At 55.5% G+C, this 56,150-nt stretch carries 56 protein-coding genes (1 of these 56 running past the window's edge); 21 read left to right on the plus strand and 35 right to left on the minus strand.

The window, feature by feature from the left end:
• Together RBR60_RS09205 and RBR60_RS09210 are read right to left on the minus strand one after the other, a co-directional pair.
• Positions 1–1,748 (minus strand): Mu transposase C-terminal domain-containing protein (locus tag RBR60_RS09205; protein ID WP_320355994.1); only part of this gene is annotated, 1,748 nt, incomplete at its 3' end.
• Positions 1,745–1,945: a DNA-binding protein gene (locus RBR60_RS09210; RefSeq protein WP_320355995.1), complete on the minus strand. Its 201-nt coding sequence runs from the start codon at positions 1,943–1,945 to the stop codon at positions 1,745–1,747. The genes RBR60_RS09210 and RBR60_RS09205, both read right to left, overlap by 4 nt.
• 225 nt (positions 1,946–2,170) lie before the next feature.
• Here RBR60_RS09210 and RBR60_RS09215 point away from each other — a divergent pair, with 225 nt between their 5' ends.
• Entirely contained in the window at positions 2,171–2,638 is a 468-nt protein-coding gene (locus tag RBR60_RS09215; RefSeq protein WP_320355997.1) for a helix-turn-helix domain-containing protein, read from the plus strand.
• Between the two features lie 162 nt (positions 2,639–2,800).
• Here RBR60_RS09215 and RBR60_RS09220 read toward each other — a convergent pair whose 3' ends face one another.
• From RBR60_RS09220 to RBR60_RS09245, 6 genes are all read right to left on the minus strand, one after another.
• Positions 2,801–3,403: a substrate-binding domain-containing protein gene (locus RBR60_RS09220; protein ID WP_320355999.1), complete on the minus strand. Its 603-nt coding sequence runs from the start codon at positions 3,401–3,403 to the stop codon at positions 2,801–2,803.
• Positions 3,385–4,248 (minus strand): radical SAM protein, encoded by an 864-nt coding sequence (locus RBR60_RS09225; RefSeq protein ID WP_320356001.1) that lies wholly within the window; start codon positions 4,246–4,248, stop codon positions 3,385–3,387. The genes RBR60_RS09220 and RBR60_RS09225 overlap by 19 nt, the downstream gene beginning before the upstream one ends.
• A gap of 83 nt (positions 4,249–4,331) precedes the next feature.
• A complete protein-coding gene (locus RBR60_RS09230; protein WP_320356003.1) occupies positions 4,332–4,550 on the minus strand; it encodes a sulfurtransferase TusA family protein in 219 nt (72 codons plus the stop codon).
• Between the two features lie 27 nt (positions 4,551–4,577).
• Positions 4,578–5,663: a YedE family putative selenium transporter gene (gene yedE / locus RBR60_RS09235; RefSeq protein WP_320356005.1), complete on the minus strand. Its 1,086-nt coding sequence runs from the start codon at positions 5,661–5,663 to the stop codon at positions 4,578–4,580.
• 71 nt (positions 5,664–5,734) lie between these two features.
• Positions 5,735–6,526, minus strand: coding sequence for an acyl-CoA dehydratase activase (locus tag RBR60_RS09240; protein ID WP_320356007.1), 792 nt, complete (start codon positions 6,524–6,526; stop codon positions 5,735–5,737).
• A 30-nt stretch (positions 6,527–6,556) separates the two neighbouring features.
• Positions 6,557–7,834 carry a double-cubane-cluster-containing anaerobic reductase gene (locus RBR60_RS09245; protein ID WP_320356008.1) on the minus strand — a complete coding sequence of 426 codons (1,278 nt, stop codon included), beginning with the start codon at positions 7,832–7,834 and terminating at the stop codon, positions 6,557–6,559.
• A gap of 558 nt (positions 7,835–8,392) precedes the next feature.
• On the opposite strand from RBR60_RS09245, the gene RBR60_RS09250 reads away from it, so the two are divergent.
• Positions 8,393–8,713: a hypothetical protein gene (locus RBR60_RS09250; protein ID WP_320356010.1), complete on the plus strand. Its 321-nt coding sequence runs from the start codon at positions 8,393–8,395 to the stop codon at positions 8,711–8,713.
• Positions 8,714–8,832: 119 nt separating this feature from the next.
• Here RBR60_RS09250 and RBR60_RS09255 read toward each other — a convergent pair whose 3' ends face one another.
• From RBR60_RS09255 to RBR60_RS09295, 10 genes are all read right to left on the minus strand, one after another.
• Positions 8,833–9,786: an AraC family transcriptional regulator gene (locus RBR60_RS09255; RefSeq protein ID WP_320356012.1), complete on the minus strand. Its 954-nt coding sequence runs from the start codon at positions 9,784–9,786 to the stop codon at positions 8,833–8,835.
• Positions 9,787–9,915: 129 nt separating this feature from the next.
• Positions 9,916–10,347, minus strand: a complete 432-nt coding sequence (locus RBR60_RS16810; protein WP_413815458.1) for a Type 1 glutamine amidotransferase-like domain-containing protein — start codon at positions 10,345–10,347, stop codon at positions 9,916–9,918.
• Complete coding sequence (gene mnmE / locus RBR60_RS09260) at positions 10,332–11,726, minus strand: tRNA uridine-5-carboxymethylaminomethyl(34) synthesis GTPase MnmE (protein ID WP_320356014.1); 1,395 nt, start codon at positions 11,724–11,726, stop codon at positions 10,332–10,334. The genes RBR60_RS16810 and mnmE overlap by 16 nt, the downstream gene beginning before the upstream one ends.
• A gap of 166 nt (positions 11,727–11,892) precedes the next feature.
• Entirely contained in the window at positions 11,893–13,209 is a 1,317-nt protein-coding gene (gene jag, locus RBR60_RS09265) for an RNA-binding cell elongation regulator Jag/EloR (protein ID WP_320356016.1), read from the minus strand.
• A gap of 12 nt (positions 13,210–13,221) precedes the next feature.
• The gene (yidC, locus tag RBR60_RS09270; RefSeq protein ID WP_320356018.1) at positions 13,222–14,862 is read right to left on the minus strand and encodes a membrane protein insertase YidC; all 1,641 of its coding nucleotides are present in this window, start codon (positions 14,860–14,862) and stop codon (positions 13,222–13,224) included.
• Positions 14,863–15,001: 139 nt separating this feature from the next.
• The gene (yidD, locus tag RBR60_RS09275) at positions 15,002–15,214 is read right to left on the minus strand and encodes a membrane protein insertion efficiency factor YidD (protein ID WP_320356020.1); all 213 of its coding nucleotides are present in this window, start codon (positions 15,212–15,214) and stop codon (positions 15,002–15,004) included.
• The gene (rnpA, locus tag RBR60_RS09280) at positions 15,215–15,658 is read right to left on the minus strand and encodes a ribonuclease P protein component (RefSeq protein ID WP_320356022.1); all 444 of its coding nucleotides are present in this window, start codon (positions 15,656–15,658) and stop codon (positions 15,215–15,217) included.
• A 201-nt stretch (positions 15,659–15,859) separates the two neighbouring features.
• Complete coding sequence (gene rpmH, locus RBR60_RS09285; protein WP_320356024.1) at positions 15,860–15,994, minus strand: 50S ribosomal protein L34; 135 nt, start codon at positions 15,992–15,994, stop codon at positions 15,860–15,862.
• 151 nt (positions 15,995–16,145) lie between these two features.
• Complete coding sequence (locus tag RBR60_RS09290) at positions 16,146–17,699, minus strand: Rne/Rng family ribonuclease (RefSeq protein WP_320356026.1); 1,554 nt, start codon at positions 17,697–17,699, stop codon at positions 16,146–16,148.
• Positions 17,684–20,209, minus strand: coding sequence for a TIGR03960 family B12-binding radical SAM protein (locus tag RBR60_RS09295; protein ID WP_320356028.1), 2,526 nt, complete (start codon positions 20,207–20,209; stop codon positions 17,684–17,686). The genes RBR60_RS09290 and RBR60_RS09295 overlap by 16 nt, the downstream gene beginning before the upstream one ends.
• Before the next feature lie 206 nt (positions 20,210–20,415).
• On the opposite strand from RBR60_RS09295, the gene RBR60_RS09300 reads away from it, so the two are divergent.
• Positions 20,416–21,726: a trypsin-like peptidase domain-containing protein gene (locus RBR60_RS09300; protein ID WP_320356030.1), complete on the plus strand. Its 1,311-nt coding sequence runs from the start codon at positions 20,416–20,418 to the stop codon at positions 21,724–21,726.
• A 55-nt stretch (positions 21,727–21,781) separates the two neighbouring features.
• Here the strand turns inward: RBR60_RS09300 and prmA are convergent, their stop codons facing one another.
• Positions 21,782–22,705 (minus strand): 50S ribosomal protein L11 methyltransferase, encoded by a 924-nt coding sequence (gene prmA / locus RBR60_RS09305; protein ID WP_320356031.1) that lies wholly within the window; start codon positions 22,703–22,705, stop codon positions 21,782–21,784.
• 278 nt (positions 22,706–22,983) lie between these two features.
• On the opposite strand from prmA, the gene RBR60_RS09310 reads away from it, so the two are divergent.
• Entirely contained in the window at positions 22,984–23,841 is an 858-nt protein-coding gene (locus RBR60_RS09310; RefSeq protein ID WP_320356033.1) for an ion transporter, read from the plus strand.
• Positions 23,842–23,951: 110 nt separating this feature from the next.
• Here RBR60_RS09310 and RBR60_RS09315 read toward each other — a convergent pair whose 3' ends face one another.
• Both RBR60_RS09315 and RBR60_RS09320 read right to left on the minus strand, forming a co-directional pair.
• Positions 23,952–24,296, minus strand: coding sequence for a hypothetical protein (locus RBR60_RS09315; RefSeq protein ID WP_320356035.1), 345 nt, complete (start codon positions 24,294–24,296; stop codon positions 23,952–23,954).
• Positions 24,297–24,542: 246 nt separating this feature from the next.
• Positions 24,543–25,886 carry a radical SAM protein gene (locus RBR60_RS09320; RefSeq protein ID WP_320356037.1) on the minus strand — a complete coding sequence of 448 codons (1,344 nt, stop codon included), beginning with the start codon at positions 25,884–25,886 and terminating at the stop codon, positions 24,543–24,545.
• A gap of 180 nt (positions 25,887–26,066) precedes the next feature.
• Between RBR60_RS09320 and RBR60_RS09325 the strand changes: the two genes are divergently transcribed.
• Both RBR60_RS09325 and pabB read left to right on the plus strand, forming a co-directional pair.
• Positions 26,067–26,636 carry an aminodeoxychorismate/anthranilate synthase component II gene (locus tag RBR60_RS09325; protein WP_320356039.1) on the plus strand — a complete coding sequence of 190 codons (570 nt, stop codon included), beginning with the start codon at positions 26,067–26,069 and terminating at the stop codon, positions 26,634–26,636.
• Positions 26,633–28,867: an aminodeoxychorismate synthase component I gene (gene pabB, locus RBR60_RS09330; RefSeq protein WP_320356041.1), complete on the plus strand. Its 2,235-nt coding sequence runs from the start codon at positions 26,633–26,635 to the stop codon at positions 28,865–28,867. Before RBR60_RS09325 ends, pabB begins: the two co-directional genes overlap by 4 nt.
• Positions 28,868–28,879: 12 nt before the next feature.
• Here the strand turns inward: pabB and RBR60_RS09335 are convergent, their stop codons facing one another.
• Entirely contained in the window at positions 28,880–29,854 is a 975-nt protein-coding gene (locus RBR60_RS09335; protein ID WP_320356043.1) for a pentapeptide repeat-containing protein, read from the minus strand.
• 358 nt (positions 29,855–30,212) lie between these two features.
• Here RBR60_RS09335 and yhbY point away from each other — a divergent pair, with 358 nt between their 5' ends.
• Together yhbY and RBR60_RS09345 are read left to right on the plus strand one after the other, a co-directional pair.
• Entirely contained in the window at positions 30,213–30,545 is a 333-nt protein-coding gene (gene yhbY / locus RBR60_RS09340) for a ribosome assembly RNA-binding protein YhbY (RefSeq protein WP_320356045.1), read from the plus strand.
• 421 nt (positions 30,546–30,966) lie between these two features.
• On the plus strand, positions 30,967–32,319 hold the full coding sequence (locus tag RBR60_RS09345) for an acetyl-CoA hydrolase/transferase family protein (protein ID WP_320356047.1): 1,353 nt from the start codon (positions 30,967–30,969) through the stop codon (positions 32,317–32,319).
• 94 nt (positions 32,320–32,413) lie between these two features.
• Here RBR60_RS09345 and RBR60_RS09350 read toward each other — a convergent pair whose 3' ends face one another.
• The 5 genes from RBR60_RS09350 to pyrR form a co-directional block, all read right to left on the minus strand.
• Positions 32,414–32,998, minus strand: a complete 585-nt coding sequence (locus RBR60_RS09350; protein ID WP_320356049.1) for an HPP family protein — start codon at positions 32,996–32,998, stop codon at positions 32,414–32,416.
• A 145-nt stretch (positions 32,999–33,143) separates the two neighbouring features.
• Positions 33,144–33,803 (minus strand): hypothetical protein, encoded by a 660-nt coding sequence (locus tag RBR60_RS09355; protein WP_320356050.1) that lies wholly within the window; start codon positions 33,801–33,803, stop codon positions 33,144–33,146.
• Between the two features lie 58 nt (positions 33,804–33,861).
• Entirely contained in the window at positions 33,862–34,278 is a 417-nt protein-coding gene (locus tag RBR60_RS09360) for a hypothetical protein (protein ID WP_320356051.1), read from the minus strand.
• A gap of 43 nt (positions 34,279–34,321) precedes the next feature.
• A complete protein-coding gene (locus RBR60_RS09365; RefSeq protein ID WP_320356052.1) occupies positions 34,322–34,828 on the minus strand; it encodes a MogA/MoaB family molybdenum cofactor biosynthesis protein in 507 nt (168 codons plus the stop codon).
• Positions 34,825–35,355 carry a bifunctional pyr operon transcriptional regulator/uracil phosphoribosyltransferase PyrR gene (pyrR, locus tag RBR60_RS09370; protein WP_320356053.1) on the minus strand — a complete coding sequence of 177 codons (531 nt, stop codon included), beginning with the start codon at positions 35,353–35,355 and terminating at the stop codon, positions 34,825–34,827. The genes RBR60_RS09365 and pyrR overlap by 4 nt, the downstream gene beginning before the upstream one ends.
• 377 nt (positions 35,356–35,732) lie before the next feature.
• Here pyrR and RBR60_RS09375 point away from each other — a divergent pair, with 377 nt between their 5' ends.
• The 4 genes from RBR60_RS09375 (at position 35,733) to RBR60_RS09390 (ending at position 40,302) form a co-directional block, all read left to right on the plus strand.
• Positions 35,733–36,737 (plus strand): HAMP domain-containing protein, encoded by a 1,005-nt coding sequence (locus RBR60_RS09375; RefSeq protein ID WP_320356054.1) that lies wholly within the window; start codon positions 35,733–35,735, stop codon positions 36,735–36,737.
• 22 nt (positions 36,738–36,759) lie between these two features.
• Positions 36,760–37,566, plus strand: coding sequence for a phosphate/phosphite/phosphonate ABC transporter substrate-binding protein (locus RBR60_RS09380; protein WP_320356055.1), 807 nt, complete (start codon positions 36,760–36,762; stop codon positions 37,564–37,566).
• Between the two features lie 160 nt (positions 37,567–37,726).
• Complete coding sequence (locus RBR60_RS09385) at positions 37,727–38,971, plus strand: DNA recombination protein RmuC (protein ID WP_320356057.1); 1,245 nt, start codon at positions 37,727–37,729, stop codon at positions 38,969–38,971.
• A 44-nt stretch (positions 38,972–39,015) separates the two neighbouring features.
• Entirely contained in the window at positions 39,016–40,302 is a 1,287-nt protein-coding gene (locus tag RBR60_RS09390; protein WP_320356059.1) for a murein transglycosylase A, read from the plus strand.
• A gap of 107 nt (positions 40,303–40,409) precedes the next feature.
• On the opposite strand, the gene RBR60_RS09395 is transcribed toward RBR60_RS09390, so the two are convergent.
• The 3 genes from RBR60_RS09395 to RBR60_RS09405 form a co-directional block, all read right to left on the minus strand.
• A complete protein-coding gene (locus RBR60_RS09395) occupies positions 40,410–41,438 on the minus strand; it encodes an electron transfer flavoprotein subunit alpha/FixB family protein (RefSeq protein ID WP_320356061.1) in 1,029 nt (342 codons plus the stop codon).
• 18 nt (positions 41,439–41,456) lie between these two features.
• Positions 41,457–42,239: an electron transfer flavoprotein subunit beta/FixA family protein gene (locus RBR60_RS09400; protein WP_320356063.1), complete on the minus strand. Its 783-nt coding sequence runs from the start codon at positions 42,237–42,239 to the stop codon at positions 41,457–41,459.
• A gap of 69 nt (positions 42,240–42,308) precedes the next feature.
• Positions 42,309–43,454: an acyl-CoA dehydrogenase family protein gene (locus RBR60_RS09405; RefSeq protein ID WP_320356064.1), complete on the minus strand. Its 1,146-nt coding sequence runs from the start codon at positions 43,452–43,454 to the stop codon at positions 42,309–42,311.
• 123 nt (positions 43,455–43,577) lie between these two features.
• On the opposite strand from RBR60_RS09405, the gene RBR60_RS09410 reads away from it, so the two are divergent.
• Both RBR60_RS09410 and RBR60_RS09415 read left to right on the plus strand, forming a co-directional pair.
• Positions 43,578–44,051: a hypothetical protein gene (locus RBR60_RS09410; protein WP_320356065.1), complete on the plus strand. Its 474-nt coding sequence runs from the start codon at positions 43,578–43,580 to the stop codon at positions 44,049–44,051.
• Complete coding sequence (locus RBR60_RS09415) at positions 44,048–46,069, plus strand: FAD-dependent oxidoreductase (RefSeq protein ID WP_320356066.1); 2,022 nt, start codon at positions 44,048–44,050, stop codon at positions 46,067–46,069. Before RBR60_RS09410 ends, RBR60_RS09415 begins: the two co-directional genes overlap by 4 nt.
• A 119-nt stretch (positions 46,070–46,188) precedes the next feature.
• Here the strand turns inward: RBR60_RS09415 and RBR60_RS09420 are convergent, their stop codons facing one another.
• The 3 genes from RBR60_RS09420 to RBR60_RS09430 all read right to left on the minus strand — a co-directional run bounded on the left by RBR60_RS09420 (position 46,189) and on the right by RBR60_RS09430 (position 47,731).
• Entirely contained in the window at positions 46,189–46,950 is a 762-nt protein-coding gene (locus RBR60_RS09420; RefSeq protein WP_320356067.1) for an acyl-[acyl-carrier-protein] thioesterase, read from the minus strand.
• 47 nt (positions 46,951–46,997) lie between these two features.
• On the minus strand, positions 46,998–47,177 hold the full coding sequence (locus RBR60_RS09425; RefSeq protein WP_320356069.1) for a tautomerase family protein: 180 nt from the start codon (positions 47,175–47,177) through the stop codon (positions 46,998–47,000).
• 140 nt (positions 47,178–47,317) lie between these two features.
• Positions 47,318–47,731, minus strand: coding sequence for a hypothetical protein (locus RBR60_RS09430; RefSeq protein ID WP_320356071.1), 414 nt, complete (start codon positions 47,729–47,731; stop codon positions 47,318–47,320).
• Positions 47,732–47,960: 229 nt separating this feature from the next.
• Here RBR60_RS09430 and RBR60_RS09435 point away from each other — a divergent pair, with 229 nt between their 5' ends.
• Entirely contained in the window at positions 47,961–48,560 is a 600-nt protein-coding gene (locus RBR60_RS09435; RefSeq protein WP_320356073.1) for an SET domain-containing protein, read from the plus strand.
• A 4-nt stretch (positions 48,561–48,564) separates the two neighbouring features.
• Complete coding sequence (locus RBR60_RS09440; protein WP_320356075.1) at positions 48,565–49,083, plus strand: GNAT family N-acetyltransferase; 519 nt, start codon at positions 48,565–48,567, stop codon at positions 49,081–49,083.
• A gap of 129 nt (positions 49,084–49,212) precedes the next feature.
• On the opposite strand, the gene RBR60_RS09445 is transcribed toward RBR60_RS09440, so the two are convergent.
• Positions 49,213–49,842: a lysophospholipid acyltransferase family protein gene (locus tag RBR60_RS09445; protein ID WP_320356077.1), complete on the minus strand. Its 630-nt coding sequence runs from the start codon at positions 49,840–49,842 to the stop codon at positions 49,213–49,215.
• A 272-nt stretch (positions 49,843–50,114) separates the two neighbouring features.
• Between RBR60_RS09445 and RBR60_RS09450 the strand changes: the two genes are divergently transcribed.
• On the plus strand, positions 50,115–51,749 hold the full coding sequence (locus tag RBR60_RS09450; RefSeq protein ID WP_320356078.1) for an ABC-F family ATP-binding cassette domain-containing protein: 1,635 nt from the start codon (positions 50,115–50,117) through the stop codon (positions 51,747–51,749).
• Positions 51,750–51,761: 12 nt separating this feature from the next.
• On the opposite strand, the gene RBR60_RS09455 is transcribed toward RBR60_RS09450, so the two are convergent.
• Entirely contained in the window at positions 51,762–52,361 is a 600-nt protein-coding gene (locus RBR60_RS09455) for a nucleoside deaminase (protein WP_320356080.1), read from the minus strand.
• 134 nt (positions 52,362–52,495) lie between these two features.
• Between RBR60_RS09455 and RBR60_RS09460 the strand changes: the two genes are divergently transcribed.
• From RBR60_RS09460 to feoB, 4 genes are all read left to right on the plus strand, one after another.
• Complete coding sequence (locus RBR60_RS09460; protein ID WP_320356082.1) at positions 52,496–53,017, plus strand: cyclic nucleotide-binding domain-containing protein; 522 nt, start codon at positions 52,496–52,498, stop codon at positions 53,015–53,017.
• Positions 53,014–54,009: a radical SAM protein gene (locus tag RBR60_RS09465; RefSeq protein ID WP_320356084.1), complete on the plus strand. Its 996-nt coding sequence runs from the start codon at positions 53,014–53,016 to the stop codon at positions 54,007–54,009. The genes RBR60_RS09460 and RBR60_RS09465 overlap by 4 nt, the downstream gene beginning before the upstream one ends.
• A gap of 335 nt (positions 54,010–54,344) precedes the next feature.
• Positions 54,345–54,650: a FeoA family protein gene (locus RBR60_RS09470; RefSeq protein WP_320356086.1), complete on the plus strand. Its 306-nt coding sequence runs from the start codon at positions 54,345–54,347 to the stop codon at positions 54,648–54,650.
• A 20-nt stretch (positions 54,651–54,670) separates the two neighbouring features.
• Positions 54,671–56,150, plus strand: partial view of a ferrous iron transport protein B gene (gene feoB, locus RBR60_RS09475; RefSeq protein ID WP_320356088.1) — the 5' portion only. 1,034 nt of this gene lie beyond the right edge of the window; only the first 1,480 of its 2,514 coding nucleotides appear in the window; its start codon is at positions 54,671–54,673; the stop codon falls past the right edge of the window.

Raw genomic sequence — 56,150 nt, forward strand, 5'->3', positions numbered from 1 at the left:
ATGGGACGGGCCACACAAAGGAATTTTGAATCCTTAAACACATAGCTGCACACGGGGTTGTGTCTGGGGTGCCGCACAAGGAGCTTCTCCCCGTCGTACTGGTGCAGGGCCTCGTGGTAGTAGCGCCAGCCCCCCGATGCCACCGTACCGGCTGTCACCACCCGCTCGCTGCGGTCGGCAAAGGCCAGCATCAGGGCCTCTTCATCCACCGTCAGCTTCCGCCACCCGCTCTCCGTCCATTCCGTAAGCACCTGCACCGGAGACCGGCCCTTCATGTGCTCCCCGCCCTGGGGTGTGGCGTGATAGTAGGGGATGGCATCGCTAAAAAAGCTTTTGAGATCCTCAAGGGATGTGGCCTCCGGAGCCTTGCCCAGCCGCCGGGTGCGTTTCACCATGCGGTCGCCGCCTGCGTACAGCGGATGCCAGCCCAGATACCAGGACAGGGCAGAGAAAATCCCTTCGAGGTTCTTGGCCCGTGGCTTGAACGGCTGGGTGCGGATGATGCGGCCTTCTTCCGTGTCCATCTGAACCCCGCCAAAGGCCCCGCCGGACAGGGTGGCCAGCTCGCTCCATGCGTCCAGCATCTCCGTCCAGGAGTATTCTGACCCGTTGTCCAGATAGAGACGTTTGGGCATCCCCCAGGGTGAATGGGCGCACATGGAGGCAAATGACAGCGCCACATGCTCCCGCCGCACACCCGTTCCCTTTTCCGGCAGATAGCCCGTCACATGGATCATGTTCGTGGCCGCATCCTGCCAGACGATCAGCCGCGCCCAGGCAAGCTTGCCATCGGCCCGCAGCACCGGGATGTCGCAGGGGGACACATCCCCGAACACAAGGTCTCCGGGGGCGTACTTTTCACGGGTTCGGTAGATGGGGGTCTGGTGTTTGTCGTAGAACTTCTTGGCATCCCTCTTGTGGGTGGCGATCCTGGCATACCGCCGTTCCGCCTCCACGAACTTCCGGGGCACCTTGCAGCAGCGCTTTGCCACCGCATCAGACATCCCCGCCGCCACCGAGAGCTTATAGAGCACAGGCCGTGCAAGGTTCTGCACCTGCCGGATGGATGTGTCCGCCTGCGCCCAGAGACCCCGCACGGAAAGAGTCATTTCATGAGCTATTTCCATGATCTTTTCTTTGCTTATTCCGGAGCCTGCCGCCATCTCCTCCCACCGCTGGGAGATCAGCGTCCGGGCCTGCCCCCGATCCGTGCGCACCTTATCCATAAGGGCCGTGATCCCGCCCTTGCGGTGCTTTTCTTCCCAACGGTACAGGGTAGGGACGGATACGCCATGGGCCTCGGCCAGCACTTCCGCCTTCTCCCGGCGACCTTTGGCCCGGAGCGGGAAGGAGAGAAGCGGCTCGATCATCCGATACCGCCGCATGGCCTCCTCACTGCGCCGCTTGGCACAGCCCTCGTCAAGGGTCATGAGCATACCCACATGCACGTTCGTGGCATCCTCCCGAACCGCCGCCACAAGGGCCTGCGCCTCGGTGGAAACCTGCACGGCGGGGAGATTGGAAGACGGGGCGGGAGGGGAAATGGTTTCAACGGACTGACGGACATCATGGATGGCAAGGGCGCGCTGCACCTCGGCCGGAAGCTGCATGGCGGAGAACAGACGCTTGCGTCCGCCCCGGCATGTGGCTTCGGTAAACGGCCAGGACTCGCGGAGGGCGCGTTTATCTATCGCACTCTTGCTCACCCCAAGGGCATCAGCTACCTTTCTTGCATCCAGATAGGTCATAGGATCACGCCGTCCTTGATGCCCAGAAGGACGCAGGCGCGGTGGGCATCACCCCGTACGCCTTTCTTTCTGCCTGCCAGAACTTCATATACGGTACGCTCTGGCAGACCGTGTTCCTTTGCCCATTCACGGATGGTGATCCCTTGTCGGGTAAATTCATCTCGTGCTTGCTCTCGTGTCATTAGTCTGGTACGCATATGGGGTTCCTTTGGTGTCATTTTGTGGAACATGGAGGCACTATAGTTCTCAAATGAGTACCATGTCAAGCCCAATCGAGTCCCTTTTTCTGTTCCGCACTTAGTTGTCGCTTTGAAAAATAGACTTTTTGGCAATATTGCATGTGATTTCGAGGTGTTTAAGCAAAGTGCGGAAGGTTCTCATTTCGGCACTTTTTGTTCCGCGCTTTCCGGAGGAAGTATGGAATGGATGTGAAAGACAGGATTCGTGAATGGCGGCAAGCACTAGGCCTCACACAGGCCGCTTTCAGCGAGCAAACCGGAGTCCCTCTCCGAACAATCAAGGGGTATGAATCTGGTGAAAGAAGCCCAGGGATGGAAGCCCTTGCGTCCATTGCAAAGACGGGGGTGAATCTGAATTGGCTGCTGACAGGTGAGGGCAATATGCGGAACAAAGAAGAGAAGGCCGCTACGCCGGAAGTAGCTGTAGCTACGCCGGATATAGCTGTAGCTACGCCGGATATACCTCCGGAACTGGAACCGTTCCGCAGACAGTTAGAGGCCATTGCAAAGCTGGTGACAGATATTCCGGACCCGGAAAAACGTGCGGCACTGATGGCAGAGTTTTCCACACGCGCTCAGGACGCGAAACAAATGGCCGAGCTGAAGCGCACGGTCGAGGACCTCCGCGCCGCCCAACAAAAAACGGGTTGACCCCGGCATAATTAACCGCCAGAATCACCCGTATCCGATCTCGGAAATCTCAAATAATCAGAGCAAACCCACACCCCCCGAAAAAGACCGCCCCCGTCCCCGCAAACCCGCGCCAGTCTTGCATATCCCGCAAAATCTCACATCATCCCACCAAATCCCGCATCATTTCCGTCTCACCAGTTCCGTCTCAAATAACTGGTGGGGCTGAACCGGGATCACGGTCTGCACGCAGTCTCCGAGAACGCTGGCCTGAGCCAGCGCCACCTCTTCCACCCCCGCTTTTTTCAGAATGACCAAAGCGGCCTGCCCACCGGGAGGAGAGGCTTCCGGTGCCAGCACCATGCGCACATCAGGCCTTTTCAGATCCTCCATGTCATAAACCCTTCCGGGATTGCCTTTGGGAACGGCCAGCACATACTCGGTGAAACAGAGGGGCCTGAAGGACAGCATCCGGCCTTCGGCTTTGAGTTTCCGGGCCAGATCCAGCACTCTCGGGGCAAAGACCTCGGTCTGCCCGTGGGCGAGGAGGGATTTTCCCAGGGCTGCGGCAAAGGCGCCGGTGTAGGCGATGTCGCAGCCCGTGGCCTTTTCGAATGCCGCATTGGCGGGCATCATGGCTTCGGCAAGCCCGCCGCAGGACCAGACCTCAAGGCTCTGGCCGGAAAAGGGGGCTGCACCTGCGCCTGTACTGGCGGCAAGAAGGCCGCCCAGGGCAAGGCCGCTCCCTTTAAGAAAATTGCGCCTTGTCAGGCCGTTTTCCGACATGAAATATTCTCCTTTCCAGGAATGCCCTCCGCATCCGCCCGGCACTGACGACAACGCCTGAAGGTTGGCAGCAGGGGAGCGCAGGTCTCGTGAAGGGCCGCCATCTTTTTTGCCGACGGTGGGGCCATATGGGCTGTCGCGCCATTGGGGATGAGGGGCATGGGGTTGAGGATCCCCGCGCCCAGGGCCGCTACCCTGGCCGCGATTTCCGGGATGTGTTCATCGTTGATGCCCGGCACCACCACGGTATTGATTTTGACGAACATTCCCGCATAAACCGCCTCTTTCAGGCCCCAAAGCTGGCGATCAAGCAGTATCCCGGCCCCTTCCTCCCCCCTGATTTTTTCTTTTCCGTCCAGAATCCAGGGCTGGATTTTTGCCGTGATCACAGGGTCCACCGCGTTGATGGTGATGCTGAGGTGCTCCAACCCAAGGCGGAGCAGGGTGTCAAGGTTTTCGGGAAGGGCAAGACCATTGGTGCAGAGACAGAGCCGTGCTTCGGGAAAACGCCTGCGGATGGCGGCAAGGGTGATGAAGGTTTCGGGGTTGGCCAGGGGATCACCGGGGCCAGCAATGCCGATCACAGACTCCCTGCCCCAGGTGGCGATGAAGTCTGCGGTTTTTTTCAGGGCGGCTTCCGGAGACAGCAGGCAGGAGGCCTTTCCCGGCCCCCCGGCCGCCATGGTTTCCGGATTTTCCGGGCCGATGCTGCGGGTGCAGTAGATGCAGTGCAGATTGCACGCCGGGGCCACGGGCAGATGCAACCGGGCGATTTTATGGTGCGCTCCTTCATGCACACAGGGATGAAAGGGCAGTTTCGGTCTTCTGAGCGGTGCAGAAAACATGGTCTGACTCCACAGGCTTTTAAAAAAGGAAGGCCCTGTTTTCGGAAAATCCTTACAAACAGGGCCTTTGAAGGGAAAGGGGATCAGCCCTTTACCAGATGCAGGGTGTAGTCCCCGTCCTTTTCATCCACGGAGGCAAGTTTCCAGCCCCTGGATTCCGCAGCGCGGGCCACGTTTTCACGGGCCGCCTCCGTATCCACCAACACGGAAAGTTTTCCTCCTTTGACGAGGGGAAGGGCCTTCAGGGTGTCCAGCACGGGCTGGGGACAGGAAAGCCCCCGCTCATCCAGTGTTTCTGTCATGGTTCTTCTCCTTTATCCTTGAAAGAATCAGGCTTTTTTCAGGGTTCCGAAAAATCCGATGGCAAGGCAGACCCCAAGGCCCACGCCAAGACCCAGAATACCGTTGGGCCCCACACCCGCAGGGGAGCTGGCCATGCCGAAGTTGTGGGCAAAGGCGGCACCGACAATCATGCCCAGCACAAAGATGGCGGCATCGCCGTCCCCTTCTCCGGAAAGAAAGAGCTGACGGCCAGGGCAGCCTCCGGCCAGGGCAAAGGCAAGGCCTGCCAGTACCATGCCCATGAAGTTCCAGATGCCTAAGCTGTGGGCCACGGGCTGTCCCGTAAATCCGGGCTTGAACTGGCCGAAGGCAAGATTGGCGAGAAAGGCCACGACCACCAGGGCGATGAGTCCGGAGAAGAGGTGCATCTGTTTAAAGAGGATGAGATCCCGAAGTGCCCCCATGGTGCAGAAACGGCTGCGCTGGGCAAGCCCGCCCACGAGAAGTCCGATGGCAAGGGAAATGAAAAGGGGGGCGTACATGGCCCCAGGCCCCTTTACGCTGTAAAAGATCACGCCGCTTTTGGCTTCTCCGGCCACGGGTGGATTGTAAAAGGCCAGCACCAGAAGCCCCAGCATGAGAAGGGGCATGGCAAGGCCCACAAATTTTGGCGCTTTCCTTGCGGGCCCCAGGTTGTAGCCGCCTCTCAGGAAAAGGGTGCCGATGAAGACTCCGGCCGTAAGACCGAGAAGACCGAAGAGGGCGTTCCAGTCTCCTCCTGCCAGACGGAGCAGGGCCCGCCAGGGGCAGCCGAGAAAGATCAGGGCACCGATCATGGCGAAAAAGCCCAAGGCAAAACGGATCACCGGGGCAGAGCCTGTGCGGGGCCGGAAGTCTTTTGCCAGAAGGGCGGCCCCGAGGGAGCCCAGCACAAAGCCCATGATTTCCGGTCTGAGGTACTGCACCACATCCGCCCGGTGCAGCCCCAGAGCGCCTGCGATGTCCCGCTCAAAGCAGGCCACACAGATGCCCATGTTGGGCGGGTTGCCCAGCTTCTGCAGAAGGGCTGCGAGAAGACCGATGACAGCACCGACGGCGATGATGCCCCATCGGGTGGATAAATGGTTTTTCATGGTGGTGTTTTCTCCTTTGTTCGGATTTGGACAGAACCGAGCCCCTTTGGGGACATCGGAAAAAAACGGTTTCAGGCAGCAAGTTTTCCTTCATTTTCCTGCCCCCAGAGGGCGGCTCCCAGGGCGCCGGACATATCCGGGTTCAGGGGGATGCAGAGAGTCTTTCCTTCTTCAAGCTTCAGCTCCTTCTCAAGAAGGACCCGGATACAGGGGTTGTGGGCAACCCCTCCCGCAAAGACCAGCGGACTTTCCAGTCCCACCCGCCGCAGCATGCCCACGGTGCGGCGGACAATGGAAAGGTGCAGCCCTAAGGCGATGTTTTCCGGCCTTACCCCCTGGGCCATGAGGGAGGTGGCTTCGGTTTCCGCAAACACGGTGCACATATTGTTGATGAGCGGCGGCGTATCCCCCATGAGGGCGTAAGCGCCGAAATCCTCCACAGGAATCTGGAAGATGTTGGCCGTGTATTCCAGAAACTTGCCCGTACCTGCGGCACAGCGGTCGTTCATCTCAAAACGGGACACCTTGCCCGTGGCCGTAAGACCGATGGCCTTGGTGTCCTGACCGCCGATATCCAGCACCATGCGGGCCTCGGGAAAGAGATGGCGGGCGGCCAGGCCGTGGGCCTTGATCTCCGTGAGGGTTTCCACGGGAAGGGAAAGCCCCATGCGCTCCACAAGCCCCCTGCCGTAGCCCGTGGCAATGAGACGATCCGCCTCCAGTTTTTCCAGAAGAGTCCGGATCTGGCGCAGGGGATCAAAGGTGGTGGGAAGCCGTTTTTCCTCTAAAATCTGTCCTTCCCGCAGCCTTACCAGGGCAATGGAGCGGGAGCCGATATCAAGACCTGCAAAGGTAAGGGCCATGGAAAACCTCCGTGTTCCGGGGTGAAGGGGTCAGCGGATCATTTCCACAAAGGCTTCCACGCGGGTTTTCAGCTGCTCCATGTCTTCCATGCTGTAATCCGTTTCAATGGCCAGCATGGGGATTTCCTCTTTGCGCAGCACCTTTTCCAGCTTGATGGCTTCATGGGCATAGGGCTGGCAGAACATGAGACCGTAGTGCAGCACGCCGTCGGCCTTAAGTTCCCTTGCCATGGAGACCACATTGGCCATGCGCTCCGTGTTGGGCGTGAAGCAGGCGCAGTCGATGCGCAGGTAGCGGTCCACCAGGGCATCGATGAGGCCGTCCATGTCCTGGGCGCTCTCGTCCGTGAGATCCCGGATATTGCGCGTGCCGATGCAGGATTCCTCGCCCACGATGACAGCACCGGAGCTTTCCGTGATGTAGGGCAGTTTCCAGTTGGGTACGGCCATGGGACAGCCGGAAAGAAGGATGCGGGGGGTGCCTTTGGGGCTGACCCCTTCTTTCGCCCCTACCCGGACTTCCATCTGATCGCAGAGGGCATTGATGGAGGCGGTGAAGCGGACGGGATCATCATAAAAGGCCACCTGATGGATGAGCAGGGCATCCCGGCCGGAGATGGGGGAAGGATCGGCGCTGCGCAGGGCATCAAGGCGCTGGAGGGCCTTGCGTTTGGCATTGACGGTGGCCATGGCGGCCCGGAGCTTTTCGGGGGTAATGGCGACACCGGTAAGGGTCTCCAGTTTTTCCTTGTAGCGGATCACTTCACTGCGGAAGAGGGCGCGGGCCGCATCGGTTTTGGTCTGGGGCAGTTCCATCACATGCATGGGCACCAGTTCCCCGAAGGCTTCATAGGCTTTTTTCTTGCCGTCGCAGGTGGTTTCTCCCACCACCAGATCGCAGGATTCCGTGAAGGGGCAGATCCTTGCCATCTTGAATCCCACAAAGGACTTGATGAGGGCGCAGGTGTTACGGGGCAGGATTTTTTCCGCTTCCTCCGTTCCCGCCTCCGCACCGGCGCAAAGCCCCACATGCACCGCTCCGGCAGCAAGGGTCAGCTCTTCGGGCACAAAGACGCAGAAGGTGCCGACCACCTTTGCGCCCCTGGCCTTGGCTTCCTGCAATTCCTGAACCCTCAGGCCATGCACCTCGCTCAGGACAAAGTCGAGGTATTCCATACCCTTGAGCCGTCCTTCCTGGGACATGTAGATATCGCCGTAAAACTGGCCCAGTACGCCCAGCAGGGCATCGTGGGCGGGAAGATCCAGGTTGAGTTTTTCCCACATTTCGGCATAGCGCGCGTCGGTCATGGAAGCTCCTTTAAAAAGCAGGGTAGGGGCAGGCCGGTTGTTTTTTCCTTTCCGCCCCGGTTATTCAAAGAAGATTTTTTGTATGCAAACCCGCATGGCGCATAGATATAGGCAATGGAAAGCCCCTGGATCAAATTGTTCCTTTCAATATGTTTTTGTCAGAATATTGAGATTCTCTATTTGATGATATTCTGGAGTGGTTTGTGCATTTTTTGATTGTATTGTGTACTCTGAATGTCCCGTTGTTTCTGGATGGGAATGAAGATGTGTGGGCTGGGGAAGGGGGGGTAAAAAATAATTATGAAATAATATAATGTTTCATATCAATGCTTTGTGTTTTTGATCCGGGATTGCCATCAAAATTTCAGGCTGTGTTGTATGATGTGGCAGGAAAAATGCTAGTGATGCGGGGTGTCCGTCCGGTCAGGACTCTTTGAGACTCTCCGGACAGGATAAGGATTTGGCAGACCGTTTTTTTAAAGGGGAGAACCCCGATATCTCCGCAGAGCCGTCCAGATGGCCCTGCGGTGCAACCCCAGTCTTTAAAGGAGCAAAATCATGTTTTCCCTCACCTTCCGCACCCCCGACTACGACATCAGCGCCATTCAGCCCAAATTCGAAGGCCCCCAGAAATCCCAGAAAAACGAACTCCGCAAGTGGGCAGACGAAGTCACTGCCTTCTCCCAGCGCATGGACAGTCTTTCCGGTAAGGCCAAGGTTCTCTCCGATATTTTCGCCGAAGCCTCCCTGCCCTCTCTGCCCAGTGGCGGCATTCGCCAGCTGAAAAAAGAACTCTTTGCCATTCATGATCTCATGAGCCAGGCCCTGGAAATTGCAGGTCGCATTGAAAACGATCTCATTCAGCCGGGTCGGCACTGATTGTTTTAAAATTTCTGTAAGAGGTGAGAGGGGCAGAGTTTAAGGATCTGCCCCTCTTGTGTTTCTTAAAGGCGGGTTTCAGCGAAAAAAAGGCCCTCTGTCCTTTATCCTCAGGGTTCTCAGGCTGGCTTTATGGGGATGCAGATATCCACAATCCACTTGCCTTCGGGGTGTTCTTCGGGATTGTTGTGATAACGCTCCAGACAGGGGCTGTCCTCACAGGCGTATCCCTTTTCCATGAACCACCTGAAGGCTTCGTCCCAGGCTTTGGCAAAATCCATATCCGCGATTTCAAAGCGGCACACGGCATAGGGGCCGCCGCGCAATTTCTGCACACTGATCCCTCCGTCGGGCTCTGTCCCCTCGGGCAGGGAAATGCAGGCGTCCATACGGCATTTTTCAGGAGGTGTGACTTCGGGATTGTCCCAGTACACACCCAGAACCCTTTCCGACCCCAGGTACCCTTTCGGCCCTGCCCAGGCCATCAGTTCGCCAAAGGCCCTTTCACAGGTTTCAGGGCCATATGCGCCCAGCTTGCGCACATAGGCCACATGGTATGCGGGCATCTGCTCAATACTTCCTTCCATGGTCAACTCCCTTCGTTTTTTCAGATTTTGGAAGAATGGACTGCTTGCAAGCATCCTGTCCGCAGAGTAGGAAAATTCCGGATGAAATACGTTTCCCTCCTTGCTGGATGTGTTTCCAGCCTTGCTTTTTCTGTAAGCCGAGGGGCTCATGGCAAAACACTGGCGAAAGGCTTTGGCAAAATTCTGGGAGCTTGAGAATCCGCAATCCATGGCAATGTCCGTGATGTTTTCCCGAGGATTCTGAAGCAGGCGGTTGGCAGCCCGCTCCAGACGCAGCCTGCGGGTGAAGGCGGCCACGCTTTCTCCTGTGAGGGTGGTAAAAATCCTGTGAAAATGAAAGGCCGAAAAAGCTGCGGCACCCGCGATTTCTTCAAGAGAAAGTTCACGGTCAAGATTTCGGCTGATGAAGTTCATGGCATCACAGATACGCCTGCGGTAATCCATGAGGGTGAGGGGGACGGTGGAAAGCGAGGATTTATTTTCCATGAAAAAAGCCTTACCTCCTTTTTCTTCCCTTCATGCCCAAAGGGATGCAGCCGTCCCTGGGATTGGGAATTCAGGTCCCAGGCAATCCGCCCTTTCCGAAGGAGGCTGAAGTTTTTTTAAAAATCGGATTTAAAAAACGCTGTTTTCTCCCGTAAAAATTTCCACAGGTGTTCTGCCGTTTTTAAAAAGCCGCAGGGTGCTGCTGCCGATCGGATGGATGGAAGATCCTTTCATCACAAGGCCCGTCCCTTCCCACAAACCCAAAACGATCCCTTGGGGATGACGCCCCGAGGAATTCCTCAATGCGCATCTGCCGGGTTTCCCCTGCGTGGCCTTCGGGATGGGTATCGAGGTAATGGGGATTGATCTGAAAAGAACCAAGCCCGAAGATCCTGAAACTTTCCGGCTCAAGATAGGCATGTCATTGGGGACGCGCAGAGTGGGGCAGACCACATTGGCGCCAGCGCTCCAGCCCATGCAGGGACAGTCTTCCGCCATTTTCCACCGCAGGGTAGTGATGATGCCGGAGCTGTACAGAAGTCCTTTTATTTTCCGATGCAGAAATCTGAGAAAATCCTGTCCAGCAGATCCGGTTCAGGATGTTCTCCCAGAACCCGGCCCAGCTCCCGGATGGCCGTATCCAGATCCACGGCCAGCAGATCCCAGAAGTCTCCGGCTTCAAGGCCTGCCCTAACGCGTGAAAGCGCGGCGCAGGTCTCCTCAAAGGCCTGCTTGTGACGCAGGTTGGGCAGGGCGGCGTGTTCCATGGTCGGAGGCGCTGCAAGGTCGCAAAGGATTTTTTTCAACGCATCCATGCCCTCCCCCGTGCGTGCGCACACGGCAACCCGGGCCTCGGGTTGCCAGGATGGGGGAAGGACAAGGGCTTCGGCATCTTCCACAAGGTCTTTTTTATTGAACACCACCACATAAGGGCAGGGCCGGATTTCAGCTTCCAGCAGACAACTGGGAGCATCCGCGCCCTTTGTGGCGTCCAGAACCAGAAGAACACGATCCGCTTCCCGGATTTTTGCTCTGGCCCGTTCAATCCCCATGTTTTCCACAGGATCCCCGGATTCCCGGATGCCCGCAGTATCTGTAAGCACAAAGGGCAGGCCCGCAAGGTGAAGGGATTCTTCCACAAGATCCCGCGTGGTGCCGGGAATGTCCGTCACAATGGAGCGCTCCTGCTCCAGAAGTCGGTTCATGAGCGAAGACTTGCCCACATTGGGCACACCAGCAATGACAAGACGCAGCCCTTCCCGCAAGCGCATGCCGTCTTCTCCCCTGCGGATCCAGCGGGAAAGGGTGGGCAGGTAGACATCTTCCAGGTCCCGCAGCATGGCGGCGGGATCCACCAACTCTCCCACATCTTCGGGAAAATCAATCTCCGCAGCCATGCGCGTGGCAAGGCTCAGAAGGGATTCACGCAGGCGGCGAACCTCGGAACCGAGCTCCCCCCGGAGCAGGGCGGAACCCATTTTTCGTGCAGCAGCGGTTCTGGCTTCAATGAGATCCATCACCCCTTCGGCCTGGGTCAGGTCCATGCGGCCGGCCAGAAAGGCCCTGCGGGTGAACTCCCCTGGCTCCGCAAGACGCGCGCCCTGATCCAGAATCAGAGCCAACAGGGTCCGAAGGAGAAAAGGGCCTCCATGGGCTTGAAATTCCACCACATCCTCGCCGGTAAAGGATCGAGGAGCGCGCATGACGACAACAAGGGCCTCGTCCAGAATTTCCCCTGAACGCGGATCCCGGATATGGCCCAGGGTGAGATGATGGGAAACAAGGGTCTCCGGCCGTACGGGATCTTCTTGTCCTTTTTTGTGAAAAAGACGACAGGCCAGGGGCAGGGCTTCCGGACCTGAAACACGCACAATGCCGATGCCTCCCGTTCCGGGAGGGGTGGCGATGGCGGCGATGGTGTCGGTGATGGGTGCAAACATGGTCTTCCTGTGCAAAAGAATGGTCTGTGAAAGGGAGGCCTCCTGGCAGCAGCACCAGCCAGGGCTCATTTTCCATGGATTCCTGGTTTAAAAAAAACACCGCCTCCCCTTATAAGGAAAACGGTGCTCGATTCACAGGATCCAGGAGCGATGGCAAAACTTTGGATCAGGCGTCTTCACTGCCGTTTCCATCGCCTCTGCGACGTCGGACCTTTTTGGGAAAAATCACCAGCCTGCGGTAGTAACCTTCCCCCACACTCTGGGTGCGGACCGCCCGATCATCCTTCAGAGCCAGGTGAATGATTCTGCGATCATGGGCATTCATCTGACCTATGGTGGCGGGCTTGCCCGTGCGCCTGGCCTTTTCCGCCTGCTTCAGGGCCAACTGCTGCAGATGTTCCTTGCGGGTTTCAATGTAGCCTTCCACATCCATCTGCACCCGGATGCGACCTTCGGCGTCACGGTTCACGATCTTGTCCACCACATACTGGATGGCCTCCAGGGTCTGCCCCCGTTTACCAATGATGATGGCGGGATTGCCACCGTCCAGGTTGTAAAGGATGCGGCCTGGGGAGACCTCTTCCCGGATGGTGACATCCTCACTGATGTGGGCAAGAATCTTTTCCAGCACTTCCCGGCCGCGGGCGACCATTTCCGGCGTTACCTCTGCGGGAGGCTGATTTTCCGAGCCGTTTTCTTCCACATCAAGGAAACCGTCGAATCCCCCATCATCGCCATCCGGAACTTCATGATCCTCATCCGGCCCAGCCACAGAAGGCGCTTCGTAATCCTGTTTTGCCTGCTGGGCCGCCTGGGTTTTTTCTTCCCTTACACCGGAAGGCTTTCTTCCCCGGCTGCTTCCGCCCCGACCATTTCTGGATCGGGAAGAGCGGGACCGGCTGCGGGAGGCTGGCTTTGTGGTCTTTTCATCGGCCGTTTCCGTTTCCAGAGCTGCAGCCTTGGAGGGCTGGGCTTCCGCCTCCTTGCGGCCGGGCTTTATTATCTCCTGCCGGGGTGAAGCCTCCTCCCCTTTGGGATCCTGAACAGCCTGGACCGCCGCCTTTTCCTGCTTTGTGGGCAGAGTCGCCTGGGCCTGCGCCACGGGTTTCCTGCCTTCTTCCGGAACCGCAGCGGGTTTTCGGTTATCCGCCTTGGCTTTTCCCTGGGCCCGTCCGGAAACCTTGTCCCCGTTTTTAGTCTTTTTTTCCTGCACAGAAGCGTTCATGGAGCCAAAGGCTTCATCCACCAGGGAAAGGGCGCTGACCTTGTGACCTGAACCCGCGCTTTCTCCGGATTTCCCCTGCCCCTGGCTGAGGGTAATGCGGATTTTGGCCTTCTTAACGCCCACAATGCCGAAAATGCCCGTGGATCCATGGGAGATCACATCGTACTGGAGTTTCTCCTTAGGGATTTTCATGTCCCTGCTGGCATTTTCCAGGGCGTTTTCCACGCTTTTACCTTCATATTCTACGGTGGTATTCATGCCCCCTCCCCATTAGTGCGTGGTCTTGGTGATGTAATACTGCTGCGCAATGGACAGAATATTGTTCACGAGCCAGTAAAGGACAAGGCCTGCCGGGAAGTTGATGAAAATCACCGTGAAAATCAGCGGCAGAAAAAGCATCACTTTGGCCTGTATGGGATCCCCGGCGGGAGGCGCCATTTTCTGCTGAAGGAACATGGTCGCCCCCATGATAATGGTCAGAACGGGAATACCGTAAGGCTCCTGCATGAAAGGGATGGCAAAGCCAAAATCAAACAGGCGGTCCGGCGCGGAAAGATCCTGAATCCAGCCCATGAAAGGCGCATGGCGCAGCTCAATGGCTTCGTAAAGCATGCGGTACAGGGCGATGAAAATGGGCATCTGAACCACAAGGGGCAGACAGCCGCTCATGGGGTTCACCTTGTAGGTCCGGTACAACGCCATGATTTCCTGATTCATCTTCTGCTTGTCATGTCCATACTTTTCCCGCAGCTCCATCATGAGGGGCTGAAGTTTTTTCATCTCATTCATGGCCCGGTAGCTCTTGTTACCCAAAGGCCAGAAGAGAAGCTTGATCAGAATGGTCAGGAGAATGATGGCCACGCCATAATTGGGAATGATGTTGTGGATTTTGTTGAGCAGCCAGAGGCAGGGTTGGGCCAGGATGTCAAACCAGCCGAAATCCACCAGGGCCTGGAGGCCATGGCCGATTTCCTTGAGTACCCCAACGCTCTTGGGACCTGCAAAAAACTGAACTTCCTTGCGCACCAAAGCACCGGGGCCCAGGTGGAAGACATCGGTGTAGTAGGTGGCCCGGAGCAGCCGATCCCCTTCCATGGCAAGGCGCATGACCGCAGGTTCCGTCATGGCGGGCAGTACGGCGGTGGCAAAATAGTGATCCTGAATGGCCACCCAGCGGATATCTCCGCTGTAGCGATCTTTTTTGCGGATCTCCTTGGTTTTGATCCGCTCGATTTCCTTATCAATGAAGGCCGTAGGCCCTTCAAAGCCGATCTGTCGGCCGCTGGGAAGGGGAGACACCATGGAAAAACCCATGCGGTCTGAAATCAGGGCATTCCCCGTGTTCCGGATGCGCACCTCACAGGAAATCAGATAGGTATCCGGACGGAAGGTATACTGCTTTTCCACAAGAATACCGGCAGGTGACAACCAGGAAAAGACAAGACTGCCTTCCTTTTCTCTGAGAACCTGTTTTTCCTGTTCCGGCCCGCTGAAAAAGGCGGTTTCCAGACCCGCAATGCTCCCGCTTTCCGTGGAGAGCAGGAAATTCAGCCCCAGGCTGGCATCCAGCACCGCTTTTTCCGGACTGCCGACCTCAATCCCTTCCCTGTACTTTTTCAGGGAAAGTCCCTTGAAAGCCGCGCCGGTTTCAGAAAGCGTGGCCGTATACAGCGGGGTTTCCACCGTAAACACACGGGGGGGCCGACCTTCCTGTCCCGGAGACGTTTCCGGAATCAGGGGCAGGGGAGAGCGCTGTTCCGGCGTTGTCGGCGTCTGTCCAGAATCCGGCGACAGCGCAAGGGAGGCAGGCTGCTCTGGCGGAGACGTCGGCGTGGGTGTAAAAAAATAATTCCAGACGATAAAGACCAGAAATGACAGCACAATGGCTGCGAGAAAACGAAGCTGCTCCATGAATGGCTCCTAAAAACTCACATGGGGTGCGCGGATGCCCGTTATGCAGACACGGGCTGGAAAAGTCGAAACCGGCACAGGCCGTCACAATCTTCCTTTCCGTTCAAATGACAAAGGGCGGCAGGACGCCTTCACCCGGTCAGGGCACAGGATCCACACCGCCTGGATGGAACGGATGGCACTTCAGGATACGCTTGATGGCCAGAAATCCACCCCGGACAACGCCATGACGCTGCACAGCCTCATAGGCATAGGCAGAGCAGGAAGGGTAGAATCGACACACAGGCCCCAAAAGGGGGGACACAATCAGCTGATATACACGAATCAGCAACAGGATCAGACGTTTAATCACTTAATCACCCGATCTCCCCGCAATTTTGCCGAACAGATCGTGAAGGGAGGAGAATATACGATCCGAAGCCTGATCCACAACTTCCCGTTTGGCAATCACGTGGATGTCTACACCGCCGATGGGAAAGGTTTTTCCCTGGGTGCGGAAAAACTCCCGTACAAGGCGTTTGATGCGATTCCGTTTCACGGCGTTTCCCACCTTCCTGGAAGCGGTAACCCCCAGTCTTGGCTGAGAAAGGCTGTTGTGAAAAAAAAGCGCCAGAAAATAACGGGAATGGACCTTCTTACCTGTTTTTGAAAGCTGGATAAAAGCTCCCCGCTTCTGCAAGCGATCGGTTTTTATAAAACGCTGAGCCTGCAAACCTTCTCCCTTTCTGCCCTGGCAGAAGACAAGCTTTCCCCGATCCGGCTTGGAAGGATCCGGCTGCGTGAACAACACCGGCATCGGGGATTGAAAGATCCGCTTTCTATCCGACAGAATACCCAGACTGAAAAACAGGCAAACCCGCAGCTGACCGAAAATCCGGACTCCGCGTCCCGGAGCAGCGCCCGTCCCTGAAACAGGAATGGAAGCCAGAGACTCTAAGTATTTGTAAAAACAGAATTTCCGTTCAGCTTCCAAGAGAGGTGTCGGCAAAAAACACCATCAAGCGGAAAGACGTTTGCGGCCTTTGGCCCTTCTGGCCTTCAGGACACGGCGACCTGCGACGGTGGACATTCTTTTGCGGAATCCGTGGGTTCTTGCCCGCTTGATACGGCTTGGCTGAAATGTTCTTTTCATGATCTCAATCCCTTACATCATATTTGTCCGTTGTTGTTTTATGCTTCAACAAATCCCGCCCCTCACGGGGCGGCTCTTGTGCTGGCAGTATCCGGAGCCTTTCCCCTACTCCGGACAAATCGCGTCAGGGAATCATATTTCCCTTGTGCTGTCAACCGGATTCTCCGGGTTTACTCCCGGATTTTTTTTGGAATTTTTCAACAATATCAAATTGCTCAGGATGATAGGCTGCATCGGGAACCACATTCACAGGCACGCCGGTCTTCTTTTCCAATACATCCAGCAGGACGCGGGAACCCCGGAGGAGCTGTTCTGCGGTTTCCGGATGACAGCAGACCGTGAAGGCATTGCCCATCATGTCCTGGGAATAGCGCAGAATATCCCGATAAATCTGAAGACAGAGGGTTTCCGCTGAAGCCACATGCCCTCGCCCCTCACAGCAGGGACAGGGCGCACAGAGAATGCGCGAGAGGGATTTTCGGGTTCTCTTGCGGGTCATCTGCACAAGCCCCAGCTCACTCATGGGCAGGATATTGGTTTTGATACGATCGCCCTGCACCGCCTCCCGAAAGGCCTGAAACACCCGCTCCTGATTGGCCGGCCGGGCCATATCAATGAAATCCACAATGATGATGCCGCAAAGGTTCCGCAGGCGGATCTGGTAGGCAATCTCCCGAACCGCCTCCAGATTGGTGAGAAGGATGGTCTCCTCAAAATTCTCTTTTCCCACATAACGGCCCGTATTCACATCAATGGCCACCAGGGCTTCGGTCTGCTCAATAACAATGTACCCGCCGGACTTCAGCCAGACCTTCTTGCGTAAAGCCCGCTGAATTTCCGTCTCTATATTGTAGGCGTCAAAAATCAGATCCTTACCCTGGTAGTGCACCACATCCACTTCCAGATCCGGCATAGTCCGGCCCAGAAACTGTCTCACCGCATCACATCCTTCCCTGGAGTCAATGACAAGACGCCGGGCGTCATCATGGGTGAGAAGGTCTCTTAAGGATCGGAAAGTGACGGAAAGGTCCCGGTGAATGCGCGCCGGAGCTTTCTGGTTTTTGTAGCGCTCCTGGATAAGCCCCCAGAGCCGGTCCAGCACCTCCACCTCACGGGAAACGGCTTCCGCTTCCACGCCTTCGGCAGCGGTGCGGAAAATATAACCATGCTCCGGGTTGCGCAGATCTTCGATCAGGGCCTTAAGCCGCTGACGCTCCTCATCACAGAGAATCTTCCTTGAAACCCCCAGATGGGGCACCGTGGGCATCAATACGAGAAAGCGCCCCGGAAGGGAAATCTGGGTGCTGACCCTGGCCCCTTTGGTGCTGACAGGGGCTTTAATCACCTGCACCATGATTTCCTGGCCTTCCCTGAGCAGGGCTTCAATGCGGTGTCGGTTTTCCTTGACGCCTTTTCCGGAAAGGGCGGGAGGTCCTTCGGTCTCGTCTTCGGGATCCAGTATTTCCAGAGCGCAGGGATCCGGCATGACATCATCCACATACAAAAAAGCCGCCTGCTTCAGGCCGATGTCCACAAAGGCCGCCTGCATGCCCGGCAATACCCGCTGGACCCGGCCCTTATAGATACTGCCCGTAACATTTTCCTCCTCGCCCCGCTCCACAAAAAACTCCGCAAGGCTGCCGTTTTCAAGGAGGGCCACCCGGGTTTCTCCGGGAGCCACGTTCACAATCAGCTCTTTTCGCAAAACGCTCCTCTCTCGATCCCTTCTCCGGTATGCACCTTGGCAATGTCAAGCGCCCTCACCGCTTCTGCGTCCATGCCAAAAACAGCCATGAGGATCTGGGAGGGCCGCAGGGTTCTCTCTTCCCAGGATGCCAGGCGAAGAAAAAGGGTGTTTGCGTCAAGAAGGCGCATTTCCTGGACAAATTTCCGGACGTCCAGAAAAAGGGTCTTTCCCTTTTTCCCTGTTTTTTCCAGCATCCATTCCCCGGCGGATTCAAAGGCGGAAAGCCTTTCCGGCTCAAAGGGGGCCATGCTCCGGACCTCATAGGCCGAGACCTGGGCATCCTTTTCTCCGGGTCTCGCTTCCCTGCAGTGGGTGATGCGCAGACCCTGGGGAAGACAGGCATTCACAGCGTCTGCAAAACCGGATGCGGAGACCTCTGCTCCCACGCTTAAGGTAAAGGACTCACAGAAACTGGCCATGCCCAGGGGAAGGGTGTCTTCAAAACGGATTTCAGGTTTTGGGTTAAATCCTGTGGAAAATTTCAAGGATACATGGGCCATGCGCAGGGCTTTCAAAAAAATCTGTATCATCTCAAGGTGCCCGAAAAACCGGGCGGGCCCTGTTTTTTCAAAGGCAACCCGGAGACTTCTGAAGTGCTGGGGCTGGCTGGGGGGCTCTTTTTTTTCCAGCCTGGATTCCGAAAAAAGTCTGGGCTCGATGGTGTCAAAATCACAGATTCCGCAGCCTGCGCAGTTGCCTTCCCGGCAGTCCGGCGTCAGTTCTTCCCGGAAGGCCTTCTGCCATTCCGCCTTGAGAAAATCCTTAGAAACCCGGATGTCCATCACATCCCAGGGCAGGGGTTCTTCCAGGGGACGCTGGCGGCAGACATAGAAATCCACATCCAGCCCCTCTTCAAAAATGGCCTCCTTCCAGAGGTCCTCCCGGAAATAGTCCGTCCAGCCATCCAGAACGCAGCCTTTTTTCCAGGCCCGCACCAGAAGGGGGGCCATGCGGCGGTCGCCCCTGGAAAAAAGCGCCTCCAGCCTGCTGGTCTTGGGATCCTGCCACTTGAACTGCACCCCCGGCATTTTGAGAGCCCCGCGGAGAAAACGGAATTTTTCCATGGATTCTTCCAGGGATATCATGCCCGCCCACTGAAAAGGCGCATGGGGCTTGGGAATAAAGGTGCCCACACTCACCGTGATCTGCCCCCATTTGCCCTGGGGGGTTCGGAAACGGCGAAGCTTGTCCGCAAGGTCCACGATGGCCCGGAGATCTTCCTCCTGCTCCGTGGGAAGCCCCACCATGAAGTAGAGCTTGATCTGGTTCCAGCCCAGGGAGATGGCGTCCCGGACCGTTGTCACAATCTCTTCTTCCGTGAGATTCTTGTTGATCACATCCCGCAGACGCTGGCTGCCCGCTTCCGGCGCGATGGTGAACCCCGTTTTACGGACCTTCTGTATCTGCTGCATGAGGTTTGGTGTCAGACGGCCCGCGCGGATGGAGGGCAGACTGATGGCCCGCTGCTCCCCGGCATAGCGGTCCATGAGCCCTTCCATCAACTCCGCAAGGCAGCCATAATCGCCTGTGGACAGGGAAAGCAGGGACATTTCATCATAGCCCGTGCCCGCAAGGGCCACTTCCGCAATCTGCACCAGTCTTTCCACGGAACGCTCCCGCACAGGGCGATAAAGCATGCCCGCCTGGCAGAAACGGCAACCGCGGGTGCAGCCCCTTGCAATCTCAAGGCGCAGCCGATCATGAATCGGGTTGGTAAAGGGCAGGACAGGCCGCAGGGGGACTGCGGCGGATTCCAGGGAGGGCAGCAGGGCTTTTCGGACAAAAGGAGAAGTTCCCTCTTCGGGGGTCAGGTGCTGGATGCCCGCTTCATCCCAGGAGGGAGTAAAAAAGCCCGGTACATACACGCCATCAAGGGAGGCCAGTTTTTTAAGAAGCTCCCGGCGGCTCGCCCCCTGTTTTTTCCATTCCCGCACCATCCGGCAGAGGTCCGGAAGCTGTTCTTCTCCGTCCCCCATGAGCATGGCGTCAAAAAAAGGCGCCATGGGCTCCGGGTTGCAGACGCAAGGACCCCCTGCAATGATCAGCGGATGGCTTTCGCTGCGCTCATGGTTGTAAAAGGGGAGGCCTGCGAGATTAAGGATTTCAAGAACCCCGGTGTAATTCAGTTCATAAAGGAGGCTGAACCCCAGAATATCCAGCTCCGCCAGGGGCGTACGGGTTTCCAGGGTCATGAGGGGAAGGCCTGCCTGCCTCAGTGCAGTGGCCATATCCGGAGCAGGCACATAAATACGCTCTGCGGCAATGGCCGGATCCCGGTTGAGGATGTCATAGAGAATCTGAAGGCCAAAATGGGAGGCTCCGATTTCATACATATCGGGAAAGGCAAGGCCCACGCGGAAAAAATCCGGACCTTCCTTACGGATATGGTTCACTTCCGTGCCCAGATACCGACTGGGCTTCTCTACCTGTGAAAGCAGGGATTCAAATTGAAGAGCGATTAAGGACATGATAATACCGGAGGCAGAAGGGTATTTGAAAAAATCCGGCGGCAGACAGGGGGCGGGAGAAGGCTTTCAGGGCAAGGAAGCCATGGAAAGTCCTGACCAATGCATCTCTTCCGGAACGCGTAAACCAGAAAAACACAAATCGTTACTATACAAAATAAAAAAGGATACCAGAAGTGATACATCAGGGCAAACGGATTCTTTTTTGCTTGTTTTTTCTTCTCCCTCTTCAGGGCTTTGCCGAGCTTCCGGACCGGGAAACCCCCGTGGTGCGCGCTGTGCGCAGTGTGGCTCCTGCGGTGGTGAACATCAGCTCCGCCTATACGGAAACCCGGCACAGAACCGGCTTTTCCGATCCCTTTTTTGATGAATTTTTCAGAGATTTCTTTGAAGGCACCCCCGGAAGACAGCAGCAGCGCAGCAGTCTCGGATCCGGCGTCATCATTGATGGCAAAAGGGGGTATGTGCTCACCAACGCCCATGTGGTGGCAAGAGGGGAAACCATCACCGTCACCCTTGAAAACGGTCAGGAACTTCCTGCTACCCTGGTAGGGGCGGATGCGGAAAGTGACCTTGCCGTGCTGCGCATTGAAGCACAGGGCGTCCTGCCCCAGGCTGTAATGGGCGTAAGCCGGGATCTGATGATCGGCGAAAGCGTCATCGCCATCGGCAATCCCTTCGGCTTTTCCCACACCGTCACCACGGGCGTGGTCAGCGCAACCAACCGCAATGTACGCAGCGAACGCCAGCTTTTCCGACGCTTCATCCAGACCGACGCTTCCATCAATCCCGGTAATTCCGGAGGCCCCCTCCTCAACATCCGGGGGGAAGTCATCGGCATCAACACTGCCATCCATGCAAGGGCACAGGGCATTGGTTTTGCCATTCCCATTGACCAGGCCAGAAAAATTGCAGACGACCTGATCCGCCACGGCATGGTCGTACCCCTGTGGCTGGGACTGGATCTTCAGGAAATGGACCGCAGCCTCGCAAGTTATCTGGGAAAGGAGGCAGGCGAAGGCCTTCTGATAAGGAGCGTGGAGGCCAGCTCTCCTGCAGACAAGGCAGGGCTGCGGGCCGGAGACCTTCTGCTTTCCCTGGAAGGCCAGCCCCTTTCACGTCTTTCGGAGTATCAGGAACAGCTGGACATGTACTTTCCTGACACCCTGATCCGCCTTGGCATTCTAAGAAAGGGAACACCCCACACCTTTTCCCTGAAAATCATTCCCTATCCCCTGGAAAAGGCCGATCTCCTTGCTATTCAGATGCTGGGCGTGGAGGTCCGGGAGGATACCCAGGGCAGAGTCGGCGTCATCCTCACCCGTGTGCGCCAGGGCAGCGCCCTGGACCGTATCGGTGCCAAACCCCAGGACCGCATCCTTAGCCTGGGGGAAAGGCAAATCACAGGGCTTGCGGATTTCAAGGCAGCCCTCATACGCTATCGCATGGCAAAGGAAATCCCCATCCGCATCCAGAGGGGCAACCGGACCTACAGCCTCACCCTTCCCCTGGGGGATTGAAAACAGCAACCTCTCCTGGCCTGCGGGAAAACCCGCAGCGCCTGGGATTTTTTCATCACGACGGGCTTTGGGCCACACAGACGGCCCAGCCCCGGTCCAGGGTGCTTTCTGCGGAAACAAAACCGCAGGCCGCAAGACTTTCCATGACCATGCCAAGCTTTTCCTCTATGATGCCCGACAGAATGACGCGCCCACCGGGCCGCAGCACCCGCCGGATATCCGGGATGAGAATCACCACCACCTCCGCAAGGATATTGGCCACAACCAGATCAAAAACCCCTTCCACCGCGTCCGCAAGGTTGCCCACCCAAAGCTCCCGACGATCCGGACCCAAACCGTTAAGGAGAAGGTTTTCTCCGGCCACTTCTATGGCCACGGCGTCATTGTCCACCCCCACAAGACGCCCTGCGCCAAGCTTTCCTGCGGCAATGAGAAGAATCCCGGATCCGGTGCCCACATCCAGCACCGCATCGCCTAGCCGCAGGTGGGTTTCGATCATGCGGATGCAAAGGGCTGTGGTGGGATGCGCACCCGTTCCAAAGGCCATACCCGGATCAATTTCAAGGACAATGTCCTCTTCTTCCGGGCTGTAGTTTCGCCAGGTGGGCTTGACCACAATACGGCGGCCGATTTTTTCAGGCCAGAAAAAAGCCTTCCAGCTTTCAGCCCAATCCTGTTCATCCATTTCCACGGAAACCGGACGCATGCGAAAACCCCAATCCGCACCCAATACGTCCACATCCCTTAAGATGGCCTCCATGCGACCTTCGGCTTCCTCATTCTTCGGGATGTAGCCGGTCACCGCAGGAAACTCCGGCCTGGGCAGGGCGTCCTCCCCCCAACCCTCCTCGGGCTCCAGATCGGGCTGATCAATGCTTACACCGGCAATGCCATGGCGGGCAAAAACTGCGGACACCAGATCTTCCATCATGGCGGGGTTTTCACCTTCAAAGACAATCTTAAGGGCAATCCACTTCATCGGGCCTGCTTTCTTTTTTTAAGCTCTGCACAGCGGCCCTTGAAAGGTCCGGGACAGGAGCAAAAGGAGGATTGAAAATTTGCGGGAAGCGCTTCTCTGGGCATTCAGCGGCCCCAGGGATGCTTTTTTCTTTGCCATTGCAGCTGCGCCATGGTAACGGCGCATTCTGTGGGATGGAAACCCATCTTGCGATCCTTACTAGGCCTGAACCGTATTCAGGTAAAGCCAAACCCGGCTTTTCTGGGAAAAACCGGGCTTGACCCGCGCGAGGTATTCCAGTGGAAGAACAGATCCAAAGGGCCAAAGGGACTCTGCCATTCACTTTATGGTGTGCAGCCTTTGCAGAAAACAGAAATTTCAAAAACTTCATCGTTGCCATGATCATTTTCAACGCTGTGATCATCGGCCTTGAAACCTATCCCGCCATCTACTTTAGCTTTGCCAGGGGTTTTCACATTCTGGAAAAAATCTTCATCTGCATCTTTACTCTGGAGATTTTCATCCGCATCGTCGGCAGCCGCCCCTGTCATAGCTTCTTTAAGGACGGATGGAATCTTTTTGATTTCTTCATTGTGGCCAGCAGCCTTCTCCTTGCAGGCGGACATTTTGTTTCCGTACTGCGCATGCTGCGGATTCTGCGGGTGCTACGCACCATCTCCATCATTCCTTCTCTCCAGCAGATGGTCAATGCCCTCCTTGCCACCATTCCGGCCATGGGCAACATCGCCTTTCTTCTGGGCCTTTTGTTTTACGTTTTTTCTGTCATGGGAACGGTCTTTTTTGCCGAGGTCAGCCCGGAATACTTCGGGTCTCTGCATGTTTCTCTCCTGACCCTTTTCCAGGTGGTGACCCTGGAGTCCTGGGCCAGCGGTGTCATGCGCCCCATGCTGGGGCAAAGTCCCTGGGCCTGGGCCTACTTTGTGGCCTTCATTCTGGTGGGGACCTTCATCATCATCAACCTTTTTGTGGGTGTCATTGTCAGCAACATGCAGGACGCCCACATTGAAGGCAGGGAAGATAAAAAAAAGGATGAAACGGAAAACCTGAAAAAAGAACTGGAAGAAATCAAAAGCCTTGTCCTGGCGCTGCATCATAAAGAGGATCGCCAGACCGAAAAAAAATCAAAAGCCCCCTGAAGCCGCCCCCTCGTGCCCAAACGGCCCAAGGGTGTTTCACGGGTCTGAATTCTGATCCCCCTGCCATAAACCGCAGAAGGCCCGGGCGAAAAAACCACCCAGGCCCAAATTCAGGCTCTCAGGGTAAAACCGTTTTCCGTCACGGTTTCCTCCTGTTTTTCACGCAGGCCCTCCCTGCCTTCCGGAACAATGCGCAGGCGAAGCTGGTATTTACCCGTTTCCAGGTCCAGGGGCAGACGCCCGCCATCCGGCACCATCAAAACCACCACCTTACCCCGGACAGGATCTGCTGCGTTTTTGTCCTCCCTGCGATCCGAAACCATACGCCCTTGCCTGCGCGAACGTGCGGAACGCACCTTCAGCACCCTCACAGGCACATCCCCGGCGCTGGCGTACGGATGTCCCCGCTGTCCGGAAGATCCTGTTTCAGCAATTTTTCCGACGACAATGTCCATGGCTTCCCCCTTCCTCTTGTTTTTAAGATTCTTATCGGCAGGAAAAGGAGAAGACCTGAGTTTTTCAAAGATTTTTTTGCGCCTGCTCACACACCGCCCCATGGAAAAACCCCGCAAACAAAAAGCGGATTCAGACTCTTTTCAAACCCTTCCCCCCTTTTTTTGACAGCAGTACCCTGAAAAGCAGCGCTGCACTGCAAAGAAAACAGATCCAGGCCCGCACAAAGGGCGTTTTGCAAACCCTGGTCACATCCCGCCGGATACTTTTGGGGCAAACCGACTCTTGGGAGGGTTAAAGTATCCATGGGCAAGGCCTGGAAAATTTTTCTGGATATGCTTCACCAGACGGGACATGCCCATACCCGGACCAAAGGAAGCCGCCTCTGATACCAGCCTGTGATACCGCAGGGGATCAAAGTTCAGATTGCGCCACTGGATAAGACGCACACCGTGATTTCTGAGAAAAAATTCCAAAGCCGCCCGTTCTTCCGGCGCATCCGTGACGCCGGGGGCGTTCAGATAATTGATGGCCACATGCCCATCCCGTTTTTCCGCCACATCCACGCTCCTGAGCACATCGGAAAAGCCATAGCCTCTGGGCTGAAAATAGGCCTGGTACACCGACTCGCGGGCGCTGTTCATGCTCACCCGGATGGAATCCAGACCCGCCTCAAAAAGCCTGTCCAGTACAAGGGGAAGGCTTGCGTTGGTGTTCATGTTAAGCGTCCCCTGATCCGTTTTTTCCCGGATCAGACGAAGGGCCGGTTCAATCACATGGGCTGCGAGCAGGGGATCCCCCTCGCAGCCCTGGCCAAAGCTCACCACAGCATCCTTCACCCTTTCGATGTGAAGAAGGGCGATTTCCGCAATTTCCCTGGGGCTGGGGGTAAAGGCAATGCGGTTCTGGCAGCTCTGCAGTTCGGGATTGTCCTGAAGGGAAATGCAGCCTAAGCAGCGGGCGTTGCAGGCACGGGAAGTGGGCAAGGGCGCTTCGTAGCGGCCAAGAAAAAAGTTTTTGGCCGCAGGACAGCCATAAACAAGGGCGCAGTTTTTAATGTGAAGCAACAGCCGGTTTTTCGGCAGCCGGGTGCGGATATCCAAAACCCCTTCCTGCACCTTTTCCACGGGCATGCAGCGCAGATCCTGCCGATCCTCCCGGTCCACCTGGAATACGGCAGAGGCAAAACCCTTCACAGACCAGCCCACGGCCCCATAGGCGAAAAGCGGCAGAATACGGGCGTTTTTTCTTTCCTCATAGGCAGGATGATGGGTGATGACATAGCCGGGCGAGTTAAAGGCCGCCACAGGAAAAAGGGGTTCCCCCGGCACCCAGGGATTTTCTTTCAGAACCTCAGCCCGGTTTTTACGGATGTTCCACAAAAGGGGGGCACGGTCGGGAAGAAGAAGGGTTTCACTGCCATGGGGCAGGGGCGTGACATCCTTTTCCATCAAGGGCGCAAAACGATCCCCGCACATGCCCAGGGCGGCATAGCCTTCGAGGTCAAAGATTTCACCTGCGCTGTTGGCCACAAGGCCCTGTACATACGCGTCACTTTTTTTCTGGGACCTGTGGGATTTTCTGGGAGCCATGGGTCTGTCTTCCTTGTCAAGCGTCTTCCCGTTGACAGCAAAAGGCGCTTTGGGGTATCGCTTCAAAGCAATATGAGGTTTGTTTCAGGCGTAATGTCAGGCGCAAAAGCCATCCAGACGCTTCCGGATGACTTTTGCGCCTTTTGCATATCGAAAAAAACCTTCTGGGGAAAGCCTTTCATGAAGTCCCTTCTTCTTCTGGATCATTTTGACTCCTTTACTTTCAATCTGGTGCAACTTTTCGCCCTGGCAGGAAAAAAACCCCGGGTGCTGCGCAGCCATGCTTCCCTCAATCAGGTAAGAAAAGAAAATCCCGCAGGTCTTATCATCGGTCCCGGTCCCGATGACCCGGCCCGGTGCAGTCTGGCCATGGCCGCCATCGCGCATTTTACAGGCCGCATCCCCATTCTGGGCATCTGCCTTGGCATGCAGTGCCTGGCCGAGGCCTTTGGGGGCCAGACGGTGCGGGCCATCGCCCCGGTTCATGGAAAAACAAGCCTTGTTTTTCATGATGCAAAGGGAATTCTGCGAGGCGTACCCACCCCCTTTACCGCCTGTCGCTACCACTCCCTTGCGGTTCAGCTTTCTGAGGAAAGCTCCCTTGTGATCTGCGCCAGAGCCGAAGACGGCACAGCCATGGCCCTGCGCCACAGTACGCTCCCCATCCATGGGCTGCAGTTTCACCCGGAAAGTTTTTTAAGTGAATCCGGCCATCAGATGGCCCTGAATTTTCTTGGAGAGCTGACATGATCCATCTCAAAAATCTGAAAAAACCCGCAGGATTTTGCCGCCGAACCCTTTTTTTTGAAGGGGATTTTGCCTCTCTTGCCAAAAACTTTGAGAAAGAAAGGGGAGCCATGGTTCTTCTTTCCGGCGGAGACCACCCCGAAGCCCGCATACAGGGGCTGGGCCTCTGGCCCTTTCTGGAGCTTTCCTGCCAGGAAAAAGAAGCCACCCTATTTCAGCAAGAACTTGTGCTCCAAAGCCAGGATGTGCTGGGCCTTGTGGATGCACTACTGCAATCCTGCGCCTTTCCCGAAGAAAAAGAGGGGCTTCCCTTTGGTCTCTTTGGTTTTTTTTCCTATGACCTGAAAAACCATATGGAAAAACTTCCCGACACCGTCGTGGACGATCTTTTTCTTCCCCTGTACCAGCTTTTTGCCCCACGCCTTGTGCTGTGGCAGGACCTCCATGAAAAAAATACCCTGCACCTCAAAGCCCTTTTTCTTGATGACGAAAACCCCGAAGATGCCGAAATCCTGCTCAACCGAATGACCCAAAGGCTTCAGGATACGGTTTTCCCAAACCCCATGCACCATCCCCTGCCTTGCTCCGGCTCCCTGTCGTCCACCTTTACGCGTGAGGCCTATGAAGGGGCTGTGGCCCGTATCCGGGAACATATTCTCCGGGGCGAAGCCTATCAGGTGAACCTTTCCCAGCGTTTCAGCCTGGCCTATGACGGTTCCGCCTATGCTCTTTTTTTAAAGATGTTTGAAACCGCTCCCCAGCCCTTTTCCGCCTTTCTCCAGGCAGGGGATTTCCAGCTGGCATCCCTGTCTCCGGAACGCTTTGTATGCGTGAAAGGCAGAAGAATCGAGAGTCATCCCATCAAAGGCACCCGTCCCAGGGGAAAAACCGCAAAAGAAGATGCTCACCTGAAAATGGACCTTGAAAAAAGCCAGAAGGATAAGGCCGAGCTGTCCATGATCGTGGATCTGGTGCGCAACGATCTTGGCCGCATTGCAGTGACAGGCAGCGTACGGGTGGAGGTGCCCGGCCGCACGGAAATCTGGCCCCATCTTTTTCATCGGGTCGCCGTGGTTTCCGCTGAGCTGGAGCCTGGCCTGGGAGCAGGGGATATTCTCAAGGCCGCCTTTCCGCCAGGTTCCGTTACCGGTTGCCCCAGAATCCGGGCCATGGAACTCATTGATACCCTGGAGCCCAAGCGCCGTCATGCCTATACGGGCAGCCTCGGTTACCTGGGATTTGACGGCCGCATGGACCTCAATGTGGCCATCCGCACGGTGATTGTCCGTGGAGGCAACGCCCATTACGCCGCAGGGGGAGGGGTGGTCTGGGACTCGGATCCGGAAGAGGAATACCGGGAAAGCCTGCACAAGGCAGCCCCCTTTTTCAAGGCCTTTGACTGCAAAGCAGAAGAGCAAGGAAAAAAAGAAGACACTCTCATCTGGCGGGATGGTCGTTTTCTACCCCTTTCTTCCTCAGGCCTGCCCCTCGACTCCCCGGCCCTGCGCCATGGCCGGGGGCTTTTTGAAACCCTGCGGGTGGAAAACGGCGAGGCACTGCACCTTGGGGAACACGCGGAGCGCCTTGCAGGATCGGTTTTTGAGGTCACGGGAAAAACCATGCCCGGTGTACACTGGCCCCATGTGGCCCAGCGCCTCTGCACCCTTCACCCGGAAGCGGCCCGGAGGGGCCAGCTCCACCTGATTGCCATGGATACAGGAAAAAATCTCCTTTCCCTGGCAGCCCTGCTCAAACCCCTCGTTCTTTCGCCTCCCAAAGACGGACTTGTGCTGATTGGCCATCCAGAGCCTTTTTTCTCCCCCATGGCCCGTCACAAGAGCTTTGCCTATGTTTTTTTCGCCAGAGCCAGGGAAGAGGCGGAAAAAAAAGGGGCGGATGAGGCCCTGATTTTTGCGCCGGACGGCGCGGTTCTGGAAGGCTCCTTTTCCAGCCTGCTCCTTTTTTCAGAAGGCAGCATCCTTGTGCCCCAAGGCCCCAGCCTTCCCGGTGTCACCCGGAAAAAACTTCTTTTACACCTTGAAAACCAGGGCTGGCCCGTGGAAAGGAGAAAACTTTTCATGGAAGACCTGAAAAAAGGGGATTTTCTTTTCTGCTGCTCCAGCCTCAGGGGGCCTTGGTGGGTGAGGGAAGTGGAAGGGAAGGTTTTCAGAAAACCGGAAACCGCATGGTTTGCAGAATTACGCAGAGCCCTGGGATATCCCGCCGAAGGATAATCCAAAACAGAGCTACCATTCTTCCGTGGCGTCCGGCGGCAGGAAGACATCCGGCAGACGCTTTTTCAGGTCCGCCTCCAGCTCAGGATCCATCCTGGCCCCCTCCAGGGTCCGGATACGCACAAAAAGATCCGCACAAAGACCTCTGGCATCCTGCAGGTTGGCATGGCGCAGATCCGCGCCGTCCAGGCGGACAAACTCCAGATTGGCATGGCGCAGATCTGCGCCCATGAGGTTGGTTTCTTCCAGCACAGCGCCGGTCAGGTCTGCACCCATGAGTTTTGCTCCGGAAAGATCGGCTTTGGCCAGCCGGGATTCCCGGAGTATGGCATTTTCCAGCATGGCATGCTGGAGATCCACGCTTTCCAGATTGGTTTTCCACAGGTAAGCACCTGTGAGATTGGCGGCCGTGAGATTGGCGGCCTCCAGATTCACATTTTCCAGATTGGCGTCTTCAAAAATACTTTCCCTGAGGTCGGTCCAGCTCAGGTCCGCGCCCCAGAGATAGCTTTCCGAAAAATCCGCTCCCCGCAGATCCATGCTGCGCAGATAGCAGTTGCTTAAATCCATGCGGGTGACGTTGTACTTATTGAGCCTCCTTATATTGCCCCGGATTCTTCTGGCCGCCTCCTCGCTCTCCCAGCCCCGGAAATCATCAATTTCATCCCTGTAATGCCGCTTTTCCACAAGGTTTCTGCCTTTTTGCTGAAGCCAGAAGATGATCACCCCCAGAAGAAAAATATCCAGGAGCACCCCATGGGCCTCCACAAGAAGATTTTCCCGAAATTCATCGGAATAATAGCCCCAGTGAAGGGTCATGCCCACCACCAGCACCATGCTTGCCAAAAAAACAATGGCGGTCATGAGGATGGGGCTCGCGATGATGAGATCAAAAAGCAACCGGAAACGGCTGATGTTTCTGCCGCCAGTTCTCTTTTTGTCCACCTTGGGGTTCCAGGGAGGAGGGGGCGGAAGGGGGCTTACCATAAACAGGGTCTTCCTTGGAAAGGGTGAGCGCAGCCGCGGCTGCGCGGTTGGAGATCTGGGTCCGCCAGGGGGAGGAGGGGAGGCCCGTGCTAGGCACGATAACAAAAATCCTTGTCATTTAAAAGGGATTGGTGCAAAAGATTCCCGTGCCGGACCTTCGGATCCCAGGGGCTTCCGGATCCTGACATAAAGGGACATCTCCTGGCACCCAACGCAGCGTGACGGCGACTTGTTCATCGTTTCCCCACACTTCACCCATGCATTCCTGGTCTGAACGCTTTTTTTAAGAAAAAATCCCACGCGCCTCCGGGATGGCGCGGAAATTTCTTTTTTTCCCATTTATCTTATGGAGTCTCACATGCTTGTTCTTAAGGGTTTCCAGAAACACTATCTTCGCGGACTTGCCCACCACCTCAAGCCGCTTGTGCTCATTGGCCAGCAGGGGATCACCCCGGCGCTCATGGCTTCCATTGAAGAAGCCCTGCACGCCCACGAACTGATCAAAATCAAATTCAACGATTTCAAGGAAAAAGAGGTCAAGGATGCCCTGATCCGGGAAATTCTCGCGGAAAGCGGAGCCACCCACGTGGATACCATCGGGCATATGGCCATTGTCTACCGCCCCTGCAAGGTCACGGAGAAACGGAAAATCCGCCTGCCCAAAACCGCTTCCGAAATCCCCAGCCGGTAACCGGCCGTCCACCGGCATCCTCGTTTCACCCGCAAGATGCCGATGGACGGAAACCCAGGACAAAAAAGCTACAAAACGGATCAATTCTGTCCATTATTTATAAAAATCGTTTGTTTTCAAAACATTCAAGCGCAACGCCCTCCACTTTACGAATCCAAACCAACAAAGCTCAAAACAAAATAAATCAATAAATTCAAAATACAAAACCTAAAAAGACACGCCAATCCCCCTTCCCAGATCCACCACCCATCCAGGACAAAAAAGCCCCACACCATAACCCAAACGCCCTGTTTGGGGACATTTAAGAATGGCATGCTTCTTGAAAAAGGTCCCTTGCATTGGCATGCGCTTATGCCCCATCTATTTCTTCCCGGAACGCAAGCCCCAAGGCGGCGTCCGGCCCGAAGCAAGGAGCGATTTCATGACAGGGTTTCAGGAACTTTATCAGCAAAAATGCGTATCCGCGGAAAAGGCTGTGGCCATCATCAGGTCCGGCGATGTGGTGGATTATGGTTTCTTCAATGGCAAACCGGTGGTCTGTGACCAGGCCCTGGCGGCACGGCATGGAGAACTCCGGGACGTATACATCCATACGGCTGTCACCATTCCGCCCGTTCCGGAGGTGATCAAATATCCCAAAAGCTTCGTGTACCACGACCTCCAGTTCAGCAAGCTTACCCGCGTCCTGAAAAGCAGCGGATTCCCCGCCTACTACCTTCCCATCATGTACCATCAGGCTCCCGCCTGGTTTCGCGACCGGGTGGCGGATCACAGAAACGTGGTGATCTGCGCGGTATGCCCCATGGACAGGCATGGTTACTTCAACCTCGGCCCCCATCCCTCCGCCACCCTTGCAGCCATGGAAGAGGCGGACACCGTGATTCTGGAAGTGGTGCAGGACATGCCCCGGTGCCTGGGAGGTGCTGAGGAATCCGTGCATATCTCCCAGGTGGACTATGTGGTGGAAGCACCTGAGGACCAGAAAATGGCGGACCTCCCCACCGCAGAACCCAGCCAGACAGACCGGGACATCGCCAGCCATATTATGCCCTTTATCCACGATGGCAGTTGTCTGCAGCTTGGCATCGGCGGCATGCCCAATGCCGTAGGGAAGATCATTGCGGATTCGGACCTCAAGGACCTGGGCGGACACACGGAAATGCTTTCCGACGCCTATGTGGATATGCTCCTTTCCGGGCGCATGACAGGCCAGAGAAAACCCTTTGACAAAGGCCGCGTCGCCTACACCTTTGCCCTGGGATCCCGCAGACTCTACAATTTCATGGACAACAATCCCGCCGTATCCGCTTACCCCGCAAGCTACACCAACGATCCCAGGGTGATCGGCCAGATTGATGACTTCATCTCCATCAATAACGCCCTGCAGGTGGATCTCTACTCCCAGATCAACGCGGAAAGTCTTGGTACCACCCAGGTTTCCGGAAACGGGGGCATGTGGGATTTTGTCATTGGTGCCCAGTGGTCCAAAAACGGAAAAAGTTTCATCTGCCTTGCCTCCACTTACAAGGATAGCCAGGGTAACCTGCGATCCAGGGTGATGCCCCGCCTGAAGGAAGGCAGCATCGTCACCATTCCCAGACATCAGGTGGATTATGTGGTAACGGAATTTGGCGCCGCAAGGATGCGCGCCCAGTCCACATGGAGCCGCGCCGAGCGGATCATCGGCCTGGCCCATCCGGATTTCCGCGAAAGCCTTGTGCAGGAAGCCGAGACCATGGGAATCTGGCGGCAATCCAATAAAAAAGACGCCTGAGCAGCGCCTTTTCAAAGACAGACCCGGGGTACGGGAAAATCCCCCGCACTCCGGGTCTGCAGACCCATGCCTTCGCCCGAATCAGCCCAGGACTTCAGACATTTTCTTCCTGTTTTTCCTTAATCATTTCAACAGCCTTCATAAATACATCCCCAAGCCGCAAGATCCCAACCACCTTCTGCTCTTCACCGCGGGTCACCAGCAAAGACTGGTGCTGCCCCAGAAGAAGCTGATGAATCCCTTCATCCAGAGAAGCATCCTCCTGCACATACTCCCCGGCCGAAGGGGTGTACATGACATCCTTGACTTTGATTCGCGTGGTTTTTCTGGCGATATCCTGCAGGGGTTTATCCCAGAGCCGGAACTGCTCCAGAAGCCCCTTCATGAACTTGGGGCTCAGGCCAAAACGGGAAAGCCCCAGGCTCATGGGACTGCCATCCCCCACCTCAAAATACTTGGGCTCCAGAGCCCGCAGCACATCCAGATGACTGAGCTTACCCACAATTTCATTTTTTTCGTCATAGACCAGCACAGCGCGATGTCCCTCCCCGCAGGTGCTTTTCATCCGATTCAAGGCACCTTCCAGGACCAGCATGGCATCATAAAGGGTCTCCTCTCCGGAAATGGTGCTGTATTCGCTTAAGGGAATCATGACTTCTTTGACTTGAATGTTTTTCATGGGGCTGCCTCCTTGGCTGGGGTGGGAAGAGTCGTTCCAGAACAGGCGACTCCTGGGAAAGGAATGCGGGTGTGAAACCCAAGGGAAGGGCTTTATCCTGCATGGGGTGCAGGATAAAGCGTGATAAGGAATCTGCTGCGGTTTTTTATTCGAACCTGAAATCATCCACATTGATGTGGCCCCAGCCTCCGCTGGAAGCATCCACAATGCGAATCTGGGCCTGCTTACCCATCAGAGCGCCAATATCCCATGAAATCCGCTTCATGGTTTCATGACATTCTCCTGTGGTTTTGCGCACCGCTTCACCCTGGACCAGCAGTTCGACGCGCTGGGAAGTCAGATCACAGCCTCCGCCAATGAGAAAGCTGATCCGGGAATTCCGGATGGTGAAAGGTGCGGAGGTCAGGGTTCCCTGGGGGCCGTCTCCCTGGATGCCGCCCGCGGGATCCGATGGTCCGGGACGGTTTTCATAGGTTCCGATCCAGTATTGACCCTGATGGCCTGAGGCCTGTCCCCGGTTCCGGGCTGTGGGGTTATCGCCGAAGGTGGGTTGATTGTTAAAAGCCTCTCCCGTCCGGGTCCAGCCCTTAAGATTACCGGTTTCAAAATCCCAGGTAACAGGCTGGGACGCATTTGCCGATCCCGCTTCAAAGGACATGCCCATGAAGTCTTCCTTACGGACATCCACCCTGAGGGTACGGCCATCTTTCAGATGGATGACAAGGTCAGCGGCGGCATGGGAAGAAAACCACAAGCCAAGGGTGCAGACCAGCCCGAAAATCCCGTACTTCTGAATCCTGCCCATCGTGTGTGACCTCCTGATTCTGCTGTGATTGAAAAAAGGGCCGCCTTCCCCAAAAAACTTATGACAGGGACTCCAGGCTTGCGGCCCCGCAGGCCTCCTGGAGACGGTTGCGTATATAAGCAGCATTTTCCGGATCTTCGAGGTCAAAGCAGTAGCCGTCTTCTCCCAGCAGTCCGCCGGGAACAAGATCTCCCGCTTCTTCGGGATCCGTCACCATATCGCCGTAAAAACAAACGGAAAGCCAGCGGTTTTCCGGGTCGTCGTCAATGATATCCACCATGGCGAAAAGGCTGCGCTTTTTCTGATTTTCATGCTTTACCCGGATGGAGTAGCTCACGCCGGGCCGGGCATTGAAATCCAGCCTAACGCCCTTTTCCGATGAAAAAAAGGCGAGAAAATCCTCAACCACGGGCTTCATACCCGCAGGATCGACCTGCCACGCTTTCAGAAATGTCTCAAGGGATGCCTGTGTCATTGGGGGAGTATCCTTTCCTTAGTATGGGGTGCAAACAATCGTATCAGGTTCTCAGATGGCTCACCAGATGGCCCACTTCCATGAAAATCAGCTCCCGGCAGGCCAGTTTGCAGGCCTTGAGGCTTCCGGGAATGCAGAACACCGCACTTTCTCCGATGCTCCCCGCCGTGGCCCGGGACAGCATGGCCCCAGCCCCGATTTCTTCAAAGGAGAGTTTGGCAAAAAGGGGTCCAAAGGCGGTAAGTTCCTTATGAAAAAGGGGACGACAGGCTTCAATGGTGACATCCTGCCGGGTGAGGCCCGTGCCTCCGCTCACAATCACGGCATCCGCCCTTTCCACGCGCACAGCGTCCAGCACCGCGCCGCCGATGGCCAGAAAGTCGTCTGGAATCACCCGGTGGGTAACGAGGGTGTGGCCCTCTTTTCCGATTTCCCGCGCCATCCATTTTCCGCTTTCATCCGTTTCCAGGGTCCGTGTGCTGGAAACGGTCAGGATGGCCATGTTCAGGTTTTTGATGGCCTGGTGCCCTTTTTTTCCCAAAAGCTTCACAGCGCCTCCACCACAACAAGGTCTTCCCCATCTTCTTCTGTGACGCGGACATTCACCGTATGGCCTTTTTCCGTCTCCACGTAACGACCCACAAAGTCTGCGTGAATGGGAAGCTCCCGGTGCCCCCGATCCACCAGCACGGCAAGGCCGATGCAGCGAGGTCTGCCAAAATCAATGAGCGCATCCATGCCCGCCCGCGTGGTGCGCCCCGTGTACAGCACATCATCCACCAGCACCACATCCATACCATCCACATCAAAGGGAATGTTGGTGGAGCGCAGCACCGGGTGATGGGCGATGCGGGTCCAGTCGTCCCTGTACAGGGTAATATCCAGATTGCCCAGCATGACGGGAAGCTCTGCAATTTCCCGGATACGGTCAGCCAGCCTTCTCGCCAGAAAAACCCCGCGGGTATGAATGCCCACCAGGGCCAGACGGTCCGTATCCGGATAACGCTCCAGGATCTCGTAGGCCATGCGGGTGAGAATGCGGTCCATATCCCGCGCTTCAAGGATTCTTTTTTCCATGTCTGCCTCCTGATTGCATGCTGATCAAAACTTTAGCGGATTCCTCAACGCCTTACAAGGCATCCATTGAAAAATGCCTTCCCGCAGCTGCCGAAAGCCCCCCCCTGTCCATGGCGTTTCCTTATCATCTTCTGTTTTTTTTGCACGCTGACACATCTGCTGACAGCTCCCGCACCGCATGCGGGCACCAACAAAACCCTCTTCCACCACGCATCTTCCCGTCTTTCAGACCTCTGCGGCTCATACTCCGGGGATGGGATTTGTACGGCATGGTTATTGCTTTTTGCATCACTGATTGTTTATTGCCCATTGATTTCCGAGACAAAAATACAGACAGCGCTCAGGCCTCAGACTAGGCAACGGGAGGAATGCTGGATATGCTGATATTCTGTGATGCGTGCGGGAAGGTAAATTTTCTCAAAAAAGAAAAAATCCCCGAAGGTGCCTCCCGAACCCCCTGTATACACTGTGGATCCGAAATACCGATCCCGGAGTCCTTTGAAAGCGAAGCGGACACCGGACCCCCGACGAAAAAAAACAGCCGGACCCCGGATGTCACGCCCCTTCAAAGGACGGACCGACGTCCCTATCCCGGCATCCACGGCCTTTCATTCCGTCTTCTCATGCCTTTCATTCTGATCCTGCTCTGCGTTTCCGCAAGCATTGCCTATGCCTATTACAAAGCTGTCCCCGCAATCATTGAAGAGCAGATCAATCAGCGGGCCTTTGCCATTTCCCGTTCTTTCAGCGCTGCCGTGGCCCAGCCCCTTTTATTGAAAAACTACCTTGCCGTAAGCCAGGCGGCTTCTGTGCATGCGGATCTTCCCGGCGTCGCCTATGTGGTTGTCCAGAACCATGACAAAGCCATTGTCACAGGCATTTTTGGCCTCTTAAGCCGTTTTGATGAAGACTTTGCCAGGGGGGTCACGGCAGGGGGATTTCCGCCGGGACTGGTCCAGCTCAATCCCATTGCGGAAAACGAGTCCATTTCCGCCAGAAATATTCTCGTCGGAAAACGCAGAATCCATGATGTGGCCATACGCATCCGGACCAGCGGGGGGATTGTGCATGTGGGGCTTTTCATGGAGGACGCCGAGAATGCCGTACGCCGGAGCCTGCGCCCCCTGATGGTGGTCTTGTCTGCCCTGTTTATCGCAGGAGGCGCCGCCCTCTGGTGGATCACGGCCAGCATTGCAAATCCCATCCGGAATCTGACCCGTGTTGCCCACGCCATTGCCATCGGAGAGCTGGATACCCCCGTCCATATCCGGGGAAAGGGAGAGATTGCCGATCTGGGACAGGCCATTGAAACGATGCGCATTTCTGTCAGATCTGCCATCCTCCGCTTACGAAACCGACAGGGAGTGGGGAAGAATGCATGACCCAGGAAGGAAAATTTTTAAAATGAGACATCTTCTGACGCTGATGGCCTTTGCCTACCTGCTCTTTGTCCTTCCCCAGTCCGCAACAGCCGAAGTATACCCCATTGCCATGCTTCCTCTCCATGCGCCGGAAGAGGTTCTGGGACGGATCACTCCCCTGGCGGCCTACCTTTCCGCCCAAACCGGCATGGATATTCGGGCAGTCATTCACAGAAATTACGGCGATTATGAAAACCGGGCGCTTTCCGGAGACCTTGCCCTGGGTTATCAGAATCCCTCCGTCTATATCCGGATTTCCCACGTTCACGAAGCCCTTGCCATTGCAGAAGACACCATTGGAGGCACGCGCTTTAGGGGGCTTATCATCACAACCACAGACAGCCCCATCCAGACCCTTTCCGATCTGAAAGGAAAACGGATCAGCATCGTGGGCCGGACATCCACGGGCGGCTATCTTTCCCCCAGCCTCACCCTCAGGAAAGCAGGACTTGATCCGGAAAAGGACTGTCGTATCATGGAAGCTGCGGACAATACTCAGGAAAACGTCATTTTTTCCGTGCACATTGGGGAGGCAGACGCCGGATTCATCCGTGAATCCGCCCTCCACATGGCCAATACCTATATCCCTCCGGGACGCATCCGCGTTCTTGCTGAAGGAGAATGGATCCCCAACTACTGCCTTTCTGTGCGCAGAGACCTGCCCGAAGCTGCAAAGCAGAGCATACGCAAAGCCCTTCTTGCTCTGGAACCCGGCCATCCCGTACTCCAGAGTCTCCATATCCTGCGCTGGCATCCTGCCGAGGATGCGGACTTTGACGGGATCCGCTGACCAGAGGCCCCTCCCTCGCTTCCACAGAAGATATCTCAAAGGGGTGTCTCAGGCTTGCATCCTGCGTTCCTTTTGCTAGAGTGCGGCCTCAGGTCCCCGTCGGAAAAAGAACATTTCCAACGGGGACATCCGGCACTGACCCCCCAAGGAATGCTCCTGGATGCTCCCCTTTTCTCCCGAACTTTCTGACCTCCCCTGGCTTTTCTCAGGCCTCTGCCTGCTTCTATGCCTCCTTCTCGCCTACTCCAGGCTGCGTCTCAGGGAAAAACTGAGGGAAGCCGAAGGAGCCCTTTGCCTGTGCGAAGAAAAACTACGCTTCACCCAGGCAGGCCAGGAAAGCCTCACCCGGAGTCTCGAAGGACTTTCCGCCAGAATTTTTGAAGAAAATCAGCGGTACTTCATGGAGATGGCAGACCGAAATTTTGTCCATCACCTGGATGCGGCCCGGCATGCCATGGAAACCCGGGAGATGAGTTTTCGCAATCTCCTCGACCCCCTGAAAGAGATGCTCTTTTCCTATGAAAAGGAAGTACAGACCTTTGCCAAAGACAGGGAGCGCACCCTCGGGGATCTGGGACGTCATCTCAGCCTTCTGGGAAACGCCCACACGGAGCTGAAAACCGAAACCCAGCGCCTGATCTCAGCCCTGAAACAACCCCAGGCCCGGGGACGCTGGGGCGAGCTGACCCTCAGGCGCGTGGTGGAGATCAGCGGGCTTGCCCCACGCTGTGACTTTACCGAGCAGGTACACATGGAAAACGAAGAAGGACGCTTCAGGCCGGACATGGTGGTCACCCTTCCCGGCGGCGGGCAGGTGGTGGTGGACGCCAAGGTTCCCCTTTCCGCCTATCTCGATGCCATGGAAGCGGATACGGAAGAAGCCCGAAAAAAGGCCCTTTCCGGCCATGCCCGTCAGGTTTCAGAACATGTGCGCCTTTTATCCCAGAAAAGCTACTGGCGTCAGTTCAGCCCTTCCCCGGAATTTGTGATTCTCTTTATTCCCGGAGAAAGTTTTTTTTCCGCAGCCCTGGAAGAAAGGCCGGATCTTCTGGAACAGGCGGCTTCCAGAAACATTCTCCTTGCAACCCCCTCCACCCTCATCGCCATGCTGAAAACCATTGCCCTTGTATGGCGGGAGCAGGAATCCTATGAAAACAGCAGAAAAATTGTGGACATGGCAAAGGAGCTGCATCAAAGACTTCTGCGTTTTTCCACCCACATGAACCGCCTGGGCCAGGACATGGAAAAAAGCGTCAAGGCCTTTAATCAGATGACAGGCTCCTTTCAGCGCCGGGTTCTGCCCTGCCTGCGGCAATTTGAGGAAATGGGCGTTGCAGGCGACATCCGCATTAAAGAGCCCCAGGATATAAACCCCAGCCCGGAAATCCCAGGTGATCAGACCTGATGTGGTCAAAATCCTCTTTTTTTATTTAAGGAATCCCCGTTGCCATGAAACGCCTTATCCCCATACCCAAACCGCCTGGAAAGAAGAAAGTCCCAAGCTCCCTTTCCATTCTTTTGCTGGGAATTCTTTTTCTTGCCATGGGAGGATGTGCGGCCCAGGCCCCCAGAGTTGTGGAGCCGCCGCCCGAGCCTCTGGAAAAAATCGCCCCCCTGCTTCGCCTTATGCCGGAGACCTATCCGCTTTTTGAGGATGATCTTGAGTATGAGGGTCTGCTCCCGGCCCTGCACCGGAGCCTTGAATTCTATCGGAAACTCTCTCCGGACCGACCCGTGCGCTTTGGCGAAGACAGCTATCCTGCCCGCCACATGATCGCATCCACCCTTCATCTCATGGATCTTGTCCGTGAACGGCCGGACAAAGAAACCCTGAACCGGAAAATCCGGGAAAACTTTCTTGTATACCGGGCTACGGGCTCACCTCCGCCGGGAACGGAACTGAGACCTGCGGGCAAGGTTCTCTTCACGGGCTACTATGAGCCCCTTCTGTCCGGCAGTCTTCAAAAAAACGAACGCTTTTCCATCCCCCTGCACGGTATGCCAGAGGATCTTTTTGAGGTGGATCTTTCCCCCTTTGGCACGGATTACGCCGGAAAACGCATCCGCGGACGCTGGACAGGAAAAACCTTTGAGCCCTATCCGGACAGGGATGCCATCTCCCACGAAGGGGCCCTGGAAGGAAAAGCGCCCGTCATCGCCTATCTTGCCTCTCCCATTGACAAATTTTTTCTTCAGGTTCAGGGATCGGGCATTGTCTACCTTGCAGAAGGCGGCTATATCCGGGTGCATTACAGGGGACAGAACGGGAGAGCCTACCGCTCCATCGGCAGCCTCCTGATCCAGACGGGCAGGGTGCCCAAAGAAGAGATGTCCATGCAGCGCATCCGCAGGTATCTGGAGGAAAACCCCGAAGAACAACGGGAGATTTTTGCCTTCAATCCTTCCTATGTTTTCTTTCATACGGTGAAGGAGGGGCCCATCGGTGCTTTGGGCTTTCCTCTGACCGCAGGAAGGTCCCTGGCCGTGGATCGCAGGCTTTTTCCTGACGGCGCCCCCGTCTTTATCCAGACGGTAAAGCCCCTGCTCTTTGCCGATGGGACCATTGCGGACTGGCGCCCCTTCTCCCGCTTCATGGCCGCCCAGGATACGGGAGGTGCCATCCGGGGCAGCGGTAGGGCGGATATTTTCTTTGGCAACGACGGGTACGCGGAAACGGCAGCAGGCCACATGCAGCATCCGGGAGAAATGTTTTTTCTGGTGCTGAAGCCGCAGTAGGGGGGGCAAGGCTGGGGCACCCCATAGGGGACAAAAAATGCACTGTCCCTGGATGTCTTTTTCCAGGATACAGCGCATTTTTTTAAGAGGGCATACCCGGAATTTTTTTAACGGGCAGCCTTGGCTTTGCGGATCTGGTCAATCAGGGCCGGAACAATTTTGGAGGCATCCCCCACAATACCGTAATGGGCAAAATTGAAAATTTCCGCCTTGGCATCCTTGTTGATGGCCACAATAGTCTTGGCTTCGGACATCCCCGTGGTATGCTGTACGGTACCGGAAACGCCTACGGCAAGATAAAGCTCCGGCCGGATGGTTTTGCCTGTCTGGCCAATCTGGCAGTCGTGGGTGATGAGGCAGGCTTCCACCACAGGACGGGTTCCCCCGACCTGGGCGTCCAGCTCTTTGGCCAGCTCTTCCAGCCTGGCAAAGGTCTGGGTATCTCCTGCACCCATCCCCACACAGACAACCCGTTCCGCTTCCCGGATATTGATACCGCTGTGCTCCCGCTTTTTCACGGAAAGCACCTTTACAGGATCTGCGGCTTCATCAATGGAAAGGTTCAGGGTCACCACCTCACCCTTGCGGGCGGTATCCTTAACGGGCATGTCCATGACACCGGGCCGCACCGTGGACATCTGGGGCCGGTGATCCGGGCAGAGAATGGTCGCCATCACGTTGCCCCCAAAGGCCGGACGGGTGGAAACCAGGATTTTTTTCTCTTCATCAATATCGAGAAGGGTACAATCCGCAGTGCATCCCGTATGGAGACGAAAGGAGATACGGGGAGCAAGATCCCTTCCCACAGGAGATGCGCCCACAAGAAGCACATCGGGCTTTCTTTCCAGGGCTTCCTTGCATATGATGTCCGTGTAATGCCCCGTCCGGTATTCGGCCAAGGCAGGATGATCAGCGAGAAGGACAATATCCGCTCCATAGAGGATCAGCTCTTCCGCCAGTTTTCCCACATTGTGGCCCAGAAGAAACGCGGTGAGCGGTGCGCCGAGCTTGTCGGCAAGTTTACGCCCTTCTCCCAGCATTTCCAGGGAAAGGGTCGTTCGGGTCAGGTTTCCTTCCTGCTGTTCAATGAAAACCCAGACGCCTTTATAATCACTGAAATCCTTGGTATCTGTCATGATAGGTTCACCCTAGATTTAGATAAAGTTGTGTTCTTTGAACTTTTCCACAAGCTTGCGGGCGGATTCTGCGGGATCACCCTCCAGAATCTCCACCTTCCCTTTAATCCTCTTGGGACTGAAAACTTTGCGCAGCCGCGTTGGCGAACCTTTCAGGCCGAAGTTGGCGGGATCGCCATCCAGAACATCCATGCCCCAGATCTCAATTTCCTTGGCATAGGCTTCCATGAGCATGTCCATGGGGGCGACACGGGGTTCGTTCAGTTCCTTTTCAGCGGTGATGAGGCAGGGCAGGGGGGCTTCCAGCTCCCGGACCATGTCGCCCATGTTCTGCAGAACAAAAACCTTATCCCCTTCACAGCGGATATCCAGGGCATAGGAGCAGAGGGGGAGCTTGAGGAAATCGGCAATTTCAGGTCCCACCTGGGCGGTGTTGCCGTCCATGGCCTCAACACCGGTGATGACCATATCAAAGGAGCCGATTTTCCGGATGGCAAGGCCCAGGGTATAGGCCGTTGCCCAGCAGTCGGCACCGCCGAATTTGCGGTCTGTCAGAAGGATGGCGCGGTCGCATCCCATGCCCAGGGCTTCCCGCAGAGATTCTTCCACCTGGGGAGGCCCCATGGAAATCACGGTGATGGTGCCGCCATGGACATCCTTCAGGGCGAGGGCCGCCTCAAGGGCATGTTTGTCATTGGGGTTGATAATGCTGGGAAGGCCGGTGCGGATCAGCGATCCGTTTTCGTCCCATTTCACTTCCGTAACGTCCGGTACCTGTTTGATGCAGACAATAATATTCATGGTGCTTCCTTAAAATACTCCCTGGAAAAGGGCCGGTGGCCAAAGCCGACCGGCCATATCAGTCCTGTTTCAGCGACCGGCCAGATAGGCCATGCCCGCAATGGTCTTGTTGATTTCAAGGCTGGAGGCCACAATACCGCCATGCATGGCGTTGCGGAACAGTTTTTCCACCTTGTATTCCTTGGAGTAGCCATAAGAACCATGAATCTGTACCGCCATGCGGCAGACTTCCTGTACCATGGGCACCACAAAAACCTTGAGTTCGGCGGAGGGCACTTCAAAGGGTTTTTTCTGATCCTGAAGCAGGATGGCATTGTACACCATGAGCCGAGAGGCATCGACCTTGGTCTTCATTTCCGCCAGCATCCAGGTGAAACCCTGCATGAAGCCCAGGGGGAAACCGCTCACCACCCGCTCCTTGCTGTATCGGGCCGCTTCTTCCAGGGCACCCTGGGCGCCGCCCACAAGGGCAGCCGCCTGCTGGATACGCTCACCAGCAATCCAGCGCAGCAGGATTTTGAACCCCTTGCCCTGTTCTCCGAGGATGTTGGCCTTGGGAACACGTACATCCTTGAAGAAAATGTCGCAGGTGTCGGCACCGTCGAGACCCATCAGTTCATAATGGCCGGAGCAGGTGATACCGGGGCTGAATTTATCCACGATGAAGGCGGTTGTATCGGTTTTGGCACCCTGCATGGAAAGGTCCTTGGCAAAGAAGATGCCGTAACCGGGCTTGTTGGCCATGCTGATGAAACGTTTGGTGCCGTTGAGGATAAAATCATCCCCATCAGGTTCGGCCACCATGGTCAGGGCCTTGGGATCGGAGCCGGTTCCGGGTTCGGTGAAGGCCATGCTGGCCCAGGCGCTGCCGTCGCACATGGGGGGTACAAATTTCTTTTTCACCTCTTCCGTACCCCAGTGACAGATGGTTTCGGCCACAGAATTGTTCATGAAAAAGGGCAGCATGCAGGTGGAGCCGGTCTTGCCGAGTTCTTCGGCAAAAAGGATGAGATTGAAGTTGGTGCTGCCGATACCGCCAAACTCCTTGGGTACATCCATGCCCAGCAGCCTTGCCTTGGCGAAACGCTGGAGAAGGTCGGGAGGATAATCCTTGTGCTCGGCCATATAGGCATCAATTTTGGTAACTTCTTTTTCACAGAAATCCTTGGCGGTTTTCTGAACCATTTTTTCAAAGGGAGATAGGTTGAAATCCATGGAGAATCCTTTCATTGGGTGCGTTCATAAAAGAATAAGGTCTGTGCTGTGCGGAATGTGATTTATTGTAGATCAAATGTTTGCGTACATAGCAAATACTTTTTCATCCCCTGGGGAAATGAATTGAATGAATGTATAATTTTGATTGTTTTTGAAAGAAAAATGGAGAAAATCCATGTTTGTGACCCTAAAAAGGATCGTAACGTGGCCTGTTTTTATATTGAGAAAGAAAAATATGTTTTTGAGTTTTTTAGAAAACGCAGGAGAAAGGAACGGTGTATCCAGGAGGGCCTTGTTGACGACCCTGCCTTCCCTGATCGGCAACGGCTGCTCCCCTATTCGGAAACGCATTCTGGAAAGCCTTGTTTTTCAAAGGCAAAGGCAAATTTTTACAAGAAAAACTTGACGGCTTTTTTGAAATGGGATTTAGTTAGTGTGCAAGCTATTAGAGCGTCAGGTTTCACATTGTCCCTCTTTCATCAAAACTGGTTCACAGGAACAAAATTGAAATCCATAAACTCCATGAACGCCATGGGGTTTGAATCAGTAACCTTTAAAAATTTTGTATACAAAACTTTTCCCAAGGAGGCAGCATGACGACCAAGATCCGTGGTATCGACCCTCTTTTCCAGCCCATCCAGATCGGCGGTATGACGGTAAAAAACCGCATCTACATGCCCGCCATGCACCTTGCCATGTGTGAAAACTATGAGGTTTCCGAGCAGGTGACGGCCTTTTATGCGGAAAGGGCCAGGGGCGGGGCAGGGGCCATCTGTGTGGGCTATGCCTCGGTCAACGAACTCTCCGCCAATGTCAGCCACATCGGCGCCCATGAGGACGCCCACATTCCCGGCCTCAAAAAACTGGCTGATGCCATCAAGGCCGGAGGAGCCCGTGCCCTGGTGCAGCTCAACCATGCAGGCCGCTACAACCACTCCATGCTCCTCAATGGTAAGCAGCCTGTGGCTCCTTCGGCCATTGCCTCCAACCTGACCCGTGAAGTGCCCAGAGCCATGACAAAGGAAGACATCGACCAGACCGTCGCTGATTTTGCCGCAGCCGCAGGAAGGGTCAAGGCCGCAGGATACGACGGGGTGGAGATCCTCAGCGGTACGGGCTACCTCATCAGTGAGTTTCTTTCCCCCCTCACCAACAAACGGGAAGATGAATACGGCGGGTCCTTTGAAAACCGCTGCCGCTTTGCCATGGCAATCTTCGCTGCCATCCGCAAAACCGTGGGCCCGGATTTCCCCGTGGTGGTGCGCATGAACGGAAACGACCTCATGCCCGAGGGCATGGGCCGGGTGGAGCTGAGGGAGTATGCCCGCAAACTCTCCGACTCCGGCCTGGTGGATGCCATCTGCATCAATGTGGGCTGGCATGAGGCCCGCATTCCCCAGATCGTCACCAGTGTTCCCAGAGGGGTTTACGCCTACCTCGCCCGGGGCATTAAAGAAGTGGTGAAGGTTCCCGTCATCGCCAGCCACCGCATCAACGATCCTAAGGATGCCAGAAGACTCATTGCCGACGACATGTGCGATATGGTGGCCATGGGCCGCAGCCTCATTGCCGATGCCTTTCTGCCCAAAAAAGCGGAAGAGGGCCGGGAAAACGAGATCATCCACTGCATTGCCTGCGCCCAGGGCTGCTTTGACAACCTTTTCAAGTTCAAGCATGTGGAATGTCTCTGCAACCCCAGGGCGGGCTATGAATTTAAAATGGCTCCCGTCACGACGAACACGCCGAAAAAGATCTTTGTCATCGGCGGCGGTGCTGCGGGCATGTGCGCTGCCCTGGCGGCCCACGAAAAGGGCCACAATGTGACCCTCTTTGAAGCCTCAGGTCGTTTGGGGGGTCAGCTTTACCTGGCTGCGGCGCCTCCGGGTCGGGAAGAGTTTGCGGAACTGGCGAAGGATCTCGCCGTTCAGGTGCAGGTGAACAATATCCGGGTGATGCTGAAAACCCCTGTGGATAAGGCTCTTCTGGAAAGGGAAAAACCCGATGCCGTGATTCTTGCCACGGGTGCCGAACCCCTTTGTCCTCCCATTCCCGGTGCCAACCTTCCCCATGTGGTTCAGGCCTGGGATGTGCTGGAAGACCGGGCTCATACGGGCAAGGACGTGGTCATTATCGGTGGTGGGGCCGTGGGTGTGGAAACGGCCATCTTCCTTGGGGAAAAGGGAACCCTTTCCGGAGAGGAGCTGAAATTCCTCTTTGTAAACAGGGCCGATGATGTGGAAAAACTCTATGAGCTGGCCACAAAGGGAACAAAGAACGTGACCCTCATTGAAATGACCCAGTCTGTTGGAAAAGACATCGGTAAATCCACCCGCTGGACCATGCTTCAGGAAATGCAACGTATCGGCATCCGAACGGATGTGACCACCAAAGCCCTTGAAATCACAAAAGAGGGCGTCAAGGTGGAAGGCAAGGATGGCCTGGAGCTGATTCCTGCGGATTCCGTGGTGCTGGCCGCAGGCTCACGACCCGTTTCCGCCCTGAAGGCGGACATCGAGGCCCTGAACATTTCCTGCACCGTGGTGGGGGATGCGGCCAAGATCGGCCTTGCCTTTGATGCCGTACATCAGGGCTATGCCGCAGGTCGGGCCGTATAGAAAACCTTCTCCCATTCCTCAGGCTTTAAAATAAAGATCCGGGTCGCTTCCTGCATGCAAGGAAGGACCCGGATCCTGTTTTCAGAGCTACTGGGGAGTTTTGTGGGATTTCCAAAGGATCAAAAGGCAAGTTCCATGCGAAGCCCCGCAAGCAGGCTTCCCGTATCCCCATGACGGATGGCCTGGATCCAGGTTTCTTTCCTTTCAGCATGTTCTTGCCTTGAGGTTTGCACCTCAAGGCTTTCCAGTGGTCCGATGTCATGGTGATAGCGGATATCGAGCTTCCGGATACAGCAGGGAAAAAGCCGTGCGGGTGGCAGGGCTTCCATGGCCCATCTCAGATAAGCCGCGTTGTTGGCATGGCGGTTGTAGTCCATGTCATCCTGGAGTACCTGAAAACAAAGACGCTCCGCCTGGGAATCCGGCGGGGGAATATCCTCAAAATCAAAGGGAATATCCACCTCTCCTGCGCAGAGATGGGCGGGCATGGCGCGGTCCAGCCTGGCGGGTTTCCCGGTTTTTCTGTCCACCAGCACCCAGGCGCAGGTACTTTCCATGAGAGGCTTTTCATGGGCATCCAGAAAGACAAAACGCCGCATTTCATAAAGCCGCCGGACAGGTGCACGCCAGGAACGAATGGAAAAAATCTCATCCCAGCGAGGAAAACGATAAAAATCAAAATGGTAGCGATGCACCACCCAGATCTTATTCCAGGCCTCCATGTGCAGGGCGGAAACCCCTAAAGCAAAGGCATGGCGGCTGGCCACATCCTGGCAGAAGTTCAGAGCGGCCACGGGTTTCAGGCAGCCGTCCATCCCCACATCCGAGTAAGCCACCCGGCAATTCTGGATAAAAACATCCTTTTGTTTCTCTTCTTCCATGGAATTTTTTCCGGTTTGTGAAAATTCAGGTGCTTAAAAAACAGGCCTCACCCGTGGAGCTTTCCAGCTGTGGCAAAATCTTTGGGCGAAAAATCGTCAAAGCGAATCCAGATTTTGGAAGGATCCACATCCATGTTTTCCGCAACGATACGGGTGATTTCCTGGGCGACCTTGGCTTTCTGCTCCTGGCTGCGCCCCTCTTTCAGGGCAATGGTGATAATGGGCATGGGCTCTCCTTGAATGATGGAAGAAAAATGGTTTTCCGGGGTCCGGGCGGAGACAAAGGGCCGCATTTTAAGAATCTTTTCGGCTCCTGCGCCGCCATTCTCCCTATATAACCGGAAAATCCTGTTTTCAAAAGTGCACATCAGGGACTATGGGAAAACCTGATGAAGCCTGTCACCGTCATCCTTCGCTCTCCCATATGAAGTGTTCCGAAATCCGGCCCCGTGTCCATCCCCCTGGGTCGGATCCGTGCGTAGGTTCTTGCGGGCGTAACCAGGGTATAATCCTCAAGAACCCAGCGATCCCCTTCCAGCCTTGCCGTTCCGGAAACATGCCGGGTTTCTCCGCCGGAAACCTCGGCTGAAAACAACAGCTTTCCGAGAAAAAAATCCTTATCTTCTGACTTTACCCCTTGTTCCGGTAAAAAAGCAAAGGCCGCGCTGGCATTGCAGCTCGCCATTTCTCCTTCGGATAAGGGCCGCAGATCTCCGGCATGGAGAAGCGATGCCGCATGCAGTACACAGAAAAAAACCATAAGGCCTGTCTTGTATTTCATGGGGGTCTCCTTTCCCGAATCCTTGGGGGAAACATAGGGGCATCCACCATAAAATCAAGATATAAATATTTGTAAATATTGATTTTTTAATAAAACATCGTTCTTGCATCTTGACTTGGGTTTCCGGTCTATGTAGATCTGCCCAAAGACGGTGAAAAGCAGGCGGATTTCCCTTTCGCCGCCCCCCGTTTCCATCCCCCCACACGCCCAAGAAGGAAACCGAAAATCCATGCTGCACCCCCATACGGAAGTACGCTTTATCAATGAACAGATCGGCCGGGGGGTTTTTGCAACCCAACCCATTCCCAAAGGAACCGTGGTCTGGGTGCAGGACCGTTTCGACCGGGTTTTTACGGAAACGGAAGTACGCGCCCTAGAGCCTGTTTATCAGGAAATCCTGGAGACTTACTGCTTCCGGGACCGCCAGGGCCGCTGGGTTTTCTGCTGGGACAACACCCGCTTTGTCAATCACAGTTTTCTGCCCACCTGCATTCTCACACCCTACGGCTTTGAACTTGCTGTGACGGACATTGCCGCAGGCCAGCAACTCACCAATGATTACGGTTTTTTCAATATTATTGAACCCTTTGACTGCCTGCCCGAATTCGGGTGTGAACGCAACCGGGTTCTCCCCGACGACCTGATGCGCCATGCGGATCGCTGGGATACCCAGCTGGCCGAAGCCTTTGGCTTTTTTGACAAGGTACCCCAACCCCTTGCAGGCCTTATTTCAAAGGAACATATGGAAACCGCTCTCCGTATCGCGCGGGGGGAAAGAGCTGCGGACTCCATCCGCATCTGCTATTTTCCCGGTCAGGAGGAAGGCTGAGCCCATGCTTGATTTCGTTCCACTCACAGCAGAAAATTTCTCCGTATTTGAACAGAACATTCTCACTTCAGAAGAAATTTTTCCAGAAAACATCCGGGAGTCTGCGGAAGGCTATCTGGAAGCCCTGCAAAAAAAAGACAGCCTCGGCCTTGTGGCCCTTTTCCAGAACGCGTATGTGGGCAATGTGGTTGGATTCCGCCCCTGCAAGGACGCCTGTGAAACCCTGAAGCTCCATGAAGTCCATGAGAGCGTGGAGGATCTGATTTACCTTTTTAATATCGTCACTCTGCCGGAATTCCAGAACCAGGGATTCGGAAAAAAACTGCTCCGCGCCTTTCTCGACGCGGTAAAGGCTGCCGGATTCCGTAAGGTGGGGGGGCATTTTCGGGGAAATGGCTCCTTAAAAAATTTCAAACTTCTGGGCGGCAAAGAGCTGGGGCGTTTTGAAAACTGGTTTGATACGGGCGAGGCCTATACCTACTGCGTGGTCTGCGTGGATGGTGAGGGAGAAAAGGTCTCCTGACAAAAAACAGATAGAAACGCTCAGGGACAAAAAAGCCTTATCAGGGAATACGCTTTACTGAAGAATAAAAGAATGCATGCCAGAACCCTTTAGGGTCTGGCATGCATTTAGTTTTTCGCGCAAAGGGAATCAGAGGGGACCCGGGCCCTCTGTGTCACGGGAGGTACCGCCAAAGGCCTTTTCCGGATACTTGCCCGTTTTGGTACTGTAAAACGCCCGGATGGTTTCCATGTCTGCCGCCATGTCCCCTGTGGGGCGCAGGATCATGCCCATGCCGCCGGTTTTGGTGGCATAATCCAAAAAACCCAGACCGATGGGTACGCCTGCCCCCTGTGCGATGTGGTAAAAACCCGTTTTCCATTGAGAAACCTTGCTGCGGGTGCCTGAAGGCGGAATGATGAGAACCATTTTGTCTGCAGCATCAAAAATTTCTACGGCAAGTTTTACGGTGTTTTTCCGCTGACTGCGGTCAATGGGGACAAGGCCCATCCATTTCAGCATAAAACCCATGGGTTTTTCCGTCAGCTCCTTTTTACCTGTCATATACACCTTCAGCCGCATTTTTAAGGCCAGAAGCAGAGTCCAGAAAAAATCCCAATTGGAAGTGTGGGGAGCAGCGATCATGACCATTTTTTTTTCTTCTCTGGGCACATCGCCTTCAATTTTCCATCCGCAGATCCAAAGGATAAAGCTGGCAAACAGCCAGAGCAGGGTGTTAAGGACGGGGGTGTCAAAGAGGGTGGTTTTCTGAATTTCCATGCCGAAAAAGGCCTTTCTTTAAAAAACGGTGGATGCCCTGACCAGGCCCCATGGGCGCTGGCGTTGCAGCACCATAGGCAAGCCTCCTTCCGAAAACAACTACCACACAAGATAAAAAAAGAAGAAATCCGCATATCTGTTTGAAAGCCCCGGCATGACGTGGTATCCCATCCAGGTTTTTTTCACCCCCAGACGGCCTGGGTTATATCTTCCGGCAGAATGCACAAACGGCCCTTCCTTTCCGGATGCAGTCGTATCTTTAGGAGTTTTTTATGATTCACTTAAACCGCATCTCGCGGCAGCATGGCAGCCAGATTCTCTTTGACAACGCAAGCCTTCAGATCCTTCCCGGAACCCGAACCGGCCTTGTGGGCCCCAATGGCGCGGGAAAAACCACCATCTTCCGCCTCATCATGGGCGAAGAAAGCCCCGATGGGGGAGAAATCACCCGCAGTCCTAAAACCCGAATCGGTTATTTTTCCCAGGATGTGGGGGATATGGCAGGCCGCAGTGCCCTGGAGGAGGTAATGGCCGCTGTGGGGGATGTGGTGACGCTGGGTGAGAAAATCCGGAGCATGGAAGCGGCCATGGCAGAACCCATGGACGACAATTCCCTGGCAGAGCTTCTGGAGCGCTACGGCGAGGCTGTGGAAAATTTTGAGCATCAGGGCGGCTATGATCTGGAATCCCGGGCTCAGGCCGTACTCACGGGTCTTGGCATCGGGCCGGATGCCTATCACCGTCCTGTGGAGGCATTCAGCGGGGGATGGAAGATGCGCATCGCCCTTGCCAAAATTCTCACCACCCAGCCCGATGTGCTGCTTCTGGATGAGCCCACCAACCATCTGGACCTGGAATCCATTCTCTGGCTGGAAAACTGGCTGGCCTCTTCCTTCAAGGGGGCTCTGCTCATGACCTGCCATGACCAGGATTTCATGAACCGCATTGTCTCCCGCATCATTGAGATCGGCAATGGTACGGCCACCACCTATTCCGGAAACTATGATTTTTACGTGAAGGAACGGGAAATCCGCCGGGAACAGCTGGAAGCCAGTTTCAAGCGCCAGCAGGACATGCTGGCCAAGGAAGAGGAGTTCATTGCAAAATTTGCGGCAAGGGCCTCCCACGCGGCCCAGGTGCAATCCCGCGTGAAAAAGCTCGAAAAGATCGAACGCATTGTGCTGCCGCCGGAACAAAAAAGGGTGAAATTTGAGTTTGCGGAACCCCCCCGATCCGGGGACGACGTGGTAGCCATGGTGCAGCTGGGCAAGGTCTGGCAAACCCCTGAAGGTACGGAACATTCCGTTTTCGGGGGCATTTCCGGCATGATCCGCAGGGGAGAAAAGGTGGCTGTGGTGGGGGTGAACGGTGCTGGAAAATCCACCTTTCTTCAGGTGCTGGCCGGTCGCACAGAAGCCAGTACGGGAACGGTCACCATCGGAGCCAACGTGCACATGGGCTACTTCAGTCAGCACGCCATGGACATTCTCAGCCCGGAAAAAACCGTGCTGGAAACGGTGCAGGACGCCCTGCCCACGGCAGGATTGGGCGTCATCCGCAACCTCTGCGCGGCCTTCCTCTTCCAGGGAGATGATGTACACAAGAGGATCGACAAACTCTCCGGAGGCGAGAAAAGCCGGGTGGTTCTGGCCACCCTCCTCGCCCGGCCCCTGAACTTTCTCATTCTGGATGAGCCCACCAACCACCTCGACATCCAGTCACGGGAAATCCTTCTGGAGGCCCTCCAGGGTTTTCAGGGAACGGTGGTGATCGTAAGCCATGACCGCCATTTCCTCCGATCCCTGGTGAGCCGGGTCTTTGAGATCGACCATGGTCAGATGATACCCTATGAGGGCAGTTATGATTATTACCTGAGAAAACAGATGAGCATCCAGTCCGCCCTGTGATGGGCCTCCTTCTTATTGGGCATCCCTGCCATTGTAAATGGTTCCGCCCTTTTGCTTGTACAGAGCCAGCACGTTTTCTCCCTCCTCTTTGCAGAAGTTACGCACCACCTCTATGCCTGCCTTTTCCAGGTAGGCATAGGACGCATCAAAAACCGGGCCTTCGTCAAAACCGATGGCCCGGGCCTCCTTTGCTCCTGCAGCACAGACCACACGGCTCACTCCGCTCCATAAAATCGCACCCAGACACATGGCGCAGGGTTCGCAGGACGTGAAAAGGCTTCTCTTCCTGCCCGCTGCATGCAGGGTAAAGGAAGCCAGGGCCTTCTGAGCCATCATGATGGCCACCATCTCTCCATGCAGGGTGGCATTGTTCAGGGGCACCACCCGGTTGACGCCCACCCCCAGCAACCGGCCCTCCGTGTCATCGAAAATGGCAGACCCAAAGGGGCCGCCCGTTTCCGCCAGAACATTTTCCCGCGCAAGCCAAAGGGCAAGCTCCATTTTTTCCGCATCCGAGGCGTAGATTCTGGAAGCATCCACCCTATCCTGGACCCAGGATGGCAGATCAATGGTGAGGGGCTGCATGAAAAATCCTTTTTCTTCCTGCATCATTTTTTTCCTTTTCTGGCCTTCTTTCCCTGGAATGTTCCCGTCTGGCCGGAAACATCCGTCTGGACAGGCGGATTCTTAAAAGTTATCTTCTGAAGGCCTTTGGAACCGTGAAAATTCACAGGAAGGAAGCCTCCATGATCGAAAGCCGGTATCTCAAAGATAATATCGAAAACATCCAGAAACTCATGCAGATTCCAGCCCTGCGTCACTTTGAGGTCCGCAGCCTTGCCCGCCTTCTGCGGCTCAGCAAAATCCGTGAATATGAGGACGGAGAATTCATTATCCGGGATGGGGATCAGGATCCCTGGCTCTATTTCCTCCTTGCAGGCAGCGTGCGCATCCAGAAATCCGGGCATGAAATTTCCCGAATCCATCGGATGGGGGATATTTTCGGTGAAATGCGGCTCATTGACAAGAGGGATCGCAGTGCTGACGTGGTGGCCATGGGCTCAACCGTCTGCCTTGCGGTGGACACCAGCGCAGGCGTGCGGGTCGCAGGGGAAGAGAGTGGCGATGCCCAGATGGATTTTCTCCTCCTGCTTTATAAGATTTTTGCCGAATACCTTTCCGCCCGACTGCGGCTGGCCAACGAAGAGCTGGTCAGGGCTAAGGAAGAAACCGAAACCCTGAAGAACCGTCTGGATGAAAAGAAATGAAACAGAAAACCGTTGCCTTCCAAGCCCAGGCCACCAATCTTTTTTTCCATATCCTCACCGCCTGCAATCTCTCCTGCCGCCATTGCTATATCCGTAAAGACCAGCACGGTGCCAACACCCTTTCCCTCGCAACCATGGAAACCTGGCTCGCCCTTTTTGTCCGGAACAACAAAACCGCCAATGTCATTTTCCTTGGCGGCGAACCCACCCTGCATCCGGATCTCAGCCGGGCTGTGAAAGCCGCAAGGGAGATGGGCTATGCTTCCATCACCATTGATTCCAACGGCTATCTCTTTCACAACATTCTGGAAAAGGTGACTCCTCAGGATGTGGATTTTTTCAGCTTCAGCCTGGATGGGGCCACAGCAAAAACCTGTGACGCCATCCGGGGACAGGGCGTTTTTGAGATCTGCACAAAAAATGCCCGCAGGGCCGCAGAAAAAGGCTTTGCCACAAGTCTCATCTACACGGTAAGCGAAGAAAATATCCACGAGCTTGAAAAAATGCCCCTGCTTTTAAAGGATCTGGGAATCCGCCGTTTTTTCATCCAGGTTCTGGGCATGCGCGGCAATTCCGTACAGGATCCGGGACAAAGGCAGGTGACCCGGGAAATCTGGACTTCCCTTGTGCCCCAGGTGGCCCGGGAAGTGGCCTCCCTTGGCATTGGCGTGACTTGGCCCAAGGTCTTTCTCAATCCGGAAGAGGCCTTTGAATGTGCAGGCCTTGTGGCGGACAATTTTTTTGTTTTCCCCAACGGCCGGGTTTACCGCTGCCCCCTGTGTGAGGATTACCCCATCCATGCCTTCGAAATCCGGGAAAACGTTCTCGTCCCAAGGCCTCCCCTCCATGAAGCCCATTTCTTCCCTCTCCGGATTCCCGAAGGCTGCGTCATGAACCGCCTGGTGCAGGGGGAAAATCTCCGTTACCTGGAAGACGGAACGCCAGCCTACCGCATTGCCTGCTGCCTTCTCAAGGAAGAAATCCTGCCCTGATCATCATCAGACCCAACGACTCCCCCCCTTCGGGGTGCGGGGAGTCTTCCCATTTTTTTCGCCTGGCAAAAATTATAGAAACCCCTCAAAAAATCTTGACTTTTCCTTTTCATCATTTTAGGTTCTCCAAACCTGTTTACATGGAGCTTAAAGAGTACAAGTTAACCTTTACTCTCCATGGGAACATCCGCAGGCCTGGTAAAAAGCCTCGCATATTCAAGGGAAAAACTCATGGGGTCCCTTGCACGACATGGAGTATCCCAATCCCGAACCCAGGAAACGTCCGTTCCTGCGAACAATATTTTTGTTTCAGGAAAACAAAAAGGATCTGACAAATGTTTTATTCCATGGGCAGAAAGAAAAAAAACGGTGAACACCCTTGCAGCATCCCCCCGGAACATCCGGATAAATCCTCCCTGGTGCTGACCCAGGTGACCAAAGGCTGCCGCTGCCGCATCCGCAGACACAAGGCCGATGGGGCCGTGCGACAGCGCCTTCTCGACCTCGGCTTTGTACCCAACATGGAAGTGGAGATGGTGCGCTGCGCCACCCTGGGTGACCCCCTGGAGATGCGGCTTGGGGACTATTATGTCACCCTGCGCAAACGGGAAGCCGCCCTCATCGAAGTTCAGACCGCCTGATTTTTCATTTGAAGGTCATCATGGTATCCAGTGCAAGCAACATCATCATCGCCCTTGCCGGTCAGCAGAACGCCGGTAAATCCACCCTTTTTAACATGCTCACCGGAGCCAGCCAGCACATCGCCAACTATCCCGGCGTGACCGTGGATAAAAAGGTGGGCAGCTACAGGGATAAAGAAGGCAGGGTGGAGGTGGTGGATCTTCCAGGAACCTACAGCCTGAGTTCCTTTTCCATGGAAGAACGGGTGGCCCGGGATTTTCTGCTTCAGGAAAAGCCCGAAGTCATCGTGAACGTGATCGACGCCTCCAGTCTCCGGCGGGGACTCTACTTCACCTTTCAGGTGCTGGAGATGGGATTTCCCGTGGTGATGGCCCTCAACATGGTGGATGTGGCCAAATCCAGGGGCTGCCATGTGGATGCGCAAACCCTTTCCCACAAGCTTGGCATCCCCGTCATCCCCACCATTGGTCGCAAGGGCAGGGGCAAGGCGGAGCTGCGCCAGGCCATCCGTCAGAGCGCACAGACAACCGCCCCCCAGAAGAGACTGGGCATTGCCTATGGCGTTCTGGAGCCCTGGATTGAAAAAATTCATGCCCTGCTCAAGGCCTCCGCCTCTCTGGAAGGCAGGCTGCCCCTGCGCTGGCTGGCCGTACGCCTCCTTGAAGGAGACAGCGAGGCCACGCGCCTGCTCCGCCAGTATCATGGGACACCGGATGCGGTCCTGGCCCAGGCCCGCGCAGCCGCAGATGCCTTTGAGGCTGAAACCGGTATCTCTCCTTCCGATCATATCGTGGGATGCCGGGATCAGCTTGCCTGCGCCCTTGTGGCCCAATGCGTGGAAAGGACGGATGTCGGGAAGGTCCACGTTTCCGAAAAAATTGATCGCTTTCTCCTGCACCGGGGGCTGGCTCCCTTCTTTCTCGTGTTCACCGTGTATATGATTTATGAACTTTCCATTGTGCAGGGCTACAAGCTCACCCACATCACCTGGCCGGCCCTGGCCTGGGTGCGGGCTGCGGTGGCGGGGCTGTTGCCGGACCCAGGCCTTCTGCAGGATACCCTGATCCGCTCCCTTTCCCTCTGGATGGTGGACAGCGTCAACACCCTTTTAAATTATGTGCCCATCTTCCTCATTCTCTTTGCCCTTATCGCCATCCTGGAAGATTCGGGCTACATGGCCCGCATCGCCTTCATCATCGACCGCGTGTTCCAGAGCTTTGGCCTCCATGGCCAATCTACTCTGCCCTTTATTCTGGGGGGGGTCTTCACCGGAGGATGCGCCGTACCGGGCATCATGGCCACCAAGGGCATTCCCGACGAGCGCTCCCGCATGGCCACCATCCTTACCGTGCCCTACATGAACTGTCTGGCCAAGATCCCCCTCTACACCCTCCTGGTGAACATCTATTTTGCGGCCCATCAGTCCTGGGTCATGCTCTTTATCTCCACCATCACCATCATCATGGCCCTGATCGTGGCCAAGCTCCTCACCCTCACCA

It is taken from the genome of Desulfobotulus sp., from assembly GCF_034006065.1.
Classification (GTDB): Bacteria; Desulfobacterota; Desulfobacteria; order Desulfobacterales; family ASO4-4; genus Desulfobotulus.

Excerpts from the sequence above, each read along its gene's own strand:
- RBR60_RS09210 (WP_320355995.1), bottom strand. The coding sequence starts at position 1,945 with ATGCGTACCAGACTAATGACACGAGAGCAAGCACGAGATGAATTTACC.
- RBR60_RS09215 (WP_320355997.1), top strand. The coding sequence starts at position 2,171 with ATGGATGTGAAAGACAGGATTCGTGAATGGCGGCAAGCACTAGGCCTC.
- RBR60_RS09220 (WP_320355999.1), bottom strand. The coding sequence starts at position 3,403 with ATGTCGGAAAACGGCCTGACAAGGCGCAATTTTCTTAAAGGGAGCGGC.
- RBR60_RS09225 (WP_320356001.1), bottom strand. The coding sequence starts at position 4,248 with ATGTTTTCTGCACCGCTCAGAAGACCGAAACTGCCCTTTCATCCCTGT.
- RBR60_RS09230 (WP_320356003.1), bottom strand. The coding sequence starts at position 4,550 with ATGACAGAAACACTGGATGAGCGGGGGCTTTCCTGTCCCCAGCCCGTG.
- yedE (WP_320356005.1), bottom strand. The coding sequence starts at position 5,663 with ATGAAAAACCATTTATCCACCCGATGGGGCATCATCGCCGTCGGTGCT.
- RBR60_RS09240 (WP_320356007.1), bottom strand. The coding sequence starts at position 6,526 with ATGGCCCTTACCTTTGCAGGTCTTGATATCGGCTCCCGCTCCATTGCC.
- RBR60_RS09245 (WP_320356008.1), bottom strand. The coding sequence starts at position 7,834 with ATGACCGACGCGCGCTATGCCGAAATGTGGGAAAAACTCAACCTGGAT.
- RBR60_RS09250 (WP_320356010.1), top strand. The coding sequence starts at position 8,393 with ATGTTTTCCCTCACCTTCCGCACCCCCGACTACGACATCAGCGCCATT.
- RBR60_RS09255 (WP_320356012.1), bottom strand. The coding sequence starts at position 9,786 with ATGGAAAATAAATCCTCGCTTTCCACCGTCCCCCTCACCCTCATGGAT.
- mnmE (WP_320356014.1), bottom strand. The coding sequence starts at position 11,726 with ATGTTTGCACCCATCACCGACACCATCGCCGCCATCGCCACCCCTCCC.
- jag (WP_320356016.1), bottom strand. The coding sequence starts at position 13,209 with ATGAATACCACCGTAGAATATGAAGGTAAAAGCGTGGAAAACGCCCTG.
- yidC (WP_320356018.1), bottom strand. The coding sequence starts at position 14,862 with ATGGAGCAGCTTCGTTTTCTCGCAGCCATTGTGCTGTCATTTCTGGTC.
- rnpA (WP_320356022.1), bottom strand. The coding sequence starts at position 15,658 with ATGCCGGTGTTGTTCACGCAGCCGGATCCTTCCAAGCCGGATCGGGGA.
- rpmH (WP_320356024.1), bottom strand. The coding sequence starts at position 15,994 with ATGAAAAGAACATTTCAGCCAAGCCGTATCAAGCGGGCAAGAACCCAC.
- RBR60_RS09295 (WP_320356028.1), bottom strand. The coding sequence starts at position 20,209 with ATGTCCTTAATCGCTCTTCAATTTGAATCCCTGCTTTCACAGGTAGAG.
- prmA (WP_320356031.1), bottom strand. The coding sequence starts at position 22,705 with ATGAAGTGGATTGCCCTTAAGATTGTCTTTGAAGGTGAAAACCCCGCC.
- RBR60_RS09315 (WP_320356035.1), bottom strand. The coding sequence starts at position 24,296 with ATGGACATTGTCGTCGGAAAAATTGCTGAAACAGGATCTTCCGGACAG.
- RBR60_RS09320 (WP_320356037.1), bottom strand. The coding sequence starts at position 25,886 with ATGGCTCCCAGAAAATCCCACAGGTCCCAGAAAAAAAGTGACGCGTAT.
- RBR60_RS09325 (WP_320356039.1), top strand. The coding sequence starts at position 26,067 with ATGAAGTCCCTTCTTCTTCTGGATCATTTTGACTCCTTTACTTTCAAT.
- pabB (WP_320356041.1), top strand. The coding sequence starts at position 26,633 with ATGATCCATCTCAAAAATCTGAAAAAACCCGCAGGATTTTGCCGCCGA.
- RBR60_RS09335 (WP_320356043.1), bottom strand. The coding sequence starts at position 29,854 with ATGGTAAGCCCCCTTCCGCCCCCTCCTCCCTGGAACCCCAAGGTGGAC.
- yhbY (WP_320356045.1), top strand. The coding sequence starts at position 30,213 with ATGCTTGTTCTTAAGGGTTTCCAGAAACACTATCTTCGCGGACTTGCC.
- RBR60_RS09345 (WP_320356047.1), top strand. The coding sequence starts at position 30,967 with ATGACAGGGTTTCAGGAACTTTATCAGCAAAAATGCGTATCCGCGGAA.
- RBR60_RS09350 (WP_320356049.1), bottom strand. The coding sequence starts at position 32,998 with ATGAAAAACATTCAAGTCAAAGAAGTCATGATTCCCTTAAGCGAATAC.
- RBR60_RS09355 (WP_320356050.1), bottom strand. The coding sequence starts at position 33,803 with ATGGGCAGGATTCAGAAGTACGGGATTTTCGGGCTGGTCTGCACCCTT.
- RBR60_RS09360 (WP_320356051.1), bottom strand. The coding sequence starts at position 34,278 with ATGACACAGGCATCCCTTGAGACATTTCTGAAAGCGTGGCAGGTCGAT.
- pyrR (WP_320356053.1), bottom strand. The coding sequence starts at position 35,355 with ATGGAAAAAAGAATCCTTGAAGCGCGGGATATGGACCGCATTCTCACC.
- RBR60_RS09375 (WP_320356054.1), top strand. The coding sequence starts at position 35,733 with ATGCTGATATTCTGTGATGCGTGCGGGAAGGTAAATTTTCTCAAAAAA.
- RBR60_RS09380 (WP_320356055.1), top strand. The coding sequence starts at position 36,760 with ATGAGACATCTTCTGACGCTGATGGCCTTTGCCTACCTGCTCTTTGTC.
- RBR60_RS09385 (WP_320356057.1), top strand. The coding sequence starts at position 37,727 with ATGCTCCCCTTTTCTCCCGAACTTTCTGACCTCCCCTGGCTTTTCTCA.
- RBR60_RS09390 (WP_320356059.1), top strand. The coding sequence starts at position 39,016 with ATGAAACGCCTTATCCCCATACCCAAACCGCCTGGAAAGAAGAAAGTC.
- RBR60_RS09395 (WP_320356061.1), bottom strand. The coding sequence starts at position 41,438 with ATGACAGATACCAAGGATTTCAGTGATTATAAAGGCGTCTGGGTTTTC.
- RBR60_RS09400 (WP_320356063.1), bottom strand. The coding sequence starts at position 42,239 with ATGAATATTATTGTCTGCATCAAACAGGTACCGGACGTTACGGAAGTG.
- RBR60_RS09405 (WP_320356064.1), bottom strand. The coding sequence starts at position 43,454 with ATGGATTTCAACCTATCTCCCTTTGAAAAAATGGTTCAGAAAACCGCC.
- RBR60_RS09415 (WP_320356066.1), top strand. The coding sequence starts at position 44,048 with ATGACGACCAAGATCCGTGGTATCGACCCTCTTTTCCAGCCCATCCAG.
- RBR60_RS09420 (WP_320356067.1), bottom strand. The coding sequence starts at position 46,950 with ATGGAAGAAGAGAAACAAAAGGATGTTTTTATCCAGAATTGCCGGGTG.
- RBR60_RS09425 (WP_320356069.1), bottom strand. The coding sequence starts at position 47,177 with ATGCCCATTATCACCATTGCCCTGAAAGAGGGGCGCAGCCAGGAGCAG.
- RBR60_RS09430 (WP_320356071.1), bottom strand. The coding sequence starts at position 47,731 with ATGAAATACAAGACAGGCCTTATGGTTTTTTTCTGTGTACTGCATGCG.
- RBR60_RS09435 (WP_320356073.1), top strand. The coding sequence starts at position 47,961 with ATGCTGCACCCCCATACGGAAGTACGCTTTATCAATGAACAGATCGGC.
- RBR60_RS09440 (WP_320356075.1), top strand. The coding sequence starts at position 48,565 with ATGCTTGATTTCGTTCCACTCACAGCAGAAAATTTCTCCGTATTTGAA.
- RBR60_RS09445 (WP_320356077.1), bottom strand. The coding sequence starts at position 49,842 with ATGGAAATTCAGAAAACCACCCTCTTTGACACCCCCGTCCTTAACACC.
- RBR60_RS09450 (WP_320356078.1), top strand. The coding sequence starts at position 50,115 with ATGATTCACTTAAACCGCATCTCGCGGCAGCATGGCAGCCAGATTCTC.
- RBR60_RS09455 (WP_320356080.1), bottom strand. The coding sequence starts at position 52,361 with ATGATGCAGGAAGAAAAAGGATTTTTCATGCAGCCCCTCACCATTGAT.
- RBR60_RS09460 (WP_320356082.1), top strand. The coding sequence starts at position 52,496 with ATGATCGAAAGCCGGTATCTCAAAGATAATATCGAAAACATCCAGAAA.
- RBR60_RS09465 (WP_320356084.1), top strand. The coding sequence starts at position 53,014 with ATGAAACAGAAAACCGTTGCCTTCCAAGCCCAGGCCACCAATCTTTTT.
- RBR60_RS09470 (WP_320356086.1), top strand. The coding sequence starts at position 54,345 with ATGTTTTATTCCATGGGCAGAAAGAAAAAAAACGGTGAACACCCTTGC.